Annotated in this window: 57 protein-coding genes and 1 pseudogene (2 of these 58 cut by a window edge); 31 read left to right on the forward strand and 27 right to left on the reverse strand. The window is 67.3% G+C overall.

Annotation, left to right across the window (positions count from 1 at the left end; all coding sequences use genetic code 11):
- From AC1DW4_RS13685 to AC1DW4_RS13740, 12 genes and pseudogenes are all read left to right on the forward strand, one after another.
- Positions 1-929 carry the 3' portion of a hypothetical protein gene (locus tag AC1DW4_RS13685; RefSeq protein WP_477017811.1) on the forward strand. The gene continues 310 nt to the left of window position 1, outside the view, so only the last 929 of its 1239 coding nucleotides appear in the window; the start codon falls outside the window, past its left edge; its stop codon occupies positions 927-929.
- Positions 930-1030: 101 nt separating this feature from the next.
- A complete protein-coding gene (locus AC1DW4_RS13690) occupies positions 1031-2110 on the forward strand; it encodes a hypothetical protein (RefSeq protein ID WP_477017812.1) in 1080 nt (359 codons plus the stop codon).
- Positions 2111-2286: 176 nt separating this feature from the next.
- Positions 2287-2853: pseudogene (locus AC1DW4_RS13695) on the forward strand (50S ribosomal protein L25/general stress protein Ctc); the annotation flags it as partial.
- A gap of 242 nt (positions 2854-3095) precedes the next feature.
- Positions 3096-3326: an antitoxin MazE-like protein gene (locus tag AC1DW4_RS13700; protein ID WP_477017813.1), complete on the forward strand. Its 231-nt coding sequence runs from the start codon at positions 3096-3098 to the stop codon at positions 3324-3326.
- Positions 3323-3652, forward strand: a complete 330-nt coding sequence (locus AC1DW4_RS13705) for a type II toxin-antitoxin system PemK/MazF family toxin (RefSeq protein ID WP_477017814.1) — start codon at positions 3323-3325, stop codon at positions 3650-3652. Before AC1DW4_RS13700 ends, AC1DW4_RS13705 begins: the two co-directional genes overlap by 4 nt.
- 4 nt (positions 3653-3656) lie before the next feature.
- The gene (gene pth, locus AC1DW4_RS13710; protein WP_477017815.1) at positions 3657-4271 is read left to right on the forward strand and encodes an aminoacyl-tRNA hydrolase; all 615 of its coding nucleotides are present in this window, start codon (positions 3657-3659) and stop codon (positions 4269-4271) included.
- A 228-nt stretch (positions 4272-4499) separates the two neighbouring features.
- A complete protein-coding gene (locus tag AC1DW4_RS13715) occupies positions 4500-4892 on the forward strand; it encodes a DUF2946 family protein (RefSeq protein ID WP_477017816.1) in 393 nt (130 codons plus the stop codon).
- A gap of 71 nt (positions 4893-4963) precedes the next feature.
- Complete coding sequence (locus AC1DW4_RS13720; protein WP_477017817.1) at positions 4964-7027, forward strand: TonB-dependent receptor family protein; 2064 nt, start codon at positions 4964-4966, stop codon at positions 7025-7027.
- Positions 7027-8385, forward strand: a complete 1359-nt coding sequence (locus tag AC1DW4_RS13725; protein WP_477017818.1) for a PepSY-associated TM helix domain-containing protein — start codon at positions 7027-7029, stop codon at positions 8383-8385. The genes AC1DW4_RS13720 and AC1DW4_RS13725 overlap by 1 nt, the downstream gene beginning before the upstream one ends.
- An 11-nt stretch (positions 8386-8396) precedes the next feature.
- Complete coding sequence (locus AC1DW4_RS13730) at positions 8397-8861, forward strand: copper chaperone PCu(A)C (protein ID WP_477017819.1); 465 nt, start codon at positions 8397-8399, stop codon at positions 8859-8861.
- A gap of 81 nt (positions 8862-8942) precedes the next feature.
- Entirely contained in the window at positions 8943-10043 is a 1101-nt protein-coding gene (gene ychF, locus AC1DW4_RS13735; RefSeq protein ID WP_477017820.1) for a redox-regulated ATPase YchF, read from the forward strand.
- A 25-nt stretch (positions 10044-10068) separates the two neighbouring features.
- Entirely contained in the window at positions 10069-10581 is a 513-nt protein-coding gene (locus tag AC1DW4_RS13740; protein ID WP_477017821.1) for a DUF1993 family protein, read from the forward strand.
- On the opposite strand, the gene AC1DW4_RS13745 is transcribed toward AC1DW4_RS13740, so the two are convergent.
- From AC1DW4_RS13745 to petA, 7 genes are all read right to left on the reverse strand, one after another.
- Positions 10578-11072 carry a hypothetical protein gene (locus tag AC1DW4_RS13745; RefSeq protein ID WP_477017822.1) on the reverse strand — a complete coding sequence of 165 codons (495 nt, stop codon included), beginning with the start codon at positions 11070-11072 and terminating at the stop codon, positions 10578-10580. The genes AC1DW4_RS13740 and AC1DW4_RS13745 overlap by 4 nt on opposite strands.
- A gap of 31 nt (positions 11073-11103) precedes the next feature.
- On the reverse strand, positions 11104-12690 hold the full coding sequence (locus AC1DW4_RS13750) for a M28 family peptidase (RefSeq protein ID WP_477017874.1): 1587 nt from the start codon (positions 12688-12690) through the stop codon (positions 11104-11106).
- Between the two features lie 240 nt (positions 12691-12930).
- On the reverse strand, positions 12931-14574 hold the full coding sequence (locus tag AC1DW4_RS13755) for a M28 family metallopeptidase (protein ID WP_477017823.1): 1644 nt from the start codon (positions 14572-14574) through the stop codon (positions 12931-12933).
- A gap of 60 nt (positions 14575-14634) precedes the next feature.
- Positions 14635-15192, reverse strand: a complete 558-nt coding sequence (locus AC1DW4_RS13760) for a DUF1579 domain-containing protein (RefSeq protein WP_477017824.1) — start codon at positions 15190-15192, stop codon at positions 14635-14637.
- A gap of 118 nt (positions 15193-15310) precedes the next feature.
- The gene (locus tag AC1DW4_RS13765) at positions 15311-16171 is read right to left on the reverse strand and encodes a cytochrome c1 (protein ID WP_477017825.1); all 861 of its coding nucleotides are present in this window, start codon (positions 16169-16171) and stop codon (positions 15311-15313) included.
- Between the two features lie 5 nt (positions 16172-16176).
- Complete coding sequence (locus tag AC1DW4_RS13770) at positions 16177-17505, reverse strand: cytochrome b (RefSeq protein WP_477017826.1); 1329 nt, start codon at positions 17503-17505, stop codon at positions 16177-16179.
- 11 nt (positions 17506-17516) lie between these two features.
- A complete protein-coding gene (petA, locus tag AC1DW4_RS13775) occupies positions 17517-18074 on the reverse strand; it encodes a ubiquinol-cytochrome c reductase iron-sulfur subunit (protein WP_477017827.1) in 558 nt (185 codons plus the stop codon).
- Between the two features lie 196 nt (positions 18075-18270).
- Here petA and AC1DW4_RS13780 point away from each other — a divergent pair, with 196 nt between their 5' ends.
- Entirely contained in the window at positions 18271-18711 is a 441-nt protein-coding gene (locus AC1DW4_RS13780; RefSeq protein WP_477017828.1) for a tRNA (cytidine(34)-2'-O)-methyltransferase, read from the forward strand.
- A 2-nt stretch (positions 18712-18713) separates the two neighbouring features.
- Here the strand turns inward: AC1DW4_RS13780 and AC1DW4_RS13785 are convergent, their stop codons facing one another.
- Positions 18714-19211, reverse strand: coding sequence for a TspO/MBR family protein (locus tag AC1DW4_RS13785; RefSeq protein WP_477017829.1), 498 nt, complete (start codon positions 19209-19211; stop codon positions 18714-18716).
- Between the two features lie 31 nt (positions 19212-19242).
- Positions 19243-19368 (reverse strand): hypothetical protein, encoded by a 126-nt coding sequence (locus AC1DW4_RS13790; RefSeq protein ID WP_477017830.1) that lies wholly within the window; start codon positions 19366-19368, stop codon positions 19243-19245.
- A 45-nt stretch (positions 19369-19413) separates the two neighbouring features.
- Here AC1DW4_RS13790 and AC1DW4_RS13795 point away from each other — a divergent pair, with 45 nt between their 5' ends.
- Positions 19414-20016, forward strand: a complete 603-nt coding sequence (locus AC1DW4_RS13795) for a hypothetical protein (protein ID WP_477017831.1) — start codon at positions 19414-19416, stop codon at positions 20014-20016.
- A 4-nt stretch (positions 20017-20020) separates the two neighbouring features.
- Here AC1DW4_RS13795 and AC1DW4_RS13800 read toward each other — a convergent pair whose 3' ends face one another.
- Both AC1DW4_RS13800 and AC1DW4_RS13805 read right to left on the reverse strand, forming a co-directional pair.
- Positions 20021-21265, reverse strand: a complete 1245-nt coding sequence (locus AC1DW4_RS13800) for a dipeptidase (RefSeq protein ID WP_477017832.1) — start codon at positions 21263-21265, stop codon at positions 20021-20023.
- A gap of 97 nt (positions 21266-21362) precedes the next feature.
- On the reverse strand, positions 21363-21809 hold the full coding sequence (locus tag AC1DW4_RS13805; protein ID WP_477017833.1) for a hypothetical protein: 447 nt from the start codon (positions 21807-21809) through the stop codon (positions 21363-21365).
- 142 nt (positions 21810-21951) lie between these two features.
- Here AC1DW4_RS13805 and AC1DW4_RS13810 point away from each other — a divergent pair, with 142 nt between their 5' ends.
- Both AC1DW4_RS13810 and hemF read left to right on the forward strand, forming a co-directional pair.
- On the forward strand, positions 21952-22905 hold the full coding sequence (locus AC1DW4_RS13810; RefSeq protein WP_477017834.1) for a DUF808 domain-containing protein: 954 nt from the start codon (positions 21952-21954) through the stop codon (positions 22903-22905).
- A gap of 41 nt (positions 22906-22946) precedes the next feature.
- Positions 22947-23834 carry an oxygen-dependent coproporphyrinogen oxidase gene (hemF, locus tag AC1DW4_RS13815; protein ID WP_477017835.1) on the forward strand — a complete coding sequence of 296 codons (888 nt, stop codon included), beginning with the start codon at positions 22947-22949 and terminating at the stop codon, positions 23832-23834.
- A 4-nt stretch (positions 23835-23838) separates the two neighbouring features.
- On the opposite strand, the gene AC1DW4_RS13820 is transcribed toward hemF, so the two are convergent.
- Together AC1DW4_RS13820 and AC1DW4_RS13825 are read right to left on the reverse strand one after the other, a co-directional pair.
- Entirely contained in the window at positions 23839-26337 is a 2499-nt protein-coding gene (locus AC1DW4_RS13820) for an ATP-binding protein (RefSeq protein ID WP_477017836.1), read from the reverse strand.
- 72 nt (positions 26338-26409) lie between these two features.
- Positions 26410-27150, reverse strand: coding sequence for a type 1 glutamine amidotransferase (locus AC1DW4_RS13825; protein WP_477017837.1), 741 nt, complete (start codon positions 27148-27150; stop codon positions 26410-26412).
- Between the two features lie 61 nt (positions 27151-27211).
- Here AC1DW4_RS13825 and AC1DW4_RS13830 point away from each other — a divergent pair, with 61 nt between their 5' ends.
- Positions 27212-27538 carry an antibiotic biosynthesis monooxygenase family protein gene (locus tag AC1DW4_RS13830; protein WP_477017838.1) on the forward strand — a complete coding sequence of 109 codons (327 nt, stop codon included), beginning with the start codon at positions 27212-27214 and terminating at the stop codon, positions 27536-27538.
- A 7-nt stretch (positions 27539-27545) separates the two neighbouring features.
- On the opposite strand, the gene rlmJ is transcribed toward AC1DW4_RS13830, so the two are convergent.
- On the reverse strand, positions 27546-28364 hold the full coding sequence (gene rlmJ / locus AC1DW4_RS13835; RefSeq protein WP_477017839.1) for a 23S rRNA (adenine(2030)-N(6))-methyltransferase RlmJ: 819 nt from the start codon (positions 28362-28364) through the stop codon (positions 27546-27548).
- A 91-nt stretch (positions 28365-28455) separates the two neighbouring features.
- Between rlmJ and AC1DW4_RS13840 the strand changes: the two genes are divergently transcribed.
- Both AC1DW4_RS13840 and AC1DW4_RS13845 read left to right on the forward strand, forming a co-directional pair.
- Positions 28456-28794, forward strand: coding sequence for a hypothetical protein (locus AC1DW4_RS13840; protein WP_477017840.1), 339 nt, complete (start codon positions 28456-28458; stop codon positions 28792-28794).
- Entirely contained in the window at positions 28794-29813 is a 1020-nt protein-coding gene (locus AC1DW4_RS13845; protein ID WP_477017841.1) for a DNA topoisomerase IB, read from the forward strand. The genes AC1DW4_RS13840 and AC1DW4_RS13845 overlap by 1 nt, the downstream gene beginning before the upstream one ends.
- On the opposite strand, the gene AC1DW4_RS13850 is transcribed toward AC1DW4_RS13845, so the two are convergent.
- Genes AC1DW4_RS13850 through AC1DW4_RS13865 form a run of 4 tightly spaced genes read right to left on the reverse strand, consistent with a single transcriptional unit; the run spans position 29810 to position 33477 of the window.
- Entirely contained in the window at positions 29810-30256 is a 447-nt protein-coding gene (locus AC1DW4_RS13850; protein WP_477017842.1) for an opioid growth factor receptor-related protein, read from the reverse strand. The genes AC1DW4_RS13845 and AC1DW4_RS13850 overlap by 4 nt on opposite strands.
- Before the next feature lie 15 nt (positions 30257-30271).
- Positions 30272-31324, reverse strand: coding sequence for an L-threonine 3-dehydrogenase (tdh, locus tag AC1DW4_RS13855; protein WP_477017843.1), 1053 nt, complete (start codon positions 31322-31324; stop codon positions 30272-30274).
- The gene (locus AC1DW4_RS13860) at positions 31324-32520 is read right to left on the reverse strand and encodes a glycine C-acetyltransferase (protein WP_477017844.1); all 1197 of its coding nucleotides are present in this window, start codon (positions 32518-32520) and stop codon (positions 31324-31326) included. Before AC1DW4_RS13860 ends, tdh begins: the two co-directional genes overlap by 1 nt.
- A 39-nt stretch (positions 32521-32559) precedes the next feature.
- Positions 32560-33477, reverse strand: a complete 918-nt coding sequence (locus AC1DW4_RS13865; RefSeq protein ID WP_477017845.1) for a DUF4232 domain-containing protein — start codon at positions 33475-33477, stop codon at positions 32560-32562.
- 122 nt (positions 33478-33599) lie between these two features.
- On the opposite strand from AC1DW4_RS13865, the gene acs reads away from it, so the two are divergent.
- Together acs and AC1DW4_RS13875 are read left to right on the forward strand one after the other, a co-directional pair.
- Positions 33600-35537 (forward strand): acetate--CoA ligase, encoded by a 1938-nt coding sequence (gene acs / locus AC1DW4_RS13870; RefSeq protein ID WP_477017846.1) that lies wholly within the window; start codon positions 33600-33602, stop codon positions 35535-35537.
- A 96-nt stretch (positions 35538-35633) separates the two neighbouring features.
- Positions 35634-36905: a hypothetical protein gene (locus tag AC1DW4_RS13875; protein WP_477017847.1), complete on the forward strand. Its 1272-nt coding sequence runs from the start codon at positions 35634-35636 to the stop codon at positions 36903-36905.
- A gap of 8 nt (positions 36906-36913) precedes the next feature.
- On the opposite strand, the gene cysQ is transcribed toward AC1DW4_RS13875, so the two are convergent.
- Positions 36914-37696, reverse strand: coding sequence for a 3'(2'),5'-bisphosphate nucleotidase CysQ (gene cysQ / locus AC1DW4_RS13880; protein ID WP_477017848.1), 783 nt, complete (start codon positions 37694-37696; stop codon positions 36914-36916).
- A 64-nt stretch (positions 37697-37760) separates the two neighbouring features.
- Between cysQ and chpT the strand changes: the two genes are divergently transcribed.
- The 7 genes from chpT to recA all read left to right on the forward strand — a co-directional run bounded on the left by chpT (position 37761) and on the right by recA (position 44569).
- Positions 37761-38429, forward strand: coding sequence for a histidine phosphotransferase ChpT (chpT, locus tag AC1DW4_RS13885; protein WP_477017849.1), 669 nt, complete (start codon positions 37761-37763; stop codon positions 38427-38429).
- A gap of 92 nt (positions 38430-38521) precedes the next feature.
- Complete coding sequence (locus tag AC1DW4_RS13890; RefSeq protein ID WP_477017850.1) at positions 38522-38893, forward strand: response regulator; 372 nt, start codon at positions 38522-38524, stop codon at positions 38891-38893.
- A gap of 32 nt (positions 38894-38925) precedes the next feature.
- Positions 38926-39741, forward strand: coding sequence for a CheR family methyltransferase (locus AC1DW4_RS13895; RefSeq protein WP_477017851.1), 816 nt, complete (start codon positions 38926-38928; stop codon positions 39739-39741).
- 58 nt (positions 39742-39799) lie between these two features.
- The gene (locus tag AC1DW4_RS13900; protein ID WP_477017852.1) at positions 39800-41686 is read left to right on the forward strand and encodes a M20/M25/M40 family metallo-hydrolase; all 1887 of its coding nucleotides are present in this window, start codon (positions 39800-39802) and stop codon (positions 41684-41686) included.
- A gap of 30 nt (positions 41687-41716) precedes the next feature.
- The gene (locus tag AC1DW4_RS13905) at positions 41717-42424 is read left to right on the forward strand and encodes a class I SAM-dependent methyltransferase (RefSeq protein WP_477017853.1); all 708 of its coding nucleotides are present in this window, start codon (positions 41717-41719) and stop codon (positions 42422-42424) included.
- Between the two features lie 72 nt (positions 42425-42496).
- Entirely contained in the window at positions 42497-43282 is a 786-nt protein-coding gene (locus tag AC1DW4_RS13910; RefSeq protein ID WP_477017854.1) for a DUF1223 domain-containing protein, read from the forward strand.
- A gap of 204 nt (positions 43283-43486) precedes the next feature.
- A complete protein-coding gene (gene recA / locus AC1DW4_RS13915; RefSeq protein ID WP_477017855.1) occupies positions 43487-44569 on the forward strand; it encodes a recombinase RecA in 1083 nt (360 codons plus the stop codon).
- Positions 44570-44768: 199 nt separating this feature from the next.
- Here recA and AC1DW4_RS13920 read toward each other — a convergent pair whose 3' ends face one another.
- Positions 44769-45065 (reverse strand): hypothetical protein, encoded by a 297-nt coding sequence (locus AC1DW4_RS13920; protein WP_477017856.1) that lies wholly within the window; start codon positions 45063-45065, stop codon positions 44769-44771.
- A 152-nt stretch (positions 45066-45217) separates the two neighbouring features.
- On the reverse strand, positions 45218-45586 hold the full coding sequence (locus AC1DW4_RS13925; RefSeq protein ID WP_477017857.1) for a thiol-disulfide oxidoreductase DCC family protein: 369 nt from the start codon (positions 45584-45586) through the stop codon (positions 45218-45220).
- A gap of 133 nt (positions 45587-45719) precedes the next feature.
- On the opposite strand from AC1DW4_RS13925, the gene AC1DW4_RS13930 reads away from it, so the two are divergent.
- Both AC1DW4_RS13930 and alaS read left to right on the forward strand, forming a co-directional pair.
- Positions 45720-45923: a hypothetical protein gene (locus AC1DW4_RS13930; protein ID WP_477017858.1), complete on the forward strand. Its 204-nt coding sequence runs from the start codon at positions 45720-45722 to the stop codon at positions 45921-45923.
- Positions 45924-46004: 81 nt separating this feature from the next.
- A complete protein-coding gene (gene alaS, locus AC1DW4_RS13935) occupies positions 46005-48659 on the forward strand; it encodes an alanine--tRNA ligase (RefSeq protein ID WP_477017859.1) in 2655 nt (884 codons plus the stop codon).
- Here the strand turns inward: alaS and AC1DW4_RS13940 are convergent, their stop codons facing one another.
- From AC1DW4_RS13940 to AC1DW4_RS13965, 6 genes are all read right to left on the reverse strand, one after another.
- The gene (locus AC1DW4_RS13940) at positions 48660-49205 is read right to left on the reverse strand and encodes a DUF2939 domain-containing protein (protein WP_477017860.1); all 546 of its coding nucleotides are present in this window, start codon (positions 49203-49205) and stop codon (positions 48660-48662) included.
- Positions 49202-49789: a DUF2939 domain-containing protein gene (locus AC1DW4_RS13945; protein ID WP_477017861.1), complete on the reverse strand. Its 588-nt coding sequence runs from the start codon at positions 49787-49789 to the stop codon at positions 49202-49204. The genes AC1DW4_RS13940 and AC1DW4_RS13945 overlap by 4 nt, the downstream gene beginning before the upstream one ends.
- A gap of 116 nt (positions 49790-49905) precedes the next feature.
- On the reverse strand, positions 49906-51126 hold the full coding sequence (locus AC1DW4_RS13950) for an NADP-dependent isocitrate dehydrogenase (RefSeq protein ID WP_477017862.1): 1221 nt from the start codon (positions 51124-51126) through the stop codon (positions 49906-49908).
- An 84-nt stretch (positions 51127-51210) separates the two neighbouring features.
- Positions 51211-53523 carry a TonB-dependent receptor gene (locus AC1DW4_RS13955; RefSeq protein WP_477017863.1) on the reverse strand — a complete coding sequence of 771 codons (2313 nt, stop codon included), beginning with the start codon at positions 53521-53523 and terminating at the stop codon, positions 51211-51213.
- 151 nt (positions 53524-53674) lie between these two features.
- Positions 53675-54631, reverse strand: coding sequence for a FecR family protein (locus AC1DW4_RS13960; RefSeq protein ID WP_477017864.1), 957 nt, complete (start codon positions 54629-54631; stop codon positions 53675-53677).
- Positions 54632-54728: 97 nt separating this feature from the next.
- Positions 54729-55253 (reverse strand): RNA polymerase sigma factor, encoded by a 525-nt coding sequence (locus AC1DW4_RS13965; RefSeq protein WP_477017865.1) that lies wholly within the window; start codon positions 55251-55253, stop codon positions 54729-54731.
- Positions 55254-55583: 330 nt separating this feature from the next.
- Here AC1DW4_RS13965 and AC1DW4_RS13970 point away from each other — a divergent pair, with 330 nt between their 5' ends.
- Positions 55584-55735, forward strand: partial view of a glucosamine inositolphosphorylceramide transferase family protein gene (locus AC1DW4_RS13970; protein ID WP_477017866.1) — the beginning only. Its footprint extends 775 nt past the window's final position; 152 of the gene's 927 nt are visible here — the first part of the coding sequence; its start codon is at positions 55584-55586; its stop codon lies beyond the right edge, outside the window.

Here is a 55735-nt window from a genome sequence, read left to right on the forward strand (position 1 = left end):
TCTCGCGCGGGCTGGTCGCCTATGCCTCGATCCTGGCACTGCAGTCGCCTGAGTTCGTCACCAGCGTGCGCCAATACGGAATGGACCGGGAGACCAGGAACCAGACGGTCGCCCGGATCGTCGCCGATCCTACCTACGCCTCCACCCTGACCGGAGCCGATTCCGCAGCCGGCCTGATCATGGGCGTGCTGGATGCCGACATCGCCGCCCTGCGCGTCGCGGCCGACTCCATCGAGAACGACGCCTATGCCATCCAGGCCGATGGCCGTGCCTCATGGGCGCGCCTGCCGGTACCGGATCGGGAGACGCGCATCCAGGGCGTCAAGGATCTGTCGGCCCGGCGAATGCTGGCTGACGCCGGCGACGCCGCCCGGCTTTCGGCCGCGGCCTATTCCGGGTCCGGCCTGGGCGTCTCGACCCCGCGCCTGCGCCAGCCCCCCTATCCGCCCGCCGTATCGAGCGCCCTGGCCCTGGCGGCGCTCGCGGTGCTGGATGGCGCGGGCGAGAACGCGGTCTCGAACACCGACGCCCTGCAATACGACCGCGCCAGCCAGGACTGTTTCGCCAGCTCCAAGCTGAACCTGTTCCAATGTCTGGCGGCCTCGCGCCCCAGCTATGAGGTCGAATTCTGCCTGGGCCGCCACATTGTTCGGGATCTGGCGACCTGCGCCAGCGGCACCAGCCAGCCCGCCGCCCAGATCACCGTCGGCGCCCCGACGCAGAGCCGCGCCACGTCCACGGCGCCGGCCATCCGAACGGTGCCACTGGGACCCCCGACGGAGCCGGCCTTCTCGCTTCCGCCCGAAACGCCCGCGACCGTGACGCCGGTCACGCCGCCTGCGCCGACGATCACGCCGAACCCTTCGCTCGCCCCTGGCGCGAGCCAGACTCAGCGTTTGAACGCCGCGCCCCCGGCGCCACAACCGTGAACTCGCCCTGCGGGATTAACGGTCGGAAAACCCTCGACAACGCGATATAGAACGCTCGGCGCTGGGAGAGCGCCTCAGTATCCGTATCCGGGGGACTATCCATGCGTCTGGTTCTTTCACGTCGCGCGTTGGCGGTCGTGGTGGCCGCCACCACAGCCGTCCTCGCCGCCTGCAGCACGCCGGCGCCCGAACCCGTCGTCGTGGTGGAAGCGCCTCCCCCGCCGCCGCCTCCGGTCACCCTGAACGAAGGTGTGGCCCAGGCTGCCTCGATCTATGTGGCCTTCATTCGCGACGTCGGCACCATTCAAGCCGGTTTCCCCGACGCCGAGTCGATCCAGAACGCCATGCACAAGGGCGCGGCCTATGATCCCGCCACCCTGTCGCGCGGGATGATCGCCTACGGCTCGATCCTAGCGCTGCAGTCACCAGAGTTCGTGGCCGGGGTCCGCACCTATGCGGTCGATCCCGCGACCCGCGCCGATGTCGTCGCCAATATCATCCGCGATCCCGCCTACGCCGCCGGTCTGCCCGGTGCCGACGTCGCGGCCGGACTGATCATCGCTACCCTGGGCCAGGACATCACCGCCCTGACGACCATCGCCGACGCCGTCGAGGGCGACGCCTATACGATCCAGGAACGCAACGACCCCCGCCGCCGCTGGGCCACGGTGCCGATCCCCGACCGCGCCGCCCGACTGGAAACCGCCAAGACGATCTCCGCGGGCCAGATGCTGCCCTCCGCCGAAGATTCCGCGCGCCTGTTCGCGGCGGCCAACAGCGGATCCGGCCTGAACCTGGCTCCCGCGACCAATGCCCCTCCCTACACCCCGGCCGTCGTACATTCCCTGGCCATCGCCGCCCTGGCCGCTCTCGGGGCCGCCGGCGACGATGCGCGCGCGAATACCGAGGCTTTGTCGATCGAATCGAACGCCCAGTTCTGTCTGGATATGTCCAAGCTGAATCTGTTCCAGTGCCTGGCCGCTTCGCGCCCCAGTTATGAGGACATGTTCTGCGTCGGCCGCCACATCGTGCGCGACCTGGCGACCTGCACCACCCAGGCGACCGTGCCTGTCGTGACGCCCGTCTCCGACACGGCGACGGCCTCCGTCACCCCCGTGGCCGGCGTCGCCCAGGAGGCGGCCACGGCCTCTATCGTCGCAACCCAGCCCGCGACCAGGTAGGGGCGCTGACGCCTGGACGCGGTCGCGGGCCGCTGGAGCGCGTTTCGTCTCGCGGACGCGGTTGCGCATGCCGGCGCTTGCGTGTAATGACCCGCGCTCTTGAATTCGAGGGTCCATGACCCCGCCGCGCGGGCCGCAATGTTGGCGCAGGCGTTTTTGTTGTTGAGGCGAGCCAGATGGCCGAGATCATTCTGAACGTGGACGTCCGCGAGAACACCGGCACCGGCGGCGCGCGCGCCGCCCGTCGCTCCGGCGCGGTTCCGGGCATCCTGTACGGCGGTGGCAAGGCCCCGGTCGCCATCTCGGTCAACGAGAAGGACTTCCGCAAGAACCTGTACACCGGCAAGCTGCTGGGCCACCTCGTCACGCTGAAGTACGGCGACGAAAGCCAGCCGGTCATCGCCAAGGATGTTCAGTTCGACCCCGTGTCGGACCGTCCCCTGCACTTCGACCTGATGCGCGTCGACGAAAAGCAGGTCATCAAGATCGAGGTGCCGATCCACTTCATCAACGAAGACCAGTGCAAGGCCTTCCGTCAGGGCGGCACGCTGGAGATCGTCCGTCACTCGGTCGAGATCATGGTTCCCGCCAACCACATCCCCGAAGATCTGGTCGTCGATCTGGCCGGCCACAAGCTGGGCGACACCCTGCGCTGGTCGGACGTCAAGGTCCCATCGGACGTCGAGGCCACCATCACCGAGCGTGACTTCGTGATCGGCTCCATCAAGGTCTCGTCGGCCGCCATCGCCGCCGACCAGATCGAGGAAGCCATCGCCGAGGAACAGGCCGAGGCCGAAGCCGCCGCCATCGAGGCCGGCGACGTGCCCGCCACGGAACAGGGCGACGAAGACGCCGAGGCTGAAGGCGAGAAGACTGAAGACTGATCTTCGGATCACCACTGAACTTCAGCCCGCCCGGCTCCGGCCCGGCGGGCTTTTGTTTGCCCTGTTTGCCAGCGGACCGGTGGCGCGCTACCCTGGTCGTCATGAACGTCCACACGCCCAAGCCCAACAAGTACAAGGCCTACCGCGAGCGCAAGAAGGCGGCGGGCCTGAAGCAGGTGCGTATCTGGACGCTCGATCCGGATGCTCCGGGTTTTCGCGAAGGCATGAAGGCCGCATTTGAGCGGGAACGCATGATGCAGAGCCAGGAGGCCCGAGATCTTCGTGCCTTCTTGGATGCGGCTTCAGAGGAAACCTGGCCGCCCTACGAATGAGGCGCGGCGACATCGTCACGGTCGCCTTGCCCGGCGCATACGGTGGAAGGCCACGACCTGCGCTCGTCGTTCAGAGCGATGCTCTCGAGGGGTCGGAGGCCGTCATCGTCTGCCCCATCACAAGCGATCTGGAATATCGAGCGCCGCACAGACTCGAACTACCTCCGACCCTGAAAAATGGCCTGCGCAGCCCGTCTCTCGTGATGACGGACAAGTTGCAGGCCGTACCCGCCTCTAGGTGCAATAGCGTCATCGGCAGGGTCGATGAGGCGGAGCAGGCGTTCGTGGATGCCTGTTTGATGATTGTTCTTGGCTTGACGGATTGAACCCATGATCATCATCGCCGGCCTGGGCAATCCGGGGCCCAAATATCACAACAATCGCCACAACATCGGCTTCATGGCCGCCGACGAGATCGCGCGTCGCTGGCGGTTCGGGCCGGAGCGCGCCAAGTTCCAGTCGGTCATCCGCGAGGGCGAGGTCGAAGGCACCAAGGTCCTGCTGATGAAGCCCCAGACCTTCATGAACAACTCCGGCAATGCGGTCGGGGAGGCCGCGCGCTTCTACAAGATCGCCCCCGCCGACGTGATCGTCTTCCATGACGAGATCGACCTGGCCCCCGGCCGGTTCCGCATGAAGAAGGGCGGCGGTGCGGCCGGCCAGAACGGCATCCGCAGCCTGATCTCGCAGCTGGGTCCGGACTTCCGACGCGCGCGCATGGGCGTCGGCCATCCGGGCGAGGCGCATCTGGTCATGCCGCATGTGCTGGGCGACTTCCACAAGGCCGAGCAGCCGTGGCTGGAGGCCCTGCTGAACGCCTGCGCCGACGCCTTGCCCTTCGCGCTCGCCGGCGATGACGAGCGCTATCAGGGCGAGGTCCTGCGCCTGGCCCCTGCGCCCAAATTCAGCCCGCGCCAGGCGGCGCAAGCCGCGAAGGGCGAATAGCTCGACACGTCTCCTCCCTGCCCGAAGGATGGGGAGGTGGCAGCGAGCCCTTTGCGAGCTGACGGAGGGGTTCTTGCCACCGCTCAGAACCCCGCCGTCACTCCGCTTTGCTCCGTGCCCGAGGACGGTTCGTATACGAGCCGCCCGCAGCCCCATTCGCCAAGCGGCGAACAGGGAGGAGACAGGGCCGCGCTTCCCATCGGCCACTCCATCCGCTATCGCCGCGACGTGACCCGTCCGCAGGCCGAATCCTGGTCGACCATCCGCTCGCTGGCCTTCCTGGCCGCGACGTTCGCGATCGTGTTCGGAAGCCTGCTGCCCTACGCGGCCTACGCGGCCTCGACGCCGGGGCATCCGCTGGTGATCTGCTCGGCCGAGGGACCCCAGATCATCTCCATCGGCGTGGACGGTCAGCAGGGCCCGAGCAAAGGCATGGGCGGGGTCAAATGCTCGGCCTGCGTCATGGCCGTCGTCGCCGATCTGCCCACGCCTCCGGTGGTTCAACCGGCCCCCACCGCCACCACCTATCCCGCCTCGCGCTTCGTCACGCGCAGCCAAGCCGTGCCGCCCCCGGCCCGCGCCCCGCCCCGGCCGCCGTCCACCGCGCCACCCCACGCCTGATCGCACGCCCTTAAGCCCGCCCGCCGCTTGCTGCGCGGGCGTTCCGTTGCGTTTTTCAGGACAATCCCTTCATGCGACTTATCGCTTCAGCGGCTCCAGCTGCCCTGCTGTGCCTGTTGGCCGGCCCCACGCTTGCCCAGACCGCCCCGACCGGTCCCGCCATCGATCTCGGCGAAGTCATCGTCACCGGTGCTCCCAACCCCGAGGACCCGCCCGTGGTGGCCGAGGCGCGCCGTCGCCTGTCGCGCACCCCGGGGGCCGTCGCCGTCGTTTCGGCCGAGAGCCTGGAAAGCCGGTACGCGCCCAACCTGGCCGACGTCCTGCGCGACGTGCCCGGGGTCTATGCGGAAAAGAAATGGGGCGGCGACGTTCGCATCTCGATCCGCGGCTCGGGCATCGGCAACGCCAACCACCTGCGCGGCCTGTTCGTGTCCCAGGACGGCATCCCCTTCAACGAGGCCGACGGGTTCGGCGACGTGCAGATGGTCGATCCCCTGCTGGCCCGCTTCACCGAGGTCTACAAGGGCGGCAATGCGCTCCGCTTCGGCGGCTCCCTGCTGGGCGGTGCCGTCAACCTCGTCACGCCGAACGGCCGAACCTCGGGCGAGACCGCGAGCGTCCGCGCCGATTTCGGATCGTGGCGCACCGGCCGACTGCATGCCGAGGTCGGCGGCGTGCGCGGCGACTGGGACGCCTTCATCGGCGTCACCGGCGCGGTCGCCGAGGGCTGGCGTCAGCACTCGGACGGTCAGCAGCAATACATCACCGCCAACATCGGCCGCACCTTCGGCGAGGACCGCGAGGCCCGGCTAATTGTCCAGGGGACCTATATTCACCAGCAGATTCCGGGATCGCTGACCCTGTCGGATGCCCTGAACACGCCCATCACGCCTGCGGCCGCCAACGTCGCCAACGACTACCAGCGTGACTACGCCTCGGTCCGCACCACCCTGTCGACAAAGTGGCGGTTGTCGCCGGATCTGCTGTTCGAAGGCGCGGTCTATGGCACCTGGAAGGACCTCGACCACCCGATCTTCCAGATCGTCGATCAGCAGAGCCGCAACTATGGAGCTTTCGGCCGCCTGGACTGGGAGGGGCGGCTGTTCGGCCTGCGTGCCGATGCCTTCGGTGGGGCCTGGTACCGGGTGGGCGACCTGGACGCCCAGCAGTTCGTCAACGTGCGTGGATCGCGCGGAGCCCGCACCGCCAACGCGCGCCAGAACGCGAAGGCGCTCGACGTCTTCGGTGAAGGCCGCCTGTTCGTCACCAACCACCTCGCCCTGGTCGCCGGCGGCACCTGGGGCCGGGCGGAGCGCGACTATCAGAACTTCGCCCTGCCGAGTGTGGCCACCACCTTCGACCTGACCACCGGCAAGGACTACGAGTGGTTCGCCCCGCGCGTGGGCCTGCTGTGGGAAGGCGAATCCGGCGCCCAGGCCTATGCCAACATCACCCGCTCGATCGAGCCGCCCAACTTCGGCTCCCTGACCCCCACGATCGGCGGTTTCGCCGACATCAAGGCGCAGGAGGCCTGGACCTATGAAGCCGGGATTCGCGGCCGCAGCGCCCAGTTCTCCTGGGACGTCGCCGTCTATCGCGCCGAGCTGAAGAACGAGCTGCTGACCTTCGTCGTCAACCCGGGCCTCGGCATTCCCGCCGCGACCTTCAACGCCGGACCCACGGTCCACCAGGGCATTGAGGCTGGCCTCGACTGGCGCTTCGCCCCCGGTTGGAGATTGCGCCAGACCTACGCCTACTCGGACTTCTTCTTCGAGGGGGACAAGGCCTATGGCGACAACGACCTGCCGCTGGTCCCGCCGCATCTGTATCGGGCCGAGCTTCGGTACGACCATCCCGCGGGCTGGTTCGTCGCCCCGTCGGTGGAGACGACGCCGTCCGACACCTGGGTCGACTACGCCAATAGGCTGAAGGCCCCCGGCTACACCGTCGTGAACCTGGGGCTCGGCTGGAAGCTGGACAACGGCACCAACATCTTCGTCGATGCGCGGAACCTGTTCGACGAGCGCTATGTCTCCAACTTCAGCGCCGTGACCGATGCGCGCGTCGCCTCCACCGCCGTCTTCTGGCCGGGCGAGGGCACGTCGGTCTTCATGGGCGTCAGGATGTCTTACTGATGACCACGACCCAACAAACGGGGGCGGCAGCCACCGCTCCCGGCCTCCTGTCGGAGGCCTATCGCACCGTGTGGCGCTGGCATTTCTATGCCGGGCTGCTGATCCTGCCGTTCCTGATGCTGATGGCTCTGACCGGCGGTCTGTATCTGTTCAAGGGCGAGATCGACGGGCTGGCCTATCGCGGCCTGTCGCATGTTCAGCCCCGCGCAGCCGTCGCCGCCCCAGACCTCTGGGTCGCGGCGGCCGAGGCCGGGACCGGCGGCAAGGTCGCCAGTGTACTCGTCCCGGCGAAACCGGATCAGGCCGCCCGGCTTACGGTCAATCTGCCAGACGGCTCCAAGCGCACCGCCTTCGTCGATCCGCACGACGCCCGCCTGATCGGCGTCACGCCCTTCGGCGGCGTGATGGAGACGATCAAGCGTCTGCACAGCCTGATCCTGCTGGGCAAATGGGCCAATGCGATCGTCGAGATCGTCGCCGGCTGGGCCATCATCCTGGTCGCCACCGGCATCTTCATGTGGTGGCCGCGCGGGCGAGGCGTCGGCGTCACGACCATCAAGACGACCGACACCCCCCGCCGCCCCTTCTGGCGCGACCTGCACGCCGTGACCGGCCTCTATGCCGGGGCCATCATCGTCTTTCTGGCGGTGACGGGCATGCCCTGGTCGGCCGTCTGGGGCGATCAGGTGATGGGCTATGTGAAGGATCACGGTCTGGGCAGACCCAGGCCCCCGGCCGCCTCCCCCGCCTTCGAGCATGCCGAACACATGAATGCGCCGACCGGTGTGGGCTGGACGATGGAGGGCATGGTCATGCCGACGCCGGACGCCACCGGCCCCTCCCGCCTGTCCACCGTCCTCGCCACGGCGGAGGCGCAGGGCCTGACCCGCCCCTACACGGTGTCGATCCCGACCGACCCGGCCCTGGCCTGGACCGTCGCCCGCGTCGTCGAGCGGGTGGAAGACAATCGTATCCTCTATATCGATGCCACCACCGGCGGGGTCAGTGCCGACGTCGGCTACGACCAGTTCGGCATCGGCGCAAAAGCCTATGAATGGGGCATCGGCGTCCATCAGGGGACCCAGTACGGCTGGATCAACCGCTACCTGATGCTGGCCGGCTGCATCGCCATCTGGGTGCTGGGCATCAGCGCGATCGTCATGTGGTGGAAGCGACGGCCCAAAGGGCACCTCGCCGCCCCCGTCGCCCCACCCGGTCCGCGCGCCAAGGTCGCGGTTCTGGCCATCGTCCTGCCGCTGGCGATCCTGTATCCCCTGACCGGGCTCAGCCTCATCGTGGCCGTCGTGCTCGACCGCCTCGTCTCGGCCCTCTCGCGGCCCCGTCCCATCGCCTCCTGAAAGACCCGATCATGAAACGCCTGTTCCTTCTAGCCGCCCTTCCCCTGATGGCGTCTTGCGGCAACGCCGAGACCGGCAAGGCGACCGACGCCACCCTCACGCCCGTCGTGGCCAGCGATGCCGTCTGTCGTCCGACCGCCAACGGCCGCAAGGTCACGGCCTGCTACATGACCCTTGTGGCCCCTGCGGAAGACACGCTGGAGGCTGTGACGAGCCCGGCCGCCGCGCGCGCCTCCGTCCACGAGACGAAGATGGAGAGCAACATGATGATGATGCGTCCGTTGGAGGGCGGCCTGCCCATGCAGGCGGGCCAGCGGCTCGCCTTCACGCCCGGCGGCAACCACATCATGCTGAACGACGTGTCAAACCCTCTGGTGGCGGGTCAGACCGTCCAGCTCACCCTGACCTTTGCCAAGGCCCCGGACCTGACCGTGACCGCTTCGGTCGGCCAGCCGACCGTTGCTGACGCGGGCTGATCCACCGGATCGGCTGGCGAGCCTGACAAACGGTCCCGAACCGTCTAAAGGCTCGCCCTCACTCGGCCCACCAGGAATACCATGGCTCTGAAAGTCGCGATCGTCGGCCTGCCCAATGTCGGCAAGTCCACCCTGTTCAACGCCCTGACCAAGACGGCGGCGGCCCAGGCGGCGAACTATCCGTTCTGCACGATCGAGCCGAACACGGGCGACGTGGCCGTGCCCGAGCCGCGCCTGAATGTCTTGGCCGAGATCGCGGGATCCAAGGAGATCATCCCCTCGCGCATCACCTTCGTCGACATCGCCGGTCTGGTGCGTGGCGCGTCCAAGGGCGAGGGTCTGGGCAACCAGTTCCTGGCCAACATCCGCGACTGCGACGCCATCGCCTTCGTCGCGCGCTGCTTCGTCGATGACGACATCACCCATGTCGAGAACCGCATCGACCCGATCAGCGATCTCGAGATCATCGAGACCGAACTGATGCTGGCCGATCTGGAAAGCCTCGAGCGTCGTCGCGTCCAGATGGAAAAACGCGCCAAGGGCGGTGACAAGGAAAGCCAGCAGAGCCTGAAGCTGGTCGATCTGGCCCTGTCGAAACTGCACGCCGGAAAGCCCGCCCGCACCGCCCTGCCCGACGTGTCCAAGGAGGACCGCAAGGCCTGGGACATGCTGCAACTGTTGACGTCGCTCCCCGCCCTTTATGTCTCCAATGTCGATGAGGGTTCGGCCGACAAGGGCAACGAGCTGTCAGACGGGGTCGCCAACCGCGCCGCCCAGGACAACGCCAAGTCCGTCGTCATCTCGGCCAAGATCGATTCCGAGCTGGCCGTGCTGGACGCAGAGGAACAGGCCGAGTTCCTGGAAAGTCTGGGTCTGGCCGAGCCCGGCCTGAATCGCCTGATCCGCGAGGCCTATTCGCTGCTGGGCCTGCAGTCCTACTTCACGGTCGGTCCCAAGGAGGCCCGTGCCTGGACCATCCACGTCGGCGACACCGCGCCCCAGGCCGCCGGCGTCATCCACACCGACTTCGAAAAGGGCTTCATCCGCGCGGAAACCATCGCCTACGACGACTATGTCGCCCTCAAGGGCGAGGCCAAGGCCCGCGAGGCCGGCAAGCTGCGCGCCGAGGGCAAGGCCTATGTCGTCAAGGACGGCGACGTGATGAACTTCCTGTTCAGCTGACCACGCAGCAACGGCGGACCGCGCGATGACCTACGCAACTTCAGCCCATCAGACCTTCACCGACATGCTGGCCACTCTGGACCATCTGGCGGGGGCGGCCCAGGCCGCCGGCATGACGGACGAGGTGCTGGCGACGCGGCTGACCGAGGACATGTTCCCGCTGGAGCTTCAGTTTCGCGTCGCCCTCAATCAGGTGCTGCTGGCCTTGAACCAGGTCGGGGGACAGGACCTCCCGCTCGAGGCCACGCCCTACCGCTCGCTGGACGAAATCCGTCAACGCATCGCCGTCGTTCACGAACGGCTGGACCACGCTCAGCCCGCGCACTGGTCGGCCCCCGATGCGGTTGTCGATCTGACCCTGCCCAACGGCGTCCGCTTCGTCATGTCGTCGGAAGAGGATATCCGCGACTGGATCCTGCCCAACTTCTATTTCCACGTGACCATGGCCTATGCCCTGCTGCGCCATGCCGGTCTGGTCGTGGGCAAGCTGGACTTCCTGCGGCACATGGGCCGCTATCAGGCCGCGCCGAATGCCTAGCCGATCGGCAGGGTCGGCGCGGATGTCGCCGTGTCGCCCAGCGTCGTGCACTGGTGCAGGACGATCGGCGGTCCCGGACGATCCAGCCACCTCAGCGTCATGGTGTCGGTGACCACGTTCATTTGAACCCGCTCGCGCCGCGTCGTTCCCTCCGACTGGCACTCCAGCGTCGCGACGTAGCCGTTGGCCAGTTCATCGACCGAGGCGATGACGCAACTGTTCTCATAGCCTTCGAAGCGCAGCGGCGTGATCTCGATCGGCCGTTGATCGCCTTGCGGCCTGGCGCACCAGGACACGTCCGCCGCCCAGCTTCCGACGAAGCTGACCGGTCCCCGCCCCGGCAGGGTCAAGGTTCCCGGCGTGCCCTGTGGCACCGCCTCATCCACGGGAATCCCTTGCGCCGGTCGGGTCGGCGGATTGACGTCGCGCGTCCGATCGCAGGCGGACAGGCTGGCCAGCAACAGGCCGGAGACGCAGAGGATACGGATCATCCCCCCTCAACGTCCCCGCCATGGTGAAGGTTCAGTTCCGCGCCGCGTCAGACGTGTGCCGGCGCGCAGCGAACTCGGCCGTAGGCTTCCACTGAGGCCAGGCCTCGGAATCGGCGATTCCGTGACCCAGCTCATACAGCAGATGCAGGTTCGCCTGCGCCGCCGTGAAGTCATAGTCCGCGCGCCATTCGTCGTTCAGGTTGTGATAGTAGGTCGCCATCTGAGCCTGGTAGTACGGCCGCCCGACCGCCTCCCCGCCCTCGACGAAATCGACGCCGGTCCACGGCATCAGCGCCGGCACGCCACCGACCGCGAAGTTGAAGTGGTCCGAGCGATAATAGAACCCCTGCTCCGGCTCACCATCGCCGGTCAGGCTGCGACCGTCCTCGGCCGCAAGGGCCGCCAGGTCGTCTTCCAGCGTGGACTTGCCGGGGCCGAAGATGGCGATGGTCCGGGTTGCAGGGGTGAAGGGCAGCATGTCGATATTGATGTCGGCCGCCGTCTTCTCCAGCGGATAGACCGGGTGGGTCGCATACCATTGCGAGCCGAGCAGGCCCTGCTCCTCGGCCGTGACGTGCAGAAAGATCACCGTCCGCTCGGGCGGTGCGCCGTCCTTGAACGCCCGCGCCATCTCCATGACGCCCGAGGTGCCCGAGGCATTGTCCCAGGCCCCGTTGAACACCCTGTCACCCGTCGCGTCCGGTTCCGGCGCGGTCCCCACGTGGTCCCAGTGGGCGGAATAGACGACGTATTCGTCCGGGCGTGTGGTGCCCGTGATCTTGGCGATCAGGTTGTGCGACGGCACGATCTCGGTCGTCTCGGCGATGTCGACCGACAGGGTGACGCCCGTCTCGTGGGCCCTGAAATCTGCCCCAGCCTTGGCCAGCGGCAGAACCTGCGCCATCTGCCCGCCCATGGACGCCGCCATCTGATCGGCCACGGTCATGGGTATGGTGCCGCTGAACGACACGTCCTTGGCGTCGCCAATGGTCATGCGCGGACGCATGTTCGGGCGCATCGTGCCCTGTTCCTGCAGGGTGATGACGCCGACGGCACCCCGTTTGAACGCCTCTTCGCGCTTGTGAACCGGCGAGCCGTAGAAATTCGGGTCCTCCCCGAACGCCGTCGGCTGACCGCCCAGGATGATCACGACCTTTCCGGTCAGGTCGATGTCGCCATAATCGTCCCAACCCCGTTCGGGGGCGACGATGCCATAGCCGGCGAACACCACCGGCGCGTTCTCGACGGCGACGTTTCCGTCCCCAACGGCGGTCCTCAGGTTGATGTCGGTGCCTGCCGTCAGGGCGTGGGACACCCCGTCCGGCCCGGTCCAGCTTGCGGTCGGCGCTCGCGACGGCGTGAACCGCACCAGGGTCACGTCCTGCAGCCAAGCTCCGTCCGGCCCGCCCGGCTCCAGTCCCATCGCCTCGTACTGGCTCTGGATATAGGCCAGCGTCAGCTGCTCGCCCTCGGTGCCGGGGAAGCGTCCGGCGAAACTGTCGTCCGACAGAACCTTGATGTGATCGCTCAGCCGCTCGGCCGAGAATTCCTGGGCGTTCACGGCGCCCGCGCCCAGCAACGCCAGTGCGGCCACGCCGCCGATCAGTCCACGCAACATCAAGCTCATCTCCGATTTGAGAGGCACAGTAAGGACCGCGGCCCCTCCGCGCGCCTTACGGTTTTGTCATGATGCCCCTGCCCTTTTCCCCTTGCGGGAGAAGGTGGCCCGGAGGGCCGGATGAGGGGTGACTCCCGGTTTCGGACATCGGGCTTAACGGTCGCATCGCATCCGTCTCGTCGTACCCCTCATCCGACCTCGCTTCGCTCGGCCACCTTCTCCCGCAAGGGGAGAAGGAAATCATTGCCGCGCGTTCTCGGTCTGCGCCCGCACTGCGGCGAACTCCGACCCCGGCTTCCACTGCGGCCAGTCCCCGCCGTCGACCAGCGAACGCCCCAACGCCAGATAGACGTCCAGGTCCTGGATCTGACCGGAATAGTCCCAGTCGGGCGACCATTCGTCGTCGGCCTGGTGATAGCGGCTGGCGGTATAGTCGTCGCGCGCCGCCGTCCGCTCGGCGATCGGCGCGTCGATGAAATCCCCGGCCGAGTCGGCATAGGCCATCGGCACGCCCCGTTTCGCCAGCGGGAAGTGGTCGGACCGGAAATAGCTGCCAGAGGCCGGGTTCTCGTCCGGCTGGATCACGCGCCCTTGCGCCTCCACCAGCGGCAGCAGGCGGTCGTCGAAATCCGACTGGCCATAGCCGACGATGCCCATGGCGCTGACCCGGCCATAGACATTGGCCGAGTCCATGTTGATTCCACCCACCGTCGTCGCCAGCGGATAGATCGGATTGGCCGCATAATATTCCGAACCCAGCAGCCCGCTCTCTTCGGCGGTGAAGCTGATGAAGACCACCGACCGCTCGGGTGCCCGACCGGCCCCGTACACCCGCGCCAGTTCCAGCAGCCCGGCCGTGCCGGAAGCATTGTCCACCGCCCCGTTGAAGATCGCATCCCCGTTCACATCGGGAGTACCGACGCCGATGTGATCCCAGTGGGCGGAATAGATGAAGGTCTCATCCGGATGGCTCGTGCCCGGCAGGCGGGCGATCACGTTGTGGGTCTCGATCTGGGTCGACGCCACGTCGAACATCACGTCCATCGCCGCCCCGGTCAGGGCCACGGGCTGGAAGTCGCGGCTGCGGGCCGAGCGCTTCAGCGCCTCGAAATCCAGACCCGCGTGTTGAAACAGATCGACGGCCACGTCGCGCTGGATCCAGCTTTCCATCGGCACCCGCTCGTCGGCGTTCGCCCGCACGATATCGAAGTTCGCGCCCGACCAGCTGTTGCGCACCGTCGTCCAGCCATAGGACGCGGGTTCGGTCTCGTGCACGATGATGACGCCCGCCGCGCCCTGCCGCGCCGCCTCCTCGTATTTGTAGGTCCAGCGGCCGTAATAGGTCATGGCCTTGCCGCCGAAGGTGTCCAGCGCCGGCTCCTCGAAGTCCGCATCGTTGACCAGGACGACTAGGATCTTGCCGTGCATGTCCTGGCCCTTGAAGTCGTCCCAGTCGCGCTCCGGCGCATGGATGCCGTAGCCGACGAAGACCAGCGGCGCGTCCATCAGCATGACGTGGTCCTCGCCGGGCCGCCGGGTCGAGATCACGATCTGCTCGCCCTGGGTCAGGCCTTGCGTCCAGTCCCCGACCCGCACCTGGGCCTGGATGTTCGATGCCGTGAACCGGTTCAGCGCCACGGCCTGGGTCCAGCCGCCGTTGTCGCCGCCCGGCTGAAGTCCGGCCGCCGCGTACTGCGCGCTGAGATAGGCGATGACCTTGTCCTCGGCCGGTGTCGCGATCCCGCGCCCTTCGTAATCGTCGCCCGACAGAATGCGGATGTGCTCGGACAGGCGCGCCGGGTCGAACGGCGAGGTCTGGGCCTGGGCCCCGACGCTCAGGGACAGGACCGTCATCAAGGCGGCGGCGGCGGAGAATAGACGCATGGGCGAACCTTCGAAAACGCGGCGTTGGCGAAGGTTAGGCGGGGATCACCCCCCTGTCGACTACGGCACGACCGGATCGCCCGCCGGCCAGTCGGTGTCGCCACGCCGGGTCAGGGTCATCTCGAAATTCTTGCGTTCCGGCTGGCCCGGCATGACGAATGCCCCCACCTCGCGATAGGTCGTCGGCGTCACCTCGGCGGTGAAGCGCTGAACGCCCGGTCCGGCCGGAACCTCCCAGACATAGCCGGTGTCTGTCAGGGTGAACGGAAACGTCCCGGCATAGCCATTGGCATAGGACCGGATCTCGTATTTGCCGGCTTCAGCATCCCACGAGATGACGGCGAAGGCGTTGAAGCCGGTCGAACCGTCGGCCTCATATCCTCGACCCTCCACGACAAGTATGTCGCCGCCCAGCATCGGACCGATCCGCTCGGTCTGTGTGACCGAATAGGAGGTGCCGCCGGGATTGGTCCCGCTGGCCTGGCCCATCCAGACCCCCTGCATGAAGCCCAGTTTGGCGATCGCCTCATGCCGAGGCGACGGGGTCTGGGCGGCGGACGGCAAGGCCACGGCGCAGGCCATCACGATGGCGACGGCGGACACGGCAACACGGATCATGGCGAAAGCTCCCCTTGGCTTTGTGTTATAAAGCACTTTCTTTGGATGATGGCAACACAAGAAAAAGCCCGCCGGACGGATCCGGCGGGCTGGGTCTCTTCCGATCGGGCGACTTGGCTTAGTGCGCCACGCCCTTCCAGATCTTGCGATAGCTGGCGTAGGTCAGGCCGGCGAAGATGGCCAGGAAGGCGAGGACGCCCATGCCCGACTGCTTGCGCTCGGTCGCCTTGGGGTCCGAGGCCCAGGCGATATAGGCGGCCACGTCCTTGGCCATCTGGTCCACCGTGTTGGCCGTGCCGTCGTCGAAGGTCACCTGACCATCGCTGAGCGGCGGCGGCATGGCGATGAAGCCGCCCGGAGGAACGTCCTCGTGGCTGCCCGACCAGAACGGCGTCATGTCGCCGGCCATATACGGGTTGTAGTACTGGCCTGGATTGACCTTCAGACCCGCGGGCGGGTTCTCCTGATAACCCGTCAGGATCGAATAGATGTAGTCGGCGCCGCCTTCGCGGGCCTTGGCCATCACCGACAGGTCGGGCGGCACGGCCCCACCGTTCGCCGCCGCCGCCGCCGTCCGGTTCGGGAAGGGCGAGGGGAAGGCATCGGCGGCCATGCCGTTGCGCATGATCGGATCACCGGTCTCGGTGTCGATGTCCGCGACCTGGACTTCTGCGGCCAGAGCCTTGACGAAGCGGTTCTCGGCCGGGCTGGCGGCCTCGGGGTCGTAGAAGGGCCCGCCGCGCTCACCCAGGGTCCTGAAGTGCATCAGGTTCATGGAGTGACAGGCCGAGCAGACCTCGCGGTAGACCTTGTAGCCACGCTGCAGCTGCGCCTGATCGAAGGTGCCCAGCGGCCCCTCGAAGCTGAAGCCGCCCGAACGGGGCTCTTCCTTGTTGCTCGACGCCATGGCGGGGGCCGCCGAGGCGACCACGGCAACGGACGCTGCCGCCAGGACCAGTTTGCGAATAGAAATCGTCATCGCGATCAGCCCTTCTTTTCGGCTTGAGCAGGAACCGCGCCGCTCATCGCGTCCGGACCGGACAGGACGGGCTCGGAGATCGACGCCGGAATCTTCAGCGGGGTTTCCTTCAGGCCCACGAAGGGCAGGATCACGAAGAAGAAGGCGAAGTAGTACAGGGTCGCCAGGCGCGTCAGCCACAGATAGCTGTTCAGCTGTCCGTCCAGCAGGGTGAAGCTCGGCATGCCAGGAACGACCTGCGCGTCCGGCAACTGACCACCGCACCAGCCCAGGATCAGGCCGACCGCCACGAAGATCAGGAAGAAGACCTTCATCGTCGGGCGATAGCGCATCGAGCGGACCTTGGAGGTATCCAGCCAGGGCAGGATGAACAGCACGCCGATCGCGCCGAACATCGCCACCACGCCGCCGAACTTGTCCGGAATGGCGCGCAGGATCGCGTAGAAGGGCAGCATGTACCACTCGGGCACGATGTGCGCCGGCGTCTGAAGCGGGTTGGCCGGGATATAGTTGTCGGCGTGGCCCAGGGCGTCCGGCATGAAGAACACGAACCAGGAGAACATCATCAGGAAGATGATCAGGGCGAAGCCATCCTTGACCGTATAGTACGGGTGGAAGGGCACCATGTCCTTCTTCTCGCGCTCCTTGGGGATCAGGATCCCGACCGGATTGTTCTGACCGGCGGTGTGCAGCGCCCACAGGTGCAGGACGACCACGCCGAAGATCACGAACGGCAGCAGGTAGTGCAGCGAGAAGAAGCGGTTCAGCGTCGCGTTGTCGATCGCCGGTCCGCCGCGCAGCCAGATCAGCACCGGCTCGCCGATCAGGGGAATGGCCCCGATCAGGTTGGTGATGACCTCGGCGCCCCAGTAGGACATCTGGCCCCACGGCAGGACGTAGCCCAGGAAGGCCGTGGCGATCATCAGGAAGAAGATGATGCAGCCCAGGATCCAGATCATCTCCCGCGGTGCCTTGTACGAGCCGTAGTAGAGCCCGCGCAGCATGTGGATGTAGACGGCCACGAAGAACATCGACGCCCCGTTGGCGTGGACGTAGCGCAGCAGCCAGCCGCCGTTCACATCGCGCATGATCCGCTCGACCGAGGCGAAGGCCAGCGCCGTGTTCGGCGTGTAGTTCATGGCCAGGAAGATGCCGGTGACGATCTGCGTGACCAGGCAGATGCTCAGGATCGCGCCGAAGGTGTACCAGTAGTTCAGGTTCTTCGGTGTCGGCAGGGCCAGATAGTCAGCCCCGAACCGGACGATCGGCAGCCGGGTGTCCAGCCACTTCTCGATGCCCGTCTTGGGGACGTAGGTGGATTCGTGTCCGCTCATGATGCCTGCTCTCAGCCGATCTTGATGGTGGAGCCTGCGGTGAACGCATACTCCGGGACGACCAGGTTCTTGGGCGCGGGACCCTTACGGATCCGGCCCGACGCGTCGTAGTGCGAGCCGTGGCATGGGCAGAACCAGCCGCCGTAGTCACCGGCCCCGAACGTCGGGATGCAGCCCAGATGCGTGCAGTTGCCCAGCACGACCAGCATCGGCTCGTGGCCGGGCTTTGTGCGGTCCTGGTCCGTCTGCGGATCCTTCAAGGCGCTCATCGGGTCGGCCAGGACCTTCTGCAGCTCGGCGGCGGTGCGGTTGCGCACGAACACCGGCTTGCCCTGCCAGGTGATGACGACCTGCATGCCCTCGGCCACCTTGGAGGTGTCGAACTCGGTGGTCGACAGGGCCAGGGTGTCGGCGGCGGGGTTCATGGAGTTGATCAGCGGCCAGGCCACCATCACCCCTGCGCCCACGGCGGCGGCACCGGCCGCGATGTGGATGAAGTCCCGGCGAGTGGTTTCACCCTCGGGTGCCCCACCTTCGGGATGCTCTGCGTTCACGACCGATTCGGCCACGGCTCACCTTCTGAAAAAGCCCGAACGCGGCCCACCGGTCGGTGTCCGCGCGAGGAAGCGTTTCTATAGCGCACCGGACGAAACATGACGCGGTCCGGCTTTGCGGCTCATCGCCGCAAGTTGCTGACGCCTAATGATAAGCGGTCGCACGCAGGGCCGCGACAAGGCCCGGCCTCACGCGTAGAAGGGCCATAGAATGCGTCTCGCCCTTTTTCAACCGGCCATCCCGCAGAACGTCGGGGCCTGCATCCGACTGTCGGCCTGTTTCGGGGTCGAGCTGCACATCATCGAGCCCACGGGCTTCCAGTTCGACGACCGCGCCATGAAGCGCGCGGCCCTCGACTATGGTCCCCTGTCGCACATGATCCGCCATACCGACTGGGAGGCGTTCCAGACGGCGCGCGGGGCCGGTCGGCTGATTCTGTTCACGACCAGGGGGGCCACGACCCTGACCGAGTTCGCGTTCCAGCCCGACGACACGCTGATCTTCGGATCGGAAACCTCGGGCGCGCCGGACCATGTCCATGCCGCCGCGGACGCCCGCGTCTTCATCCCGATCCGACCCGAGGCCCGCTCCCTGAACCTGTCGGTCAGCGCGGGCATTGGACTGTTCGAGGGCCTTCGTCAGACGCGCTGAGTTCAGGCGCGCTGAGCCTTGGGGTTCAGCTGCAGCATCCGCAGGTTCAACGCCGAGGCGATGGTGACCCAAGTGATGTAGGGAATCAGCAGCAAGGCCGCGAACGGCCTCAGCCCCCAGAACACCGCGATGATCGCCACCAGCGACAGCCACAGGAAGGCGACATCCACCAGCGCCAGATCCATCCGCCGCTTGCCGAAGAACAGGAACGACCAGCCCGCGTTCAGCACCAGCGACACGACATAGAGGCCAAAGGCCAGGGGCGAACTCGTCCCCACCGTCTCCCACACCAGCCATCCGGCCCAGGCGTTGATGGCGAACAGCAGGCCCCAGACGATCGGAAACGCCAGGTTGGGCGGCGTCCACGACGGCTTGTTCAACCCGGCATACCAGGCCCCCGGCTTGAACAGGCTTCCGCTGGTCGCAGCGGCGAAATTTAAGCCGACGAAAACGGCGATGGCGATCCAGGCGGGGTGGTCCATGACGGCTGCATAACGCAAAGCGCTCGTCTTGGCTCATCCGATCTGGGGTTCAGACCAGCGAGCGGATGTACAGGGCCAGGGCCACGACGATCCCCAACCCCACCGGATAAAGCAGGCAGCCGAAGTTGCGGACTAGGCTGCGCAGGCCTGCGGGGACGTCGTCTTTCTGGGTCATGTGCGAGCGGTAGCGAACCGTTGCCGTTCCCGACCACCGTCCGGGATGTCACGCGACGGCCTGTCGCAGATGCACATCGCCTTTGCGATCCAGAGGTGCCAGGGTCGGGGCCACTCACCGGGAGCGACCATCATGGGCCTGTTCGACTTTCTGAGCGGCGGTTCAAGGCCACCCGCCGACCGGAACCGGGCGACCACCTCCGCCCTGCGCGCCGCCCTGCTGGCCATCAACCGCGATACGGCCCCCTTTGTGATCCGCGACGGCGCGCCGGAACACTGCGACCTGGTCGCCGAATGGCGGATCGTCGATGCCGCCTGGTACGAAATCTTCGCCAAGGCCGGGATCAAGCGGGTCGTCGCCGTCCTGATGAAGTTCGACGAGGACTCCGGCCAGGTCCGGGCGGTCGATCGATCATACGAGGTCGAATGGCGCGCGGGCGTCCCCCAACTGACCCTGAGCGCCGAAGGGTTTCGTGGCCAGTCCTGGGAGATGAGCACCGAGACCGTCTACGCCTTCGACGAGAAGGACCTGCACTGGGGCAAGGTCTACAGCTATGTCTTCAAGACCGACGAGATCAAGAAACCCCTGATCGCGGCGGCCAGGGAAGCCGGCTGGGGCTGGCGCGGCGTGGCGTTCGGAAAGCTCTGATCGGTCAGGCCGGTGGGGGCACGACCGGCAAGGTCGCCAGCGAAGGCCGCTCGCCGGACTTCGACGCAGCCACGGCCTCCGCCGCCCGCATGACCCTCAGCACGTTCTCGCCCGCCAGCTTGCGGATGTCGTCCTCGGTCCAGCCCGCCTGCATCAGCGCGGCCAGGATGATCGGATAGGCGTCCACGCCCGTGATTCCGTCCGGCAGAGACGTGACGCCGTCAAAATCCCCGCCCAGGCCGACGTGATCGATGCCCGCCACGTCGCGCACATGCTGGATATGGGCGACCACATCGGCGATCGTTGCGTTCGGACGCGGATGCGCTTCGGCCCAGGCGGTCAGGCGCGGATCCGGCGGACCCTCGCTCGCCGACACGCCCAGCCGGGCCGCTTCGGCCTCCACCTGCTTGATCCATTCGCCCTGGGCCGCGCTGACGAAGCCCGGCACGAAGGTCACCATCACGACGCCCCCGTTCTCGGGAAGCATCGACAGGACGTTGTCGGGGACATTGCGCGGATGATCGGTCACCGCCCGTGCCGAGGAATGCGAAAAGATAACCGGCGCTTCCGACACGCGGATGGCGTCCAGCATGGTCTCTTCCGAGACGTGGGACAGGTCCACCAGCATCCCCAGCCGGTTCATTTCGCGCACCACGTCCTCGCCGAACGGCGACAGCCCGCCCCATTTCGGCGCGTCCGTGGCGCTGTCGGCCCAGGTCGTCGTTTTGGAGTGCGTCAGCGTCATGTAGCGCACACCCGCCTGATGGAATTCGCGCAATAACCCAAGCGAATCATCGATCGAATAGCCGCCCTCGATCCCAATCAGACTGGCGATCCTGCCCTCGCCATGGATGCGCACCACATCGTCGGCGGTGGTGGCCAGGGCGAACGTCTCGGGGTGGGCCGCGACGATACGGCGAACCGTGTCGATCTGCTCGAACGTCTCCTTGGCGGCCTCTACGGGTGCGAGCTCGGCGGGGACGTAGACCGACCAGAACTGACCCCCGACGCCCCCGGCCCTCAGGCGTGGAATGTCGGTATGCAGCTTGGTCGAACTCGCCAAATCGGTGGTCAGGTCCACCGCGTATGGGTCGTTGCCGTACTGCTCGCGCAACGCCCAAGGCAGGTCGTTGTGCCCGTCGATCAGCGGCGTCGTTTCCAGGATGCGACGCGCCGCCGCCGTGTCCTGGGCACCGGCAGGAAGGGCTAGCGCGAGCAGGGACACGGCGAGCAGGCAGGAACGGATCATGACGGCCTCTGGACAGTGGTTTCCGCGAACGTGCCCTCGCCCAACCGCCAGACAAAGTGACTTATTGTTCACGCCGCCTTCGCGCGACGGTCCAGGCCTAATGGGGCATAGTCGGGGCCACCGTGGTCGCTTCGGGCGCGGCCGTCGCCTGGGGGGCCTGCTGGCAGTTCCGCCCCGCCGACAGTCCGTTCAGATAGTACCAACGGTAGGCCAGGCTGCGGGCCTCGGCCTCCTTGCGTTCGCGGTCCTCACGGGTCATGGCGTCGGCCCCGGCCATGACCAGTCCCGCCCCCGGCACCAGCATGGCCACGCCGGATCGGGCGACGCTGCCCACCGACCGGATCAGGCCGCCCTCGGGCGCACCGCCCATGGCCTGGCTGAGCTGGGCAGCCTCCTCGCCGATCGCGGCACACGTCATGCCGGCATCATCCGGCTTCATGACGGCCGTCGGTTGGTCGGGCGCGGGCGTTGCGTCCTGAGCGAGGGCGCCCCCGGTGAAGGCGATTGAAAGGACGGCCGCGAGGGCCAGTGTGGAACAGCGCATGGTCATCTCCCTGCCCCCAGGTCACACTCGGAACGCCTCCACCTCGGCCGAAGTTGCGTCCGCCGGGCCAATGCCGCCTTGGCGCGCGCGGGCCAATCATGTCACGGTGCGCCACCTTCCATTTCCGCGCGAAATCTTCTTCATGCCCTCTGGACTTGCCGCCCTGCTGGACGATGTCGCCGGTATCGCCAAACTGGCCGCTGCGTCGCTGGACGATGTCGGGGCCGCGGCGGGCAAGGCCGGTGCCAAGGCCGCGGGCGTCGTCGTGGACGATACCGCCGTCACGCCGCGCTACGTCACCGGTCTGTCCCCTGCCCGCGAACTGCCGATCATCTGGAAGATCGCCCTGGGGTCGATCCGCAACAAACTGCTGATCCTGCTGCCCGCCGCCCTGATCCTCAGCGCCTTCGCGCCTTGGGCCATCACGCCTCTGCTGATGTGCGGCGGGGCCTATCTGTGTTTCGAGGGGGCGGAGAAACTGATGGAAGCCTTCGGCGGCGGGCATCACGAGGAGACCACCGAGGACCTCATCGACCCCGCAACGCTGGAGAAGACCAAGGTCGATGGCGCGATCCGCACCGACCTGATCCTGTCGGCCGAGATCATGGCGATCGCCCTCGCCGACGTGGCCGACAGCCCGATCCTGACGCAGGGGATCGTGCTGGCGCTGGTCGGGCTCGGCATCACCGTCGGGGTCTATGGCGTCGTCGGCCTGATCGTGAAGATGGACGACATCGGCCTGCATCTGGCCGAACGGAAATCCGCTGCCGTGCGCGGCCTGGGACGAGGATTGGTCAAGGGCATGCCGGTGGTGATGGATGCCATCTCGACCATCGGCACCGCCGCCATGCTGTGGGTCGGCGGCGGCATCCTGGTGCACGGCACCCACGAACTGGGCTTTGCCTGGCTGGACGACACCATCCATCACGCCTCGGTGGCTGCGGGTTCGGCATTGGCGTTCGCCGGTCCCGTCGTGTCCTGGCTGGTCACGGCCATCGGCTCGGCCATCGTTGGCGTCGCCGTGGGAGCAGTGCTGGCGGTGCTCGTTCATCAGATCGGCACGCTGCGTCGCAAACCCGCAGAGGCCGCGCACTGATCGGGTGACGCCGCCCGCGAACCGTGATTGAAATCCGGCCCATGAGCCAAGTTCCCCTGCCCGACGCCGACCCGCTGGATCTGAAGAAGACCGAAACCCGCGCCTGGTTCGAGGAACTGCGCAACCGCATCCATGCCCGGCTGGAGGCGCTGGAGGACGCGGCCCCCGCCGACCTGTTTCCCGGCGCGCCCGGCCGTTTCGTTCGCACCCCCTGGTCGCGGCACGAGGGTGGCGGCGGCGTCATGGGCATGATGCACGGCCGCCTGTTCGAAAAGGTCGGCGTCCACGTCTCCACCGTCCACGGTACCTTCCCGGCCGACTATGCGAAATCAGTGCCGGGCGCGGAGGAAGACCCCCGCTTCCATGCCACCGGCATCAGCCTGATCTGCCACCCGGTCAGCCCCAGGGTGCCGGCCGTGCACATGAACACCCGCTTCATCGCCACGACCAAGAGCTGGTTCGGCGGCGGGGCCGATCTGACGCCCGTGCTGGACGTCGAACGCACGCAGGACGCGCCCGACACGGTCGCCTTCCACGCCGGCATGCGTGCCCCTTGCGACGCCCACGACCCAGCCTGGTATCCGAAGTACAAACAGTGGTGCGACGAGTATTTCATGCTGCCGCACCGGAACGAGATGCGCGGCATCGGTGGCATCTTCTACGACCATCACGACAGCGGCGACTATGAGAAGGATTTCCAGTTCACCCGCGACGTCGGCATGGCCTTCATCGACACCTATGCCGCCATCGTCGAGCGCCGCATGACCGAGGCCTGGACCGGGGACGAACGCGAGGAACAGCTGATCCGCCGCGGCCGCTATGTGGAGTTCAACCTGCTCTACGACCGTGGCACGACCTTCGGCCTGAAGACTGGCGGCAACGTCGAATCCATCCTCAGTTCCATGCCGCCCGTGGTGAAGTGGCCCTAGGCCCTCAGGCCGCTTCTCGCCGGCCGTCACCCGACAGGGCATCGGTCATCGCCCCGAAAAGGCTGGCCAGGGTGATCGGCTTGGTTAGGTGACCGTTTGCACCGGCCGCCAGGCTCTGGGCCACATGCTCGGCCATGGCGTTGGCGGTCAGCATCAGGATCGGCGTCGGCGCCCGCCCGGCCGTCGCCTCGAACGCACGGATCGCGGCGGTGGCGCTCAGCCCGTCCATCACCGGCATCTGCATGTCCATCAACACCAGGTCGAAGTCGTCGGCCATGAAGGCGTCCAGCGCCTGACGCCCGTCCTCCACCGCGAACAGCTCCATCGCGGTCGCCGCCAGCATGATCTCGACCACCTTGCGGTTCGCCGGATGATCGTCGGCCAGCAGGATGCGCAGCGGCGTCCCGGCGATGTCGCCAGCCTCGCCCCCGCTCGTCACCGCCGCGACCGCCGCCGCCGCGACCGGCAGGTCGATCTCGAATCGGAACACCGCGCCTTCACCCGGCACACTGTCGCAATCCAGTTCGCCGCCCATCAAATCGACCAGGGCCGTGGAGATGGCCAGGCCCAGCCCCGTGCCGCCGAACCGGCGTGTGATCGATCCATCCGCCTGCTGGAAACGCTGGAAGATTCGAGCCTTCTGATCGGCGTCGAACCCGATGCCCGTGTCGCGCACGGCGAAGCCGATGCGCCCGTCGTTTGCCGCCGATACCGACAGGGTGACCGCGCCGGCCTCGGTGAACTTCAACGCGTTGGACACCAGGTTGGTCAGCACCTGACGCAGTCGAACCGCGTCGCCCTCGACGAACTTCGGCGCCTGGGGGTCCATGTCGAACACCAGGGCCACGCCCTTGTCCTCGGCCTTGGCTCGCCACATCAGGGCGATGTCGTTGACCGTGTGCTTCAGGTCGAACACCGTGGGCTCCAGTGTCACCTGACCGGCCTCGATCTTGGCGCTGTCCAGGATGTCGCTCAGCAGGCGCTCCAGCGTCGATCCCGACGACCGGATCAGATCGACCATCTGGTGCGCATTGCTGTCCAGCTCGCGGCGCGACAGGGCGTCGGCCATCGACACCACGCCGTTCAGCGGCGTCCGGATTTCGTGGCTCATATTGGCCAGGAACTCGGACTTGGCCCGGTTGGCTGATTCCGCCCGTTCCTGCGCGGCTTTCAGACGTCGCCCCTGACGCAGTTGCCACAGCAGGCCGGCGACGACGACGGCCAGCAGGATCACGCCGATCGCCATCACCATCCATTGTAGCCGGGTCTTGGCGCGCGCCATATCCAGCTGACCACGACGATCGGCCAGTTGCTGCTGCATGTCGCCCGTGACCTGGTGCACCCCTGCGGAAAAGGCCCGCGCGGCCGCTACGTCCTTGTCGGCCTCGAAGGCCTGCAACAGCGTGAAGGCTTCGCTCGAACGACCCTGCGCCTGCAGGATTTCGGCCTCGACCTCGCGCACGCGCGAACCTTGCCCAGCCTGGTCGTCCAGCGCGCGCAGACTGGCCAGATCACGTTGCGCCCCCGCGATGTCGCCCAGTCTCGCCCGCGCCTTGGCTCGCGACGGCAGGACGTCCAGCGCCAGGAAGGCGGCCTCCCCCAGGCTCTCGCCATAGGGCCGCAGACACGACAGCACGCCCGCCGAATTCCGGTCCGCATCGGCGACCAGGGCACACAGGGCCGCGTCGTACATCGCCAGCGTATGCAGGTCCGACTGGGTCGCAACCGCATGGTGCGCCGCCGCGAACATGCGCGCATGCGACAGATCACCCATGCGCACCGACATCTTCGTCAGGTTGTACAGGCTGTCGAAGTCGGGACGCGGATACGCGGGATTGGAATAATCGATCTCGAATTTGCGGAATGCGGCGGTCGCGCCCTGGACGTCGTCGATGTCCTTCAGGCCCATCCCGACCACTTCCCAGATCCCCGCCAGGGCGGTGGCGGCATAGGGGTCGGCCTCAGGGACCTCGGCCTGGGCGTGGGTCAGCAGTTGCAGTCCCTCGCCGATCCGGCCCTGATCCACCAGATAGATCGCCGCCAGTCGCGCCCCGTGAGCGCGAACGAACCAGTCACGACCGCTCCGGGCATAGACGTCCATCTGCGGCGCCACCGCGATCTCGCCCTTGTCATAACGAATGGCCAGGGCGTTCAGCGCCGCGACGTCGATGTAGCGCGCGTCCTTCTGCGCCACCGCGGCCTTGGCCAGTCGATCGTTCCACACGGCAGCGCGATCGAATTCGCCCTGGTTCAGGATCGTCCAGGTGACATGATACAGACGGTTCAGGCCCTCGCGATCGCGACGCATCGCAGCACGCTCGCCAAAAGCCTCCAGCGCGGTGAAACTGGTCGCCGCCGCGCGCTGCTCGACGAAGCGGGCCAGTCCTTCGGATTCCTCGGCCTGGGGCGCGACGGCTTCCGGGGCCGCTGCCTGGACCAAACCGGTCGAAAGCCCGGCCAGCGCCAAACACGCAACCGCCAGCAACACGCGGTACGAAGCCATGAAATCCCCGATGCCCAAGCCGGCATCTGACACCACAGAGATTGAATAACCGTTTCCGGCAGCGACCCATTGTCAGATGCCGCTGCCGTCGTCCTCGACTGGCGGCGGTGTCAGCATCAGGAAGGCGCGGATCCAGGCTGTCAGCACCGCGCGGTCGTTCGGCCGGCCCAGGCTGGCCACGGCTTCGTCGGCCAGGATATGGGGAATGCGGCTGCCGCGTCGGCTCTCGACCAGGGCCGCGGCGTATTCCGGCTGGAATTCCGGGTGGCACTGGAACGACATGGCCCCCATCGCGGCGTTGTCCCACGCCAGGCCGGCGAACGGCGTGAACGCGCTCGACGCGATCACGCGCGCCTCCGAAGGCACCGCGACCACCTGATCCTGATGCGACACGGGGATGGCGATGGAGCCGGCGCGGGGGAACATCCACGGCTCGTGGACCAGCACCTCATAACGATGCAGACCGATGCCCCAGCCCTTGTTCGACTTCTCGACTCGCCCGCCAAAGGCCTGCGCCATCGCCTGATGCCCGAAACAGATACCGACCAATCGGGTCCGCCCGCGCGCCCGCCTCAGCCAATCCATCAGAGGTTCGATCCACGGCAGGTCGTCGTAGACCCCGGCCGCCGACCCCGTGACGATCGCGCCCTGAAAGGCTTCGGGATCATCCGGCAATCGTGCCGCCTGCACATCGAACCGCACCGTCGCCACGCCTTCGCCCAGCAGGGCCCGAAACCGCGCCGGATAGTCGTCGAAGGCGTCGGCCAGGCTCTCGGGCGGCTTGCCGGTTTCCAGGATCGCGATGGGTTTCATGGTGGCATAGGGACCCGAACTCGGATGGCGGGACAAGATCAATCGCGCTAGACCGCGCGCCATGTCCGATGCCGTCACCCTGAACGACGCCGATGCCGTGCCGGTTGTGCTGATCAATGTGTTCAAGGTGCAGCCCGACCGGCAGGATGACCTGATCGAATTGCTCACCGCCATGACGCGGGCCCAGGTCGGTCTGCCCGGCTTCGTTTCCGCCACCCTGCACCGGGGACTGAACGGAAAGACCGTCGCCAATCACGCCGTCTGGCGCTCGGTCGCGGACTGGAAGGCCATGACGCGCAATCCCGCCGTCGCGGCCGCCATGAGCCCCATCATGGCCATCGCCACCTTCGAGCCGTACCTCTACGAGGCGGGCGAGGTCATCGAATAGGACACGATCAGCTCCGCCAGACCTCGGCCCTGCCTCCGGCCTCGCCCAGCATGGCTGCAACCCAGCCACAGATCTCGGCCGCCGCCGCGTCCGCTCCGTCCGGCGGATTGACCACCACCATGGCGCATCCATTCATCTTCATCGGATTGGACAGAGGTCGTAATCGCGCCTCGGCCACCAGGGCCGGAGCCGTCGTCCCCTCCGCCAGCCGGCGAAGAAAACCGTCGAACGTCTCCAGATCCTTCAGCGGCGTCCAGATCGCCACCACCGCCTCCGGATCGGCCTTCATGATCGCCGCTGCGGTATCCGCCGCCCGCAGATAGTCGTCTGGTCGCTCGAACGGCGGATCGATCAGGACCAGCGGGGCTCGCGTCTGCTTCGCCTCCGCCCGGACCAGATCGTATCCGTCCCCGATCTCGCCCCGCGCCTGGGCGAACCCGGACAGGCTTTCGCGCAGCAACCCGGCCACCTCCTCGCGCAGTTCGAACCCGACATAGGCGTCGTCGGCACCCAGAGCCCGGGCGATCAGCACAGGAGACCCCGGATAGAAGCGCACGCCGCCGTCCGGGTTCAGCTCCTCCACGGCCTTGGCCAGCCCCTCGATCAACGGCGGCCGGTTCGCCGCCGCCATCAGCCGCGCGATCCCGGCTTCCGCCTCGCGCGACCGGGTCGCGTCGCCGGTCAGGTCGTACAGCCCCGCTCCCGCATGGGTATCCAGCACCACCACCGGCCCGCGCCGCTGCCTTTCCGCCAGCAGCCACAGCACCAGGGCGTGCTTGACCAGGTCGGCGAAGTTCCCGGCGTGAAAGCTGTGGCGATAGTTCATCGCTCCTGCGTCACCTTGGACACCGTCCGGGTCAAGAGGAACCGTGCGGTCAGACGCGACGTTAGCCAATTCCTGTATCCGCGGATGACCCATGGCCACCTCGACCTTCACCGAAAACCAGCGCACGCCCGCCGCCTCGGTGGCCAAGGAGGCCGAAAAGGGTCTGACGCTGCGCGAGGCGCATGGCCGGGGCGGCACCGAGGTCGGCGTTCGCCGTGCTCATCAGCTGAAGAACCGCGAAGCCGTCAGCGATCGCGACATCAAGTCGATGTATTCCTATTTCGCCCGCCACAAGGTGGACAAGCGGGGCAGGAACTGGGCCGACAAGGACAAGCCCTCGGCGGGCTACATCGCCTGGCTTCTTTGGGGTGGCGAGGCGGGCAAGGCCTGGGTCGATCGCCTCCACGCCAAGCTCGACAAGGCCGCCTGATGGCCGACGGCAGCCACGCCTTCGTCGCCGAGCATGAGGTGCCAAAGGGCCTGACCTACTGCAGCGACGCTCATCCAGGGCTGACGCGGGTCCGATCCGGCAAGGGATTTTCCATCCGCGACGCCGACGGCAAGGTGGTCAGGGACAAGGCCGTTCTGGACCGCATCCGCATGCTGGCCATCCCGCCGGCCTGGACGGACGTCTGGATCTGCCCGCGCGCCACGGGTCATATTCAGGCCACCGGCCGCGACGTGAAGGGGCGCAAGCAGTACCGCTATCATGACGACTGGAGCACCCACCGGTCGGGCAACAAGTTCGACAAGATGTCGGCCTTCGCCAAGGCCCTGCCGAAACTGCGCGCGCAGGTCGAGCATGATCTCGGCACCAGGGGCCCGACGCGCGCCAAGGTCCTGGCCACGGCGGTGCGACTTCTGGAGATCACCCTCATCCGCGTCGGCAATGCCCAGTATGCCAGGCAGAACCGCAGCTATGGCCTGACCACGCTGAACAAGCGGCATTTGGACGTCGACGGCACCGCCCTCAGTTTCGCCTTCCGCGGAAAGAGCGGCGTCGATCACAAGGTCAGCGTTCGGGATCGCCGCCTGGCCACTGTCGTCCGGTCCCTGCGCGAGTTGCCGGGTCAGCAGCTGTTCAAATACCGCGACGCCGACGGTGTCCTGCATCCGATCGATTCCGACGATGTGAACGCCTACATCCGCGCGGCCATGGGCGATGAGTTCTCGGCCAAGGACTTCCGCACCTGGGCGGGCACGGTCTCGGCGGCGCGAGCGCTGCGGGATATGGAGCCGCCCACCTCGCCCACCGACGCCAGGCGCAAGATCGTGCGGTGCTGCAAGGCGGTCAGCGGACTGCTCGGCAATACCCCGACCGTGTGCCGATCGTCCTATGTCCACCCTCAAGTGTTCGAACTGTTCGAGACGGGTCGGATCGCCGACGCCCTGCCCGGACCAGACGCCAAGAGCTTCGAGCCCGCGCTGATCAAACTGCTGAAGGCCTAGCTGTCGATCCAGTGGCGGCGGCTGCCCGGACTGACCGGGCGCCCCGCCTCGTCGTCCCGCATAAGAACGATGCGGCGAAAGTCGTCGGCCTCACCCGGCCCGCGCAGCAGACGCAGCGACTGGATGATCCGCGTGATCCGCAGGTGGTTGTGATCGTGCGACACCAGCCAGTGATCGTTGCGCTGATAAAAGTGGGCCATCCGGTCCGTCGCCGCCGCCAGGGCGATCTGGGCCAGCCCCGAGGCATGGATCGCCTCCACGTCCTCGCCCGACAGCACCGGCGCGTTGCGGTTGGCCCCGGACGGCGCGTCCAGCGGGAACAGCCACTGGATGAAGTCGTGGATGCGCTCGATGTCGGCGTCGCTCATCGCCACGACCTCGAACACCGTCCGGCCTGCGCCGTCTCTTCCCGCGCCTTTCAGGAAATCGACGATCGCGCTCATTCAGCCCCTAGGCCGTCACGCAGCCTTGTCCCAGTCCAGGATGACCTTGCCGGACTGACCCGACTTCATGGCGTCGAATCCCTCGCGGTAGCGGTCGTAAGCCAGACGGTGCGTGATCAGGGGCTCCAGGTCCAGCCCCGCCTTCAGCAGGCCCAGCATCTTCCTCCAGGTCGTGAACATCTCGCGGCCATAGACGCCCTTGATCGTCAGCGCCTTCAGGATGATCGCGCCCCAGTCCGTCTCCATCGGCCTGGACGGAATGCCCAGCAGCGCCATGCCGCCACCCATGATCAGGGTGTCGACGCACTGCCTGAAGGCGATCGGCGATCCGGACATCTCCAGCGCCACGTCGAAGCCGACCTTCAGGCCCAGCTCCTTCATCACGTCGCGCAGGTCCTCCTTCGTCGTGTTCACGGTCCGCACGCCCGGCGCGACCTTCTGGGCCAGATCCAGCCGGAAGTCGTTGATGTCGGTCAGCACCACGGTCCGGGCGCCGGCATGCCGCGCCACGGCCGCCGCCATCATGCCGATCGGACCCGCGCCGGTGACCAGCACATCCTCACCCAGCAGGTCAAACTGCTGGGCCGTGTGCACCGCATTGCCGAACGGATCCAGCATGGACGCGACCTCGTAGGACACGTCGTCGGGCAGTTCGATCACGTTGAAGGCCGGGGCCACGACGAACTCGGCGAAGGCCCCCTGGCGGTTCACGCCGATGCCGCGCGTGTGCGGATCCAGGTGGAAGTGGCCCGCCCGCGCCGCCTCGGAGTTCAGGTCGATGACATGGCCCTCGGCCGAGACCCGCTGGCCGATCTTCAGCGGCCGGTTCACGTCTGATCCGATCGCCACGATCTCGCCGCTGAACTCATGGCCCGTGATCATGGGCGTCGGCACATTCTTCTGGGACCACTCGTCCCAGTTCCAGATGTGGATGTCGGTGCCGCAGACGGCCGTGCGATGCACGCGGATCAGCACGTCCTCCGGCCCCGCCACGGGGATCGGCGCGTCGATCAGCTCCAGCCCAACCTCGGGCCGCATCTTGGCCAGGGCCTTCATGGTGTCGGTCATTATTTGATCACTCCCAGTTCCTTGCCGGCCGTCGTGAACGCCGCGACCGCTTGATCGATATGGTCAAAAGTATGCGCCGCCGACATCTGCGTCCGGATACGCGCCGCGCCTCGCGGCACCACCGGGAAGCTGAAGCCGATGACGTAGACGCCGAGCTCCAGCATCCGCGCCGCCATCGTCTGCGCCAGCTTGGCGTCGCCCAGCATGACCGGAACGATCGGATGCTGACCCGGCAGCAGGTCGAATCCCGCCTCGGTCATCGCACCCCGGAAACGGGCGGCGTTGGCGGTCAACTGCGCGCGCAGCGTGTCGCCTTCGGACCCCTGCGCGATCCGGATGGCCTCCAGCGAGGCGCCGCACACACCCGGAGCCAGGGCATTCGAAAACAGATACGGCCGCGCCCGCTGCTTCAGCAGCTGCACCACCTCGGCCGTCGCGCAGATGAAGCCACCCATGGCCCCGCCCAGCGCCTTGCCGAAGGTGCCGGTGACGAAGTCGACCTTCACGCCGTGGTGCGCATAGGAGCCCCGCCCCTGAGGTCCCAGAAAGCCGGTCGCGTGGCAGTCGTCGACCATGACCAGCGCGCCGTGGCGGTCGGCCAGCACCCGGATTTCGCCCAGTTTTGCGATGTAGCCGTCCATCGAGAAGGCGCCGTCGGTGGCGATGACGATGTCGCGCGCCCCATCCGCCCGCGCCTGCTTAAGCTGGGCCTCCAGATCGGCCATGTCGGAGTTCGCGAACCGGTACCGCTTGGCCTTGCACAGCCGCACCCCGTCGATGATCGAGGCATGGTTCAGGCTGTCGGAAACAATGGCGTCCTCTGCCCCGAACAGCGGCTCGAACAGACCGCCGTTGGCATCGAAGGCGGCGGCGAACAGGATCGAATCCTCGAACCCCAGATAGTCCGCGATCGCCCGTTCCAGTTCCTTGTGGATATCCAGGGTGCCGCAGATGAAGCGTACCGAGGCCGTGCCCGCCCCGCGCTTTTCCGTCGCCGCATTGGCCGCCGCGACCACCCGGTCGTCGCCACCCAGACCCAGGTAGTTGTTGGCACAGAAGTTCAACACCCGCTTGCCGCCCACCTCGATCACCGGCCCCTGCCGGGACTGGATGACCCGCTCGGGCTTGGTCAGCCCCTGGGCGTCGATGTCGGAAAGCTCGGCCGCGATACGGTCGTGAAAGGTCGCTGTCTGCATCGGCGGGTCATACCCCCTCCCCCCGACCGGGGAAAGCCGTCAGGTCGTCGCCGAGGCCGGGATCGGCGCCGGCGCATCCGCCGGATCGGCGGAGGACCGGTAGGGATTGACCCGAATGCGCGCCCCGCACGGCTGGAACGCCATGGCCAGCGTCAACGGCGTCGGGCTGCCCGCGATCCGCACGGCCAGTTGCGCGACCGACGGACAGGTCGTCTGTCCCGCGCTCTCGTCTGGCACCACCGTCCAGGCCACGTCGAAATAGGCGCGGCCGTTCATGGGAATTGTCACGGGCGTCGCCGTATTCGGGTTCTGATCGACGCGAAGGCTGGTGATCGGCCGACCCCGCGTATCCAGCAGGCTGAGGGCGGGATAGCCGGACAGGCCGCAGGCGGCGGGACCCGTGTTCAGCACGCTGACGATACCCACCCGATTCCCCGCGCCCGCATCACCACCCGCCGCGCCCAGCCGCAGGTTCGCCGCCTGACACGGCGTCGCCGCCGGAAGCACGCCACCCGGTGCGGGCTGAGGTTGCTGCGACGGTCCCGGCACCGGCAGATCGGGATTGGCCGACGGGCGGCTGCACCGCTCCAGCACGGCGACGCCGACGTCGTCGTTCGGTCCCAGCCGGCTCAGGGTCGCGCTTTCGGTCCCGTCTCGCGTGGCCAGCCACCACTCGAGGCCCGACCCCGTGTAGCGGGCACCACTGCCCGACTGGACCAGCCGCAGGGCATAGGTCTGGCCCTTGTAGGTGACCTGGGCCGTCGCGCTGTCGGGATACTGCAGGCTGACCGTCTGGCCGCTTTCGCAGGCGTAGCCGATCGACGGCGCGCTCGGGGTGGCGGCGGTCGGCGGTGCCGTCACAGGGGTTGCCGGCTCGACCGGCTCCTCGGGCTTGTTGCACGCCGACAGGGCCAGAGCGCCCATCAGACCAAAGGCGACGAAACGATGTGCAGACATGACGATCCCCGATGAAGTCTGAAGGTTAACGTGGCCAGGCGACAAAAGCTCCACCATACAGCCGGGAAGATCGCTTGTTGGCACCCGGCGCCAGCCGCTAGGTTGACGCCAGGAGACCCAGCATGAACGACCGCGACCTGTATCCCGTTTCCCCCGACTGGGCGAAGCGCGCGCACATGGACGCGGCCGGGTATGACGCCGCCAGGGTCGCGGCGCGCGAGACGCCGGACGCCTTCTGGGCTGAACAGGCGAAACGGCTGGACTGGATCACCCCGCCCACGATCATCAAGGACGTCTCGTTCGACAGGTCCGACTTCCGCATCCGCTGGTTCGCCGACGGGGTGCTGAACGTCTGTTTCAACTGCGTCGACCGCCACCTGCCCGAACGCGCCGACCAGACCGCCATCCTCTGGGAGGGCGACGACCCGGCCCAGTCCGGCCACCTGACCTATGCCGAGCTGCACCGCGAGGTGTGTCGCATGGCCAATGTGCTCAAAGGCCTGGGCGTCGTGAAGGGCGACCGCGTGACGATCTATCTGCCGATGATCCCGGCCGCGGCGGTCGCCATGCTGGCCTGCGCCCGCATCGGCGCGATCCATTCGGTGGTCTTCGGCGGCTTCAGCCCCGACAGCATCGCCGGCCGGATCGAGGACTGCGGATCGAAGTTCGTCATCACCGCCGATGAAGGCCTGCGCGCCGGCAAGCGCATCCCGCTGAAGGCCAATGTCGATGCGGCGCTCGAGAAGGTGTCCGGCGTCGAGACCGTCCTGGTCATCAGCCACACCAACGCCGACGTGCCCATGACACCGGGCCGCGATGTCCGCTACGGCGAAGCAAAGCACGGCGTCTCCGACGACTGTCCGTGCGAGCCCATGAACGCCGAGGATCCGCTGTTCATCCTCTACACCTCAGGCTCGACCGGAAAGCCAAAGGGGGTGCTGCACACCACCGGCGGCTATCTGTTCTGGGTCAGCTATACCCACGAGCTGGTCTTCGACTATCGGCCCGGCGAGGTCTTCTGGTGCACGGCCGACGTCGGCTGGGTCACCGGCCACAGCTACGTCGTCTATGGCGCTCTGGCCAATGCGGCGACGACCCTGATGTTCGAGGGGGTGCCCAACCACCCCGACAACCGCCGCTTCTGGCAGGTGGTGGACAAGCACAAGGTCGAGATTTTCTACACCGCCCCCACGGCGCTCAGGGCCCTGATGCGCGACGGCGACGAACCCGTGAAATCATCGAGCCGCAAGAGCCTGCGGCTGCTCGGCACGGTCGGCGAACCCATCAACCCCGAGGCCTGGCGCTGGTATCACGAGGTGGTCGGCGAGGGCCGCCTGCCGATCATCGACACCTGGTGGCAGACCGAGACCGGCGGCGCCCTGATCGCCCCCTTGCCCGGCGCGACCGACCTGAAGCCCGGCTCGGCGACCAAACCCCTGCCCGGCGTGGAGCTGGAACTGGTCGATGCCGAAGGTGTCGTGCTGGAAGGCGCGGCGTCCGGCAACCTGTGCATCACCGACAGCTGGCCCGGCCAGATGCGGACCGTCTGGGGCGACCACCAGCGTTTCTTCGACACCTATTTCTCGACCTATCCCGGCAAGTATTTCACCGGGGACGGCTGCCGCCGCGACGAGGACGGCTATTACTGGATCACCGGCCGGGTCGACGACGTCATCAACGTCTCGGGCCACCGGATGGGCACGGCCGAGGTCGAGTCAGCGCTGGTCCTGCATGACGACGTGGCCGAGGCGGCCGTGGTCGGCTTTCCCCACGACATCAAGGGCCAGGGCATCTATGCCTATGTCACGCTGAACGCCGGTGTCGAGGCGACCGACGACCTCAAGACGTCTCTCGTCGCCCATGTCCGAAAGGAGATCGGCCCCATCGCCGCGCCCGACGTCATCCAGTGGGCCCCCGGCCTGCCAAAGACCCGGTCGGGCAAGATCATGCGCCGGATCCTCCGCAAGATCGCCGAGAACGACCTGGGCTCCCTCGGCGACACCTCGACCCTGGCCGATCCGGCCGTGGTGGATGATCTGGTGAAGAACCGGGCCGGCTGACGCGTTGAACTTTTCGCGATGGGCCGGAACGCCCGGTCGGCGTCGTGCTTGCTAGGTGAGGCGCAGAAGCGATGGATCGGTCCCGGAGCGGGACGGATGGAGACAAACGACGTGGCCATGTTCGAGTTCGGCAGGGACATCCGGAAGCTGTTCGGAGAGGCGCGCGACAGCGACGACCTGGGCTGGCTGGAACTGATCGGTGTCGATCTGCTGGCGATCGAGGCCCGCGCCCTGACCACCGACGGCGGCCGCGTCTCCTGTCGTCATCCGGCCCGCACCTGGCTGCGCGCCTCGGCCCTGTGGCGCGAGCACGCCCGGCGGACGGGCCGGAGGGACAGCATCGTCAAGGCCATGGCGACCGCTGACGACAGCCTGAACGCCACCACCAACGAGGACGAGCAGGCACGGGCCGGACTGGCGCGAGCCATGGCTTTGCTGACCTCGTTCGACCTGTTCGGCGACCGCGACGCCCTGGACGAAGCCACCCACGCCGCACGGCAGACATCACCCCGCCGCCTGGCCACCCTGGCCTCCAGCGCTGGCGTCCATGCCCGCATCCGCGCGCGTCAGGCCCGGCTGAGCGGCACGACCGCCGACCGCCTGGACGCCGCGGCCCTGATGGACGCGGCCCTGCATGCCATGGTCAAGCACAACCCGACAGAATCCGACGACCTTCGCCTCGACAACGCCGCCCTGGCGCTGGAAGGCGGCATTCTCCAGCGCGATCCCCGTCTGCTGGACCAGGCCGGGCGCGACCTGAAAGCGCTGGTCGAGGCGTCGTCGCCTGACACTCGCCCGCTGACCCGCGCTCGCGCCCTGGCCCTGTGCGGGGCCGGTCTATCCGCGCTGGCGGCCATGGCTGACGACGCAGAGGCGGTCGAAGCGGGCCACGCGATGTTCGAGGCCGCCGCCGACCAGTTCACCCCGGATCACAGCCCGATGGACTGGATCGCCATCCAGGTCGCGCGCGCCGTCGATCCGGCCACGCCGGTCGAGCCTTTGACGCAGGCTGAGGCCCTGACCGCCGGACAGGGCACGATCCTCGGCGGGCTGGCGCTGGACCTGCTGACGTCGCGCGAGATCGACCGGGCGAGCGACGCCGGTGACGTCATGACCCTGACCCGGATCGAGACCCGGGTGCGCCGTCGTCTGGCCGAACGCGGCGGCCCGCCGTCGGCCGTCGAATGGGCCATCGACCAGATCGCCATGGCCCGCGTCATGATCGCCCGCGCCCAGCTGATGGGCACCGAACCCGACCAGGCCGCCTTCGTCCTGTCCGAAGCCGCAGAGGCCGCCCGCGACCACGGCGTGCCCGTCCTGGCGGACCGGGCCAAGGGGCTGATGCTGGGCCTGAGCGTCCGGGCTTAAGGCGAGGCCTACCCGCCCATCGCCACGAAGCCGCCGTTGGCGAAGCCGGGCTTGCCATAGGCCAGGGGCGATCCGTCGGCGGCCAGCACCCGGCCACCGGCGGCCTCCAGAACGGCCTGGCCGGCGGCGGTGTCCCATTCCGAGGTGGGACCGGTGCGGGGGTAGGCGTCGAAGCGGCCTTCCGCGATCAGGCAGAATTTCAGCGAGGAATCCGTGCCCTGCCACCGCGTGCAGCCGTGGCGGGCGGCCAGGCGGGCCGCCTCTTCGTCGGTGACGCTGTGGCTCAGCAGGGCGATGCCCTCGTCCGGCCGGTTGCGGACCTTGATGGTGCGCCAGGGCTCGCCGAAGCGGCGCATCTCCGCTCCCCCGCCGACCGCCGTGCGCCAGGTGGTCGAGGTAGCGGGCGCGGTGACGACCCCCGCGATCGGGTGGCCGTCGCGGATCAGGGCGATGTTGACGGTGAAGCTCTCCTTGCCCGCGACGAACCCCTTGGTGCCGTCCAGTGGGTCGATCAGCCAGAAGACGGCGTCCGCGCTGGCCGGTCGCCCTTCGGCCTCCGACTGTTCCTCGGCCACGGCCTGGATATCGGGGTAAAGCGCTTTCAGCCGCGACAGAATCAGGGCCTCGGCCTCGCGGTCCGCCAGCGTCACCGGGCTGTCGTCGGCCTTGGCGAATACCTCGCCGCCCGCCCGCCAGTAGGGCAGGATCACACGCGCGGCGTCCTCGGCGATCTCGGCGATGTGGTCGTGCAGGGCACCGGAGGCGAGGTCGGCGTCGAGGGAAGAGGTCATTTCGCGGGGGATAGACCATGAGGGGTGGTTTCGCGAAGGGGCAAATCACCCCAGCTTCGATCCCATGACCGATGCCGCCTTCGACACCCCGCTCGACGCACTTCCGATGGACGGCCCCGAGCTGGCCAGCCTGATCGCCGCCAAGCTGTGCCACGACTTCATCAGTCCCTCGGGCGCGATCGTGTCGGGGCTGGATCTACTGAACGATCCGACCGCTCAGGACATGCGCGACGACGCCATCAGCCTGATCACCGACAGTGCGAAAAAGATGGTCGCCCTGGTCCAGTTCTGCCGCGTCGCCTTCGGGGCCGCGACCACGGCCGAGCGCTTCACGGGCGAGGAATTGAGGGCGCTGGTCGATGGCGTCACCCACGGCGGACGGGCCACGCTGGACTGGCGGCTGGAGGTCGCGGATTTCGGCAAGCCGCAGGCCCGGGCGCTGGTCAATCTGGCCTATCTGACCGTCGCCGCCCTGCCGATGGGCGGGCAGGCCGTCGTCACGGCGCGTGCCGGCTCGGACGGTCTGGTGCTGCTCGGGATCGCCGAGGGCGCGCGGGCGAGGCTGAAGGCCGAGGCGTCCACCGGCCTTGCCGGACAACGTCTGACCGAGGGTCTGGCCGGGCAGTGGGTCCAGCCCTACTGGCTGTGGCTGACGATCCAGCAGCAGGGCGGACGGCTCGATGTCGAGGCGGGGGACGGGCGCGTCGTTTTGACGGGAACGATGCCGTCTTAATCTAACCGACCAACGAGTCGTTAACCGCCCGGGCCTGATTATGGACCTGAAACGGCAGACCTGATTCCGACCGTTGGGAGAACGACCAAACCGTGGATGTCCGGACCTGCCTCATCGTGGACGACAGTCGGATCATCCGGAAGGTCGCGCGGCGCATCGTGGAAGGTCTGGGCTTCGAGGTCGACGAGGCCGCCGACGGCATCGAGGCCCTGTCCTACTGCGCCGGCCTGATGCCCGACGTCATCCTGCTGGACTGGAACATGCCGGTCATGGACGGCCTGACCTTCATCCGCCGACTGCGCACCCAGACCGGCGGCGATCATCCCAAGGTCCTGTTCTGCACCATCGAGACGGCACCCGAACGTATCGCCGAGGCGCTGGGGGCCGGGGCCGACGACTACATCATGAAGCCGTTCGACGGTGAAATCCTCCACTCCAAGTTGTCCGAAGTCGGAGCCGTCTGAAGCCGAACCATGATCCCGACCGTAGCTCAGCCATGACCCAGGACGACTTCGATCGTTTGCAGGCGCTGCTGTCCTCGCGGGCCGGCTTCCGGCTGGGCCGCGACCGGATCCACCTGGCCGAGCATCGGCTGGCTCCGGTGGCGCGCCGCGAGGGCTTCGACAGCGTCGACGCCATGCTGGCGACCCTTTGGGTCAAGCCGGTGGCCTCGCTAGGCTGGGCCGTGATCGAGGCCCTGCTGAACCCCGAGACCTGGTTCCGTCGCGACCGGGCGGTGTTCGATACGTTCGCGCGCGAACTCCTGCCCGCCATCAGTCGCGTCCGCCCCGAAGGCCGGGTTCAGGTCTGGTCGGCGGGCTGTTCCAGCGGACAGGAGGCCTATTCCCTGGTCATGGCGGGGCTGGATGCGGGGGCCAACCTGGATGTGGTCGCCACCGACCTGTCCCAGCGGGCCCTGGACAAGGCCCGGGCTGGTGTCTTCAGCGCCTTTGAGATTCAGCGCGGACTGTCGGCCCAGACCATGCTGCGCTGGTTCGAGCCGGCCGAGGACGCCTGGGCCATCCGGCCCGCGCTCAGGAACGCGGTTCGCTTCGCGCGGCATAATCTGCTGGATGCACCGGCGGACGAAGCCCGCTTCGACATCATCGTGTGCCGCAACGTCCTGGCGGAAATGGAGCCCGGCAAGCGCGGTCAGGTCGTCGACTATCTGGAGCGCCGCCTGGTGGACGACGGCGTCCTGATCCTGGGTGCCGACGAACGGATCGATGGCGACACCATCGCCTTCCGCCCCGTGGGCGGCCGGCGCGGCCTGTATGTGAAGGCACCATCGGCATTGAGCCGGGCCGCCTAGGTCATCGACACCGCCCGGTTTCGCCCCCTATTCTGACCGGGTGTCGGGGATGACGATCATGCGGTGGCCTCTGTTTCTGGGATCCTTGGCGCTCGCCCTTGTGATCGGGGTCTGGGCGCTGCAGGTGCCGGCACCGCGCGACAGTCGCACCCCCGCCACCGATTTCTCGGCCCAGCGCGCCATGGCCGACGTGCGCCAGATCGGTGTTCGCCCCCATCCCGTCGGATCGGCCGAACACGCCCGGGTCCAGGCCTATCTGGTCCAGCGGCTGACGGCCCTGGGGCTGAATCCCATTCTGCAATCCGGGGCCCTGTCGCCAGAAGCCATCACCCGCCTGACGCGCTGGGGCGGTGACCCGGCAGCGGCAGGCAATGCCGCAGTGGACGTCGTCGGCGTCCTGCCCGGGCGCGATCCGGGTGCGGCCGCCGTCGTCCTGATGGCCCATTACGACAGCGCCTGGGGATCACCGGGCGCGGCCGACGACGGCGCGGGCGTGGCGGCCGTGCTGGAGACCGTCCGCGCGATCAAGGCGCGTGGCCCGGCCGACCGGACCCTGGTCGTCCTTCTGACCGATGCAGAGGAACTGAACCTGGATGGCGCGCGGCTGTTCTTTTCGGAAAATCCCCTGCGCGACCGGATCGGAGCCGTGGTCAATCTGGAGGCGCGCGGCGGCGGCGGCCGGGCCATGATGTTCGAGACCGGCCGGGGCAATGCGGAGACCGTTCGCCTGTTCACCCAGGCTGCGAGGAAGGCCGACGGCGGCGCGACGTCGAACGCCCTGTCGATCTTCGTGTACGAAAACATGCCCAACGGCACCGACTTCACCATTCCCAAGAACCGGGGCATCGGCGGGGTCAACTTCGCCTTCATCGGTCGCCCGTCCCAGTATCACTCGCCGAGCGCCACGCCTGAAAACCTCGACCAGGGCGCGCTGCAGCACATCGGCTCCCAGGCTCTGGAGGCGACCGATGCGCATATCCGGGCCGATGCCCTGCCCGTGGCCGGGGCCAATGTCGTCTATGGCGACATCCTGGGACGCCTCTTCATCGTCCATTCGACCGGACTGGGATGGACGCTGCTGGCGATCACCGCCGCCCTGCTGGCCTTCGCCGCCTGGGGTGCCCGTCATGCGACGGGCCTGACCGCGGCCGATGTCGGGCGGGGAATGCTGTCGGGACTGTGGCTGCTGGCCATGGGGATCGTGGTCACCCACGGGGTCCGCGCCTTGGCTGGCCCCTCGGCCGCGCGGGCCGAGTCCGCCGAGGTCTACTACACCCTGCTGAGGCGGCTTCCGTGGATGGAGGCGGGGGCCGCCCTCGCCGTCGTCGCGGTAGCCCTGGCCGCCCTGGCCGGGCGCGCCGCCCTGGGACCCCGCATTCTGGCCGGCGTCGTGATCGCCAGCGTCGCGGCCATCATGATCCTGAGCGGCGTCGACTATGCGCTGCTGGGCGCGGGCGGCGTGGCGATCGCCCTGTCGATCTGGAGCCAGACCGCGCCGAAGACCGTCTGGGGCGGATGGCTCGGGCTGATCGCCCTGATCCTGCTGCTGGGCTGCGTCGCGCAGGGCGCGGCACCCGAGGCGGCCCTGATCTTCGTCTGGCCCGGCCTGCTCGCGGCGGCGGCGGCGGCCGCCTGTGCCCTGATCGGCGCGCGGCTAGTCAGCGCCCGCGCCCTGATTCCGGCCGCGATCGCTACCATCCTGGGTGGAGCCTGGATGGTGACCCTGGCCCATCCCGTCTTCCTGGGCGTCGGCATGGACATCCCCGGAGCCCTGGCGCTGATGGCCTTGCTGGTGCTCCTGTTCGCCCGTCCCCTGGCCCCCGAGCACGCGAAGGCGACCCTGGCGGCCGGGGCGGCGGCCTGCCTGATCCTCGCCTGCGGCGTCTGCCTGACCGCGCGCTATGCCGAGCCGATGCCTGCGCCAGTCGTGGGTGGGCCGACCTGACCCGGCCTTAACGGCCCGGAAAACCCCCGCGTGTATCGTTCGTCCATGAACCTGATCCATGCCCTGCAGGACTCCACCGATCCGAACTCGCTGGTGTCGCGCTTTCGCCGCGCGCGCAGCCGCCGGATCGTCGGCATGATCCAGCGCATCCATGCGGCCAGGGGCACGGTCCGCATCATCGATCTGGGTGGAGAGCCCGATTACTGGAACCTGTTCGACCGTGCCTTCCTGGATGCGTCCGGGGTGCACATCACGGTCGTGAACCCCGGCGGCGTCGACGAGGAATACGACCCCGCCCTGTTCAAGGTCATCGACGGCGACGCCTGCGACCTGCCTCAATATGCCGATCACGCCTTCGACATGGTGCATTCCAACTCGGTCATCGAGCACGTCGGCGACTGGGAGCGGATGGAGGCCTTCGCCGCCGCCTGCCGCCGCCTGGCCCCCGCCTACTATGTCCAGACGCCCTATTTCTGGTTCCCGGTCGAGCCGCATTTCAGCGCGCCCTTCTTCCACTGGCGCTCGGAACAGAGCCGGGCGCGGGCCCTGCTGAAACGCGGTCACGGCTTCTCGCCCAAGGCTCCCGACATGGGTCAGGCGATGCGCGACGTTCAGCATGCCCGCCTGCTGGACAAAGGCCAATTCCGCTTCCTGTATCCCGACGCCGTCCATCACGACGAGGTCGTCGCCGGCCTGACCAAGTCGCTGATCGCGGTGCGCGAGCCGACATCGCACTGACATCAAAGGCGCGGTAACCTCGACGACCCTCTCGGCGAAGGCCCGAGCAGATCGTTCGAGAGAGAGACCGTCATGACGCGCCCCGCCCCTACCGCGACCCTGTCCAGCCACCCCGACCTGCGTCGGCGTCTGGCTCTGTTCGGCAGCATCGGCGTCATCGCCGCCGCCCTGATCGCGGGCCGGGGCACGGCGCGTCCCGCGGAAGCGGCCCCCACGCCTCCGCCGGCCCCCGCCGCATCAGGCCTGACGGTGGTGGAGCTGTTCACCAGCCAGGGCTGCAACTCCTGCCCGCCGGCCAATGCCAATCTGGTGACCCTGTCGATCCGGCCTGACATCCTGGCCCTGAGCTGGAACGTGACCTACTGGGACGGTCTTGGCTGGAAGGACACCTTCGCCCAGGACGCCTTCACCCAGCGCCAACGCAGTTATCAGCGCGGCCTGGGTAACGACAACGTCTGGACGCCGCAGGTCGTGGTCGACGGGCGCGCCGACGTCGTCGGCCAGCGCATGGCCCAGATCCAGGGCCTTATCGATCGTCACCGTCCCTTCAACGGACCGGCGGTAGAGTTCCGCGACGGCGCGGTCGGCTTCGCCGGCGGTGCGGCCCCCGCCGCGCCTGCGGACGTCTGGCTGATCCGTTACGAACCCCGCCCGATCAATGTGCCCGTCGAGCGTGGCGAGAACGGCGGCCGCACCCTGCCCCATGCCGACGTCGTGCGCGAACTGGTACGGCTCGGCGACTGGCGCGGCCAGACCGTCGGCTATCGCCTGCCCGCCGCGACCCGCGCCGGTCTGGCGACGGCGGTGCTGGTCCAGGCCCCGAACGGCGGCCCGATCCTTGCGGCGGCCAAGGGTTAGGCTTCAGCAAAAAGGAAAAACGGGGTACGTCAAAATCGGACGTAGCCTGGGGCCCTTCCGCCTGCTCCGCAAAAGAACATATTGGCAACCGGAACAAACCGTGCACATAGTCAGGCTCACAGGGAGCGGGTCACGATCATTGGATCGAAGGCGGGCCTCTCCCCCAAGGCTTAATCGGGAATCATGGCAAGGGAGAGTGGCAAGGTGGCATCGCAGGCAGCATTGAAATTGGTGGGCAAGGACGACGGCGACAAGCAGCGCGCGCTGGAGGCGGCGATCGCGCAGATCGACCGGGCCTTCGGCAAGGGCTCGGTCATGAAGCTAGGCAAGGGCGGGATCGCCGATGTGATCCCCTCGGTGTCCACCGGGTCGCTGGGCCTGGACATGGCGCTGGGCATCGGCGGCCTGCCGCGCGGGCGGGTGATCGAGGTGTTCGGGCCTGAAAGCTCGGGCAAGACGACCCTGGCTCTGCATACCGTGGCCGAGATCCAGAAATCCGGTGGCACCGCCGCCTTCGTCGACGCGGAACACGCGCTCGACCCCGGCTATGCCCAGAAGCTGGGCGTGAACCTGGACGACCTGCTGGTCTCGCAACCCGACACGGGCGAACAGGCGCTGGAGATCGTCGACACCCTGGTGCGTTCCGGTGCCGTGGACATCGTGGTAGTCGATTCGGTCGCCGCCCTGACGCCCCGCGCCGAAATCGAGGGCGAGATGGGCGACAGCCTGCCGGGTCTTCAGGCGCGCCTGATGTCCCAGGCCCTGCGCAAGCTGACGGCCTCCATCTCCAAGTCGAACTGCATCGTGCTGTTCATCAATCAGATCCGGCACAAGATCGGCGTCATGTACGGCTCGCCCGAGACGACCACGGGCGGCAATGCGCTGAAGTTCTACGCCTCGGTCCGTCTGGACATCCGCCGCACCGGCGCGATCAAGGATCGCGACGAGGTCGTCGGCAACACGACCCGGGTCAAGGTGGTCAAGAACAAGGTCGCCCCTCCGTTCCGCGAGGTCATCTTCGACATCATGTATGGCGAGGGCATCTCCAAGCTGGGCGAGATCATCGATCTGGGAGTGAAGGCCGGGATCATCGAGAAGTCGGGCAGCTGGTTCTCCTACGACTCGACCCGGATCGGTCAGGGCCGCGAAAACGTCCGCGCCTTCCTGAAGGCCAACCCCGACATGGCCGACGCCATCGAGGACAAGGTCCGCAAGTCCACCTCCAAGATCGCCGACGAACTGCTGGGCACGCCCGAGCCGGACGAAGGCCAGGATCTGGAAGGCTGACCTGACAGGTCTGCACGGTCTGCACGGTCGACTGTTTTTTTATTCAGTCGGGCTGACGCGTGCGGACCCCATCGAGACACTCCGCCCGGCTGGTCCCCGCGACCCGCCGCCGACCCACGCAGGGATCGGGCCGGACGGAGTTGGGCCGCCCGGTGCGAACCGGGCGGCCCATTTTGCCATCTCGCTGTGGCGGTGTGGCTCAGAAGTCCGGCGGCAGGTAGGGGCCTCCGCCGGAGCACACGAAAATCTGCGTCTGATCGTAGTAGGGCGTGGGGATGTAGGGGCGGATCACGTAGACATAGCTTCCGCTCTGTCCGCATCGATCCGAAGCGTAGCCAAGAACCTCCGTCTTGGCCTCGTCAGCATAGTAGACATAGGAATAGGCGATCAAGTCTGGGTCGTAGGACTGAATCGCCAGCGCCTGGGCCGGACCGATGGCTGCAGAACAGGCTGCTGCGGCAGCCAGTGACAGTACAGCTCGCTTGAAAGTCTTCACTTTGAACGCTCCCTCTACTCATGCGCGGGACTGCGCTCACGGACGATGTAGGCCTCCACCTCGAGTTGCAACTCACAAATACGTGCAATCTCAAAGTAAACACGCCGGAAACCTTAACGCGCGCATCGCTGTCGCGATGGTGCCAGCAACGCCTAGGCCGTGTGACCCGACCCGGATCCCCGAGCCAATCGCTGCAAGGTGGGCCGAACCCTCAGGAAGGCCAGATACAGCCGCTCCATCAGACCCAGCACCGTCCGGTTCCGGGCCATCCGTCCGAACGGAGCCAGGACCGGGATCGCCCGCCACATGGCCGCGAAGGCCTCGGCCCCCGACACCATACGTCCGTCCTCGCGCGCGTGGAACCGGGCCAGCAGGTCAGCCCGGTCGATCGGACAGCTGCCCTGCCCCGTCGCCACGTCGGTGAAGACGATGGCGCCGCGCCGGTCCAGCCTGCGCATCAGGTTGATCTCCCGCCGACACAGCGGGCAATCCCCATCGAACCAGACTTCCACCTCGGCCATGGCCCAACATAGGCCGTCCGCCCGCCATCGTCCCCGCGCCGCGACGCCGCGCCCCACCGGGTTGCCCCAGTCACGCCCCCTTCCCCCGCTTCATGCGTTGGATCGTTCTCAATCCTCTCCACGGAACCCCAAGATGGCCGACGACGACATTCAGACCCTGACCCAGTTCAACCTGGCCGAAACTGACGACGGCTATGTGCTCGAGATCGGCGGCGATCAGGGCGGCCTGCTGCGCGTCGCCGCCAGCGCCGAACAGCTCGATGCCATCATCGAAGCCCTCGACGCCCTGCTGTCCGACGAGGATGACGCCGTCGATGATGCGGGCGACGACGCCTGATCGCGCGCGGGTGATGCCAGCGCCCGCGAAAGCCTATATGAGGCCCCTTCCCGTTCGCCGCTCGCCTGAAGACTGATCGCCATGTCCAGCCTGAAACAGATCCGTTCGACCTTCCTCGACTTCTTCGCGGCCGACGGTCACGCCAAGGTGCACTCCGCCCCCCTGGTGCCCCGGAACGACCCGACGCTGATGTTCGTCAACGCGGGCATGGTGCCGTTCAAGGACTATTTCACCGGGGCCGCGACGCCGCCCTATCCGCGCGCGACGTCCTCGCAGAAGTGCGTGCGCGCGGGTGGCAAGCACAACGACCTGGACAACGTCGGCTACACCGCCCGGCACCTGACCTTCTTCGAGATGCTGGGCAACTTCTCGTTCGGCGACTATTTCAAGGAACACGCCATCGACCAGGCGTGGAAACTGGTCACCCAGGGCTACGGTCTGGACCCCAAACGCCTGCTGGTCACCGTCTATATCGACGACGACGAGGCCGCCGCGATCTGGAAGAAGGTCACCGGATTTTCCGACGACAAGATCATCCGGATCGCAGGGTCCGACAACTTCTGGGCCATGGGCGACAACGGCCCCTGCGGCCCCTGCACCGAGATCTTCTGGGACTACGGCGATCACATCGCCGGTGGGCCTCCCGGGTCTCCCGACGAGGACGGCGACCGGTTCGTCGAGATCTGGAACAACGTCTTCATGCAGTTCGAGAAGGAGAACGACGAGATCGTTCGTTCCCTGCCCAAGCCCAGCGTCGACACCGGCATGGGGCTGGAGCGGATGACCAGCGTGCTCCAGGGCAAGAACTCGGTCTTCGACACCGACCTGTTCCAGACCCTGATCGCTGCCTCCGAAGACGCCACCTCCACGAAGGCGGAGGGCGACCGCGCCGCCAGCCACCGGGTCATCGCCGACCACCTGCGCTCGTCGTCCTTCCTGATCGCCGACGGTGTGACTCCGTCGAACGAGGGGCGTGGCTATGTGCTCCGCCGCATCATGCGCCGCGCCATGCGTCATGCCCACCTGCTGGGCGCGGCCGATCCCCTGATGCACCGGCTGGTCCCGACGCTGGTCGGCGAGATGGGCGAGGCCTATCCCGAACTGGCGCGCGCCCAGGCGTCGATCGAAGACACCTTGAAGCAGGAGGAGGTCCGCTTCCGCACCACGCTCGGTCGCGGCATGGGCCTGCTGGACGATGCGACCGCCTCGCTGTCGGACGGCGGCGTGATTTCCGGGCGCACGGCTTTTACCCTGCATGACACCTACGGCTTCCCCCTTGATCTGACGCAGGACGAGGCCCGCCGTCGCGGCTTCACCGTCGATACCGATGTTTTCGACACCGCCATGGAAGAGCAGAAGGCGCGCGGCAAGGCCAACTGGAAGGGCTCGGGCCAGACCGCCTCGACCGGCGAATGGCTGGCGCTGAAGGACCGTCTGGGACCGACCGTCTTCACCGGCTATGACGCCGTCGACGGCTCGGGCGAGGTGCTGGCGATCCTGAAGGATGGTGCCGTGGCCGACAGCGTCGAGCCCGGTGAAACGGCGGAGGTGCTGTTCGACCAGACTCCCTTCTATGGCGAAGGCGGCGGCCAGGCCGGCGATAAGGGCGAGATTGAATGGGCGGGCGGATCGGCTCGCGTCCTGGACGTCCAGAAGCCGACCGGAGACCTCTATGCCCACACGATCGAGGTGACCTCGGGCACGTTGACGATCGGTACGCGCGCCCAACTGCGCGCCGCGCCGGACGCCCGCCTGACCACCCGCGCCAACCATTCGGCCGCGCATCTGGTCCATGCGGCGCTGAAGAATGTGCTCGGCCCCCACGTCGCCCAGAAGGGCCAGCTGGTCGATGCCGAGCGCATGCGCTTCGACTTCAGCCACGGCGCGCCGCTCACAGAGGACGAGCTGGCCCGCATCGAGACCGAGGTGAACGCGGTCATCCGCCAGAACCTGCCTGCCGAGACCAAGCTGATGGGGCCACAGGACGCCATCGAAGCCGGGGCCGTCGCCTTGTTCGGCGAGAAGTACGGCGACGAGGTCCGGGTGTTGACGCTCGGCAAGTCGCTCACCGACGACAAGCCCTATTCGGTCGAACTGTGCGGCGGCACCCACGTGGCCCGCACCGGCGATATCGGCCTGTTCAAGATCACGTCCGAGACGGGGATCGCCGCCGGCATCCGCCGTGTCGAGGCCCTGACCGGCGAGGCCGCGCGCCAGTTCCTGCTGGCCCAGGCCGGCGTCGCCAGATCCCTGGCCCAGACCTTCAAGGTCCAGCCTCTGGACGTCCCGGCCCGCGTCGAGGCCCTGTCCACCGAACGCAAGGCCCTGGAGAAACAGGTCGCCGAGCTGAAGAAACAGCTGGCTCTCGGCGGCGGCGGCGGCGGCGGCTCGGCCAACGCCGCGCCCGAGGAGATCAATGGCGTCAAGTTGATCGCCCGCGTGCTCGACGGCGTCGACGGCAAGGGCCTGCGCGGCGTGGCCGAGGACTTCCGAAAGCAGGTCGGCTCGGGCGTCGTCGCCCTGATCGGCGTGACCGACGGCAAGGCGGCGGTCACCGTGGCCGCCACCTCGGACGTCACCGATCGCGTCAACGCGGCCGATCTGGCGCGCGCCGCCGTCATCGCGATGGGCGGTCAGGGCGCGGGAGGAAAGGCCGACTTCGCTCAGGGCGGCGCACCGGACGGATCGTTGGCCGAGGCAGGCCTGGCAGCCGTGCGGGCCGCGCTGGCGGGCTGATCAGCCGGCGGGCAGGTCGATGCCCGTCAGCTTCCAGTCGAACAGGCCCTGGCGCGTCAGCAGCAGCTTCAGGGTCTGGTTCGGCCGCTCGACGTCGGTCAGACGCACGGCGAAGGTGTTCATGTCGCGATAGCCATAGGACTGGCGGATTTCCGGCCGGTCGTTCTCCGGCGTCGAGGGCCCGGCGTCACGGTCCGTCGGATCGGGCACCTTGGCCGTGCGGACCATGGCGGCGACGGTGGGCGCATTGACCAGCGCGTCCACGGCCCCGCCCACCAGCATCGGCCCCAGGATCATGCCCAGCCCGCCCAGGCCGCTGTCGCGCACGCGCGGATCGTCCTGCGCCTCCGCCATCAGCCGGGCCGTCAGCTCGTCCTTCAGGCTCTCGCGGAACTCGGGGAAGTCGACCAGCCGCTCCAGCGCCGCTTCATCGCCCGCCTCGGCCGCCGCGACCAGGGATCGGACCGTCAGGAAGGGCGAGCCGAAATAGGCGACGAGAAACCCGATGATCGCCAGGCCGATCAGCCCCTTGAACAGGCCCTTCATCGCTTCGTCTCCGGCGTCGTCGTGGGGATGGGTGTCGTGGGCGGTGTCGATCCGTCGGGAAGTCCGATGTGGACCAGCTTCCATTCGAACGGCCCCTTGCGCGCGAAGGTGAAGACGGTGTCGGACCCGCCCTCGTCCGTCACGGCCATGCGGGCCAGGTTGACGCCCCAGTAGCGCGGCGAAGGCCATGGTGCAGGCCGGCTGTCCGCCTCCATCGTCGCGGTGCCGACGACGGCGGTATAGCGACCCTCGCCCCGCAACAGGCCGTCGATGGCTTCGGGCGTCAGATAGGCATCGGGGTTCGGTCCCTGGGGCGCGGCGACGTCCTCGAACTGGCGACGGAAGGCCCCGATCGGATCGTTCATGAAGGACGGCGGTGGAGTCAGGGCCTCGGGCCGGTTCGACAGCTGGGGCCGCAGCGACGCCCGCACAGCGTCGAAGTCCACCAGTCTCTGCAGTCCGGCGACGTCATCCGATTGCGCCGCCGACCGGATGCCGAAGAACGCCACGGCCGGCGCCGCGAAGAACGACACGACCGCCAGCGCGATGGCGACCAGCACCAGCTTGCCCAGAATATTCTTCACGCGGTGGTCTCCCCTCCTCCGGCGCAGACCGCATCAATGCACGGGATGCGTCACGGCTCAAACGAAACCCCGCCGGAGAGGCTCCGGCGGGGTCGAAATAATCCAGTGACGTGGGATCAGCCGATGTCGGGCAGTTCGGCCTTGAGGTTTTCGGCGACCTTGTCGAGGAAGCCCTCGGTGGTCAGCCAGCCCTGCTGATCACCGACCAGCAGCGCCAGGTCCTTGGTCATATAGCCGGCCTCGACCGTCTCCACCACGACGCGCTCCAGCGTCTCGGCGAAGGTGGCCAGTTCGGCATTGTCGTCCAGCTTGGCCCGGTGCGCGAAGCCGCGCGTCCAGGCGTAGATCGAGGCGATGGAGTTGGTGGAGGTCGCCTCGCCCTTCTGATGCTGGCGATAGTGGCGGGTCACCGTGCCGTGGGCGGCTTCGGATTCCAGCACCTTGCCGTCCGGGGTCAGCAACACGCTGGTCATCAGACCCAGCGAACCGAAGCCCTGCGCCACGATGTCGGACTGCACGTCGCCGTCGTAGTTCTTGCACGCCCAGACGAAGCCGCCCGACCATTTGATGGCCGCGGCCACCATGTCGTCGATCAGGCGGTGCTCATAGGTCAGGCCCTTGGCCTTGAACTCGGCGGCATAATGCTCGTCGAACACGGCCTGGAAGATGTCCTTGAAGCGGCCGTCATAGGCTTTCAGGATCGTGTTCTTGGTCGACAGATAGACCGGATAGTTGCGCTGCAGGCCGAAGGCGAAGCTGGCGTGGGCGAAGTCGGTGATCGAGTCGTCCAGGTTGTACATGCCCATGGCGACACCGGCCGAGGGAGCCTTGAACACCTCGTGCTCGATGACGTTGCCGTCGTCGCCGACGAACTTGATCGTCAGGGTGCCGGGGCCGGGCATCAGGAAGTCGGTGGCCTTGTACTGGTCGCCGAAGGCATGGCGGCCGACGACGATCGGCTGGGTCCAGCCGGGCACCAGACGCGGCACGTTCGAGCAGATGATGGGCTCGCGGAAGACCACCCCGCCCAGGATGTTGCGGATCGTGCCGTTGGGCGACTTCCACATCTTCTTCAGGCCGAATTCGGCGACGCGCGCCTCGTCCGGGGTGATGGTGGCGCATTTCACGCCGACGCCGTGCTTCTGGATCGCGTGGGCGGCGTCGATCGTCACCTGATCGTCGGTGGCGTCGCGGTTCTCCATCGACAGGTCGTAGTAGTCCAGGTCGATGTCGACGAACGGAAAGACCAGCTTGTCCTTGATCCACTGCCAGATGATGCGGGTCATCTCGTCGCCGTCGATATCGACGATGGGATTGGCGACCTGAATCTTGGCCATGGGAGCGGTCCTTGCGTGCTGGATGGGCGGGGAGGTGGCGGGCGGTATAGCGACGCAGGGGCCGGGTGGCAAAGCCGATCGTGCCTAGCGGCGCACAGTCAGGGTCAGACCGCCGGTGATCGGCCGCAACGGGGTACTGGCCAGGGCCTCCGGCAGACGGAACGGGTCGCCATAGGAAAAGGTGTTGGCCTCTGTGTCGAACGGGTTGTCCACGAAGGCCGTGGCCGACCACCGCCGGGCCTCGATCCCGATCGAGGCGCGCCCGGTGACGTATTCGCCCATCCGATAGCGTTTGGCGGCATCGAAGGTCAGCCGCGATTCACCGACATAGGCGACCGTTGCCTGGGCGATCAGGTTCAGTCCCCGGCCCATCGGGCGTCGGTAGTCCGCTGAGACATTGGCCGAGCTTTCGGGCACGCCGGGAAGGCCTGCGTTGAAGCGCGAGTTGAACCCTGGACTCGGACTGGTGACCTCAGGGTGCGCCAGAAGGCCGTTCGCATGAATTTCAAGGCCGTCGGTTGCCTGCCAGTTGATCTCGACCTCCAGCCCGGCGTTGCGCCCGTCTCCGACATTGACCGCATAGGACAGACCGCTGGGCAGGAACTGATCACTCTGGATATCCCGCCAGTCGGCGAAGAATGCCGTGGCGCGCGCCTGAACGCGGCCATTCCACAGCTGCGCCTTGGCCCCGACCTCATAATTGGTGAGGGTGTCGGGCGAATACTGACGCGCCGGGTTTCCCAACTGTCCATCGAACCGCTGCCCGGACGGGCCTGCGGTATTGAAGCCTCCCGACCGTCGGCCCTGGCTGACCAATGCGTACAGGTTCCACGCATCGCTGGGCTGCCAGGACACCGAAACCATCGGCGACACGGTCGTCGTGCTGTCGCTGCCCTCGAAGCGCCGAATCGTCCCGCGGTGAGCCACGCTGGAGGTCACCCGCTGGTCAAAGTTTGAAAGCCGGGCACCGCCCGTCAGCGTCCATGTCGGCATGAGCTGGAAGCTGGCCTGACCGAAGGCGGCGATCTCGCTGGTCCGGTCACGACGGACCTCGCGATAGATCGTGGTCTCGACGGTCCGCAGCGCCTGGACCTGACTGTCCGCGCGCGTCGTCCCGCTGGAATAGAAGGCCCCGCCTGTCCAGCGCCACCGCCCCTGCGGCCGGGACGCGTAGCTGACGTCGACCGTGGTCAGGTCCGTGTTCTGAAAATCATCGAGGGCGCCCAGAGTGGCTCCGGAGCCGAACGAGCGCAGGGCGCTGGACGCATCGTATCGGCTCATGAACTTGTGCCGGACCGAGGCGACGGTGAAATCGAGGTGGCCCCAGTCGCCGCCTCCGCTCAGCCCGGCGTGGACCTCGTCGAACGTGTTGCGGTGCGGCTCGCGAACCAGGTTGGCGCGGGTCAGTCCCCCCAGGGTGCGATAGATGTAATGGGTATCCTCGGTTTGGATCGTCTGGTGCACGACACCGAGGTTGGCCGACCAGTCGTCCGCCAGCCGTCGAACCAGCGAAAATCGCCCGCCGCGCCGCGCGCCCTCGTTGACACGTGGCATGGCCAGGCTGATGTCGTTGATATAGCCGCCGAACCGCTCCTCGTAGGCCACCGCTCGCAAGGCCAGATCCCCGTCGAACAGCGGCAGGTTCGCGAACAGCGACTCGTCTCGGTTCTCCCCGCCTTGCCGCGTCCACGACCGGCTGATCGACGCCCCCAGATCCGCGCGAAGCGGGTCCGCGGCTCGCGGCACGATCCGAACCACGCCACCGATCGGGCCTGTGCCGTACAGCGTTCCCTGAGGTCCGCGCAGCACCTCGACCCGGTCCACATCGACCAACTTCAGGTCCGGGTCGGGCGCGCTATAGGTCAGCGGGACCCGATCGAGATAAAGCCCCACCGTCGAATGGGTCAGGCCGGTGAACGTCCCGTCCGACATGCCGCGCAGCAGGATCTTGTTGCGGCCCGAACCCAGGTTCGTCACCGTCATGCCGGGCACCAGGGCATCCAGCCCGATCATGTCGGTGACGCCCGCCAGGCGCAGACGATCCTCGTCCACCGCACTGAGGCTGGTGGCCGAAGCCTGCGCCCGACCGACCCGCCGTTCGGCCGTCACGATGACGTCCGAAAGAGCGACCGAGTCTTCCACGGAGGGATCCGGCACCGGCGGTGGCTCCGCCAGACGTGGAGGCGACACCGATCCGACATTGCGTGGCACCGCTATTGCGACGCGACGGATGACGATCGCCCCACTGGACGTCAGCGTCCAGCGACAGCCCGATCCCTCCAGCACCTGGCTAAGCGCCCGGTCCAGCGTCATGGTCCCACGCAAGGCCGGGGCTATCGACCGGCACTGCGCGATGTCGCCGCCGAGCGATCGCCGCGACTGCAGCGCCAGCCGCATCAGGGATTCATCAACGCGTTGACGAGGCAGGTTGAAGGTTTGCGGCGCGGACGCAGGCACAGAGGTCTGCGCTGACGCCGGCCTTGCGACCAGGGGGATCAGGACAGTGGCGAGAACGAAAACCCAGGCGATCGGGCTTGCACCGGGAAGGTCAGTCCTGGCCACGCGATGTCAGGCGGACCTCGGTCGCGGACCGGCTGACGCGGATCGGTACAAGATCCTCCAGCTGCCTCGCCATCGTCGCCTCGTCCCCAACCTGCAGGACGCCGGTGAACGTCACACGTTTTGCAGGATCAGCAACGATAACAGGCTTGTCGAGATAACGCGACAGGTCGTCGGCGACGCTCGCGAGGGGCGCATTGCGATAGATCAGGGTGCCTTGGGTCCAGCTGACCGCCTCCTCCGGCGAGACGGTTGAAAGGACCGGACCGGCCTGACCGCGGCGCTCGACGACCTGACCGGCGGACAGCCGCGCGCCGGCGTCGTTTGCACCGGTATCCACCGCGACGGCCCCCCGCTGAACCGCTACGCGGTAGCGGCCCTTGTAGCTCAGCACATCGAAGGCGGTGCCGAGCACCCGGACGGATCGATCGCCTGAAAGCACGACGAAGGGACGCTCGGCGCGGTGCACGACATCGAAGGCCGCCTCTCCCTGATCCAACGTCACGGTACGCTGATCGGCGGTCATCCGCACCGACATGCGGCTGTGGCGATTGAGGTGGACGCTGGACCCGTCCTCCAGCGTCACGACCCGATCTGTGTCGGTCGTCACGAAACTCTGCGGCCGATCGGTCAGATTGATCCAAAGACCGGCCGCGAGTGCCAGCGAAGCCGCGAGAGCAAAGGCTGGTATCAGGCGTCGCGTCATCGACGACCGCCCCGCCGCGCGCCGGCGGCGCGGTGCGGCGTGCGGCAGCACGGGGTCTGACACGTCGGCGGCGTCGTCGAGGTCCAGCCAAAGCTGCTCTACGACGTCATAGTGACGGGCATGATCGGGGTCGACCTCCAGCCATTGCTGGAACGCCAGCCACTGGCCCTCGTCTGCGGCATCGTCGCGCAAAACGGCGAACCAGCTCAGGGCCTGTTCATGGATGGACGTGTCGGTCATGAGTGCCGGGGGCTGGCGAGGCGGCCGGATGGCCCTTGTAGGTCAGACGTCACCGACCGGTGCTGACCTCCATTATTTGCGCCCGTCGCGTTCAGCCTCATGATTCACGCTCCCGCGCCAACTGCCGCAACGCTTGCATCATGTGCTTTTCGACCGAACTGCGCGAGATACCAAATGTCGCGGCGACTTCGGCGTAGCTTCGGCCCTCGAACTTATGCATTCGGAAGATGCGCTGGGTGCGGTCGGGCAGAGAGTCCAGGGCCTCAAGCAGGTCGCGCAAGCGCTGACGGTCCATGACGGTGGTCTCGGCCGACGGACTGTCAGCGACATCGTCTTCACCCCGGGTGTGATGCGCGACCTGTCGCCAGGCCGTGTCCCGTGCCTGGGACCGTCGTCTTGATCGTGCCCGGTCGAGAAGCAGGTTGGAGGCCAACCGATAGAGAAAGGCGCGTGGCTCGGCGACCTCATAGTCCGGATCCAGCGATACGATCTTCAGATAGAGATCTTGCAGAAGGTCCTCGATGTCGCCGTCGCTGCCCAGACGCGCCCGCATGAAGCGGCCCAGGGCGTCCCGCTGTTCCAGATAGATCGGGATCAGGAAGTGCTCGGGCGGGGCCGCCAAATCTCTTATTCCCCAGCAGACGGCCAAGGCCGGCGGACGCGCCGCATGGTGCATACGCGCCGTTAATGGCCCGTCCGCGAACAGCAGGCAAGCAGGGCAAACCCCATGGATTTCCGACACTACGCCGAGCGACAGCAACCGGATCAACGGAAGCCCGTGAGGTTAAGCCGGAACGGGGGCGTCTAACCTTCAGACCGCCATGAAGGCGGCGGGGTTCGCGCTTGCGCTACGGCCGTCATCACCACCGGAAAGGTACGTCGCGCGCGGGTGGAGTTCCGCGTGGTGTATGATCTTTGGCGTTCAGGTTTCGTGCGGCGGGCGGTGTCCCGCATGGCCCACATGCCGCCCAAGGCCGAGGAGATCGTCTGGCTGCCCGACGACCCGGCCGGCTTTCGATATGTGGCGGACCCGTTCGCGATCCAGCGCGATGGCGTGCTGACGATCTTCGTGGAGGCCTTCGACTACCGCGATCGCCGAGGCGA

The sequence above is a fragment of the Brevundimonas sp. P2_A6 genome (assembly GCF_056404975.1).

Excerpts from the sequence above, each read along its gene's own strand:
- AC1DW4_RS13755 (WP_477017823.1), bottom strand. The coding sequence starts at position 14,574 with ATGCGTCTATTCTCCGCCGCCGCCGCCTTGATGACGGTCCTGTCCCTG.
- AC1DW4_RS13765 (WP_477017825.1), bottom strand. The coding sequence starts at position 16,171 with ATGACGATTTCTATTCGCAAACTGGTCCTGGCGGCAGCGTCCGTTGCC.
- AC1DW4_RS13850 (WP_477017842.1), bottom strand. The coding sequence starts at position 30,256 with ATGAGCGCGATCGTCGATTTCCTGAAAGGCGCGGGAAGAGACGGCGCA.
- tdh (WP_477017843.1), bottom strand. The coding sequence starts at position 31,324 with ATGACCGACACCATGAAGGCCCTGGCCAAGATGCGGCCCGAGGTTGGG.
- AC1DW4_RS13750 (WP_477017874.1), bottom strand. The coding sequence starts at position 12,690 with ATGTTGCGTGGACTGATCGGCGGCGTGGCCGCACTGGCGTTGCTGGGC.
- AC1DW4_RS13930 (WP_477017858.1), top strand. The coding sequence starts at position 45,720 with ATGGCCGACGACGACATTCAGACCCTGACCCAGTTCAACCTGGCCGAA.
- AC1DW4_RS13950 (WP_477017862.1), bottom strand. The coding sequence starts at position 51,126 with ATGGCCAAGATTCAGGTCGCCAATCCCATCGTCGATATCGACGGCGAC.
- AC1DW4_RS13925 (WP_477017857.1), bottom strand. The coding sequence starts at position 45,586 with ATGGCCGAGGTGGAAGTCTGGTTCGATGGGGATTGCCCGCTGTGTCGG.
- AC1DW4_RS13940 (WP_477017860.1), bottom strand. The coding sequence starts at position 49,205 with ATGAAGGGCCTGTTCAAGGGGCTGATCGGCCTGGCGATCATCGGGTTT.
- AC1DW4_RS13810 (WP_477017834.1), top strand. The coding sequence starts at position 21,952 with ATGCCCTCTGGACTTGCCGCCCTGCTGGACGATGTCGCCGGTATCGCC.
- cysQ (WP_477017848.1), bottom strand. The coding sequence starts at position 37,696 with ATGACCTCTTCCCTCGACGCCGACCTCGCCTCCGGTGCCCTGCACGAC.
- AC1DW4_RS13730 (WP_477017819.1), top strand. The coding sequence starts at position 8,397 with ATGAAACGCCTGTTCCTTCTAGCCGCCCTTCCCCTGATGGCGTCTTGC.
- AC1DW4_RS13690 (WP_477017812.1), top strand. The coding sequence starts at position 1,031 with ATGCGTCTGGTTCTTTCACGTCGCGCGTTGGCGGTCGTGGTGGCCGCC.
- AC1DW4_RS13745 (WP_477017822.1), bottom strand. The coding sequence starts at position 11,072 with ATGATCCGTATCCTCTGCGTCTCCGGCCTGTTGCTGGCCAGCCTGTCC.
- AC1DW4_RS13960 (WP_477017864.1), bottom strand. The coding sequence starts at position 54,631 with ATGACCGACACGTCCATCCATGAACAGGCCCTGAGCTGGTTCGCCGTT.
- AC1DW4_RS13700 (WP_477017813.1), top strand. The coding sequence starts at position 3,096 with ATGAACGTCCACACGCCCAAGCCCAACAAGTACAAGGCCTACCGCGAG.
- AC1DW4_RS13830 (WP_477017838.1), top strand. The coding sequence starts at position 27,212 with ATGTCCGATGCCGTCACCCTGAACGACGCCGATGCCGTGCCGGTTGTG.
- AC1DW4_RS13900 (WP_477017852.1), top strand. The coding sequence starts at position 39,800 with ATGCGGTGGCCTCTGTTTCTGGGATCCTTGGCGCTCGCCCTTGTGATC.
- AC1DW4_RS13790 (WP_477017830.1), bottom strand. The coding sequence starts at position 19,368 with ATGACCCAGAAAGACGACGTCCCCGCAGGCCTGCGCAGCCTAGTCCGC.
- AC1DW4_RS13780 (WP_477017828.1), top strand. The coding sequence starts at position 18,271 with ATGCGTCTCGCCCTTTTTCAACCGGCCATCCCGCAGAACGTCGGGGCC.
- AC1DW4_RS13875 (WP_477017847.1), top strand. The coding sequence starts at position 35,634 with ATGGAGACAAACGACGTGGCCATGTTCGAGTTCGGCAGGGACATCCGG.
- pth (WP_477017815.1), top strand. The coding sequence starts at position 3,657 with ATGATCATCATCGCCGGCCTGGGCAATCCGGGGCCCAAATATCACAAC.
- AC1DW4_RS13760 (WP_477017824.1), bottom strand. The coding sequence starts at position 15,192 with ATGATCCGTGTTGCCGTGTCCGCCGTCGCCATCGTGATGGCCTGCGCC.
- AC1DW4_RS13800 (WP_477017832.1), bottom strand. The coding sequence starts at position 21,265 with ATGATCCGTTCCTGCCTGCTCGCCGTGTCCCTGCTCGCGCTAGCCCTT.
- AC1DW4_RS13895 (WP_477017851.1), top strand. The coding sequence starts at position 38,926 with ATGACCCAGGACGACTTCGATCGTTTGCAGGCGCTGCTGTCCTCGCGG.
- AC1DW4_RS13740 (WP_477017821.1), top strand. The coding sequence starts at position 10,069 with ATGACCTACGCAACTTCAGCCCATCAGACCTTCACCGACATGCTGGCC.
- AC1DW4_RS13840 (WP_477017840.1), top strand. The coding sequence starts at position 28,456 with ATGGCCACCTCGACCTTCACCGAAAACCAGCGCACGCCCGCCGCCTCG.
- rlmJ (WP_477017839.1), bottom strand. The coding sequence starts at position 28,364 with ATGAACTATCGCCACAGCTTTCACGCCGGGAACTTCGCCGACCTGGTC.
- acs (WP_477017846.1), top strand. The coding sequence starts at position 33,600 with ATGAACGACCGCGACCTGTATCCCGTTTCCCCCGACTGGGCGAAGCGC.
- AC1DW4_RS13845 (WP_477017841.1), top strand. The coding sequence starts at position 28,794 with ATGGCCGACGGCAGCCACGCCTTCGTCGCCGAGCATGAGGTGCCAAAG.
- AC1DW4_RS13910 (WP_477017854.1), top strand. The coding sequence starts at position 42,497 with ATGACGCGCCCCGCCCCTACCGCGACCCTGTCCAGCCACCCCGACCTG.
- AC1DW4_RS13820 (WP_477017836.1), bottom strand. The coding sequence starts at position 26,337 with ATGGCTTCGTACCGCGTGTTGCTGGCGGTTGCGTGTTTGGCGCTGGCC.
- AC1DW4_RS13860 (WP_477017844.1), bottom strand. The coding sequence starts at position 32,520 with ATGCAGACAGCGACCTTTCACGACCGTATCGCGGCCGAGCTTTCCGAC.
- AC1DW4_RS13705 (WP_477017814.1), top strand. The coding sequence starts at position 3,323 with ATGAGGCGCGGCGACATCGTCACGGTCGCCTTGCCCGGCGCATACGGT.
- AC1DW4_RS13865 (WP_477017845.1), bottom strand. The coding sequence starts at position 33,477 with ATGTCTGCACATCGTTTCGTCGCCTTTGGTCTGATGGGCGCTCTGGCC.
- AC1DW4_RS13770 (WP_477017826.1), bottom strand. The coding sequence starts at position 17,505 with ATGAGCGGACACGAATCCACCTACGTCCCCAAGACGGGCATCGAGAAG.
- chpT (WP_477017849.1), top strand. The coding sequence starts at position 37,761 with ATGACCGATGCCGCCTTCGACACCCCGCTCGACGCACTTCCGATGGAC.
- AC1DW4_RS13795 (WP_477017831.1), top strand. The coding sequence starts at position 19,414 with ATGTCACGCGACGGCCTGTCGCAGATGCACATCGCCTTTGCGATCCAG.
- AC1DW4_RS13825 (WP_477017837.1), bottom strand. The coding sequence starts at position 27,150 with ATGAAACCCATCGCGATCCTGGAAACCGGCAAGCCGCCCGAGAGCCTG.
- hemF (WP_477017835.1), top strand. The coding sequence starts at position 22,947 with ATGAGCCAAGTTCCCCTGCCCGACGCCGACCCGCTGGATCTGAAGAAG.
- AC1DW4_RS13720 (WP_477017817.1), top strand. The coding sequence starts at position 4,964 with ATGCGACTTATCGCTTCAGCGGCTCCAGCTGCCCTGCTGTGCCTGTTG.
- ychF (WP_477017820.1), top strand. The coding sequence starts at position 8,943 with ATGGCTCTGAAAGTCGCGATCGTCGGCCTGCCCAATGTCGGCAAGTCC.
- AC1DW4_RS13725 (WP_477017818.1), top strand. The coding sequence starts at position 7,027 with ATGACCACGACCCAACAAACGGGGGCGGCAGCCACCGCTCCCGGCCTC.
- AC1DW4_RS13955 (WP_477017863.1), bottom strand. The coding sequence starts at position 53,523 with ATGCGGCTGGCGCTGCAGTCGCGGCGATCGCTCGGCGGCGACATCGCG.
- AC1DW4_RS13805 (WP_477017833.1), bottom strand. The coding sequence starts at position 21,809 with ATGCGCTGTTCCACACTGGCCCTCGCGGCCGTCCTTTCAATCGCCTTC.
- alaS (WP_477017859.1), top strand. The coding sequence starts at position 46,005 with ATGTCCAGCCTGAAACAGATCCGTTCGACCTTCCTCGACTTCTTCGCG.